28 protein-coding genes (1 of these 28 cut by a window edge) are annotated in these 44130 nt (G+C 40.3%); 2 read left to right on the plus strand and 26 right to left on the minus strand.

Annotated features, from left to right (window positions below; all coding sequences use genetic code 11):
* From LMF89_RS14660 to LMF89_RS14675, 4 genes are all read right to left on the minus strand, one after another.
* Nucleotides 1-814 carry the 5' end (the start) of a sensor domain-containing protein gene (locus LMF89_RS14660; RefSeq protein WP_229535740.1) on the minus strand. It extends 1562 nt beyond the left edge of the window, so only the first 814 of its 2376 coding nucleotides appear in the window; it begins with the start codon at nucleotides 812-814; its stop codon lies off the left edge, out of view.
* A gap of 290 nt (nucleotides 815-1104) precedes the next feature.
* Nucleotides 1105-1416 (minus strand): hypothetical protein, encoded by a 312-nt coding sequence (locus LMF89_RS14665; protein WP_229535741.1) that lies wholly within the window; start codon nucleotides 1414-1416, stop codon nucleotides 1105-1107.
* 514 nt (nucleotides 1417-1930) lie between these two features.
* Nucleotides 1931-3205 (minus strand): serine--tRNA ligase, encoded by a 1275-nt coding sequence (gene serS / locus LMF89_RS14670; RefSeq protein ID WP_229535742.1) that lies wholly within the window; start codon nucleotides 3203-3205, stop codon nucleotides 1931-1933.
* A gap of 205 nt (nucleotides 3206-3410) precedes the next feature.
* Entirely contained in the window at nucleotides 3411-4409 is a 999-nt protein-coding gene (locus LMF89_RS14675; protein ID WP_229535743.1) for an HD domain-containing phosphohydrolase, read from the minus strand.
* A gap of 159 nt (nucleotides 4410-4568) precedes the next feature.
* Between LMF89_RS14675 and LMF89_RS14680 the strand changes: the two genes are divergently transcribed.
* Entirely contained in the window at nucleotides 4569-5621 is a 1053-nt protein-coding gene (locus LMF89_RS14680; RefSeq protein ID WP_229535744.1) for a YkvI family membrane protein, read from the plus strand.
* Here the strand turns inward: LMF89_RS14680 and LMF89_RS14685 are convergent.
* The gene (locus LMF89_RS14685) at nucleotides 5597-6463 is read right to left on the minus strand and encodes an NAD(P)/FAD-dependent oxidoreductase (RefSeq protein WP_229535745.1); all 867 of its coding nucleotides are present in this window, start codon (nucleotides 6461-6463) and stop codon (nucleotides 5597-5599) included. The two genes, LMF89_RS14680 and LMF89_RS14685, sit on opposite strands and share 25 nt — an antisense overlap.
* Before the next feature lie 184 nt (nucleotides 6464-6647).
* Here LMF89_RS14685 and LMF89_RS14690 point away from each other — a divergent pair, with 184 nt between their 5' ends.
* Nucleotides 6648-6953 carry a hypothetical protein gene (locus LMF89_RS14690; RefSeq protein WP_007958655.1) on the plus strand — a complete coding sequence of 102 codons (306 nt, stop codon included), beginning with the start codon at nucleotides 6648-6650 and terminating at the stop codon, nucleotides 6951-6953.
* A 224-nt stretch (nucleotides 6954-7177) separates the two neighbouring features.
* On the opposite strand, the gene serC is transcribed toward LMF89_RS14690, so the two are convergent.
* From serC to LMF89_RS14795, 21 genes are all read right to left on the minus strand, one after another.
* On the minus strand, nucleotides 7178-8266 hold the full coding sequence (serC, locus tag LMF89_RS14695) for a 3-phosphoserine/phosphohydroxythreonine transaminase (protein ID WP_229535746.1): 1089 nt from the start codon (nucleotides 8264-8266) through the stop codon (nucleotides 7178-7180).
* Between the two features lie 3 nt (nucleotides 8267-8269).
* Nucleotides 8270-9523: a DUF1015 domain-containing protein gene (locus tag LMF89_RS14700; protein WP_229535747.1), complete on the minus strand. Its 1254-nt coding sequence runs from the start codon at nucleotides 9521-9523 to the stop codon at nucleotides 8270-8272.
* Between the two features lie 11 nt (nucleotides 9524-9534).
* On the minus strand, nucleotides 9535-11121 hold the full coding sequence (gene serA / locus LMF89_RS14705; protein WP_229535748.1) for a phosphoglycerate dehydrogenase: 1587 nt from the start codon (nucleotides 11119-11121) through the stop codon (nucleotides 9535-9537).
* Between the two features lie 468 nt (nucleotides 11122-11589).
* Complete coding sequence (locus LMF89_RS14710; RefSeq protein ID WP_007958647.1) at nucleotides 11590-12276, minus strand: DUF2225 domain-containing protein; 687 nt, start codon at nucleotides 12274-12276, stop codon at nucleotides 11590-11592.
* A gap of 125 nt (nucleotides 12277-12401) precedes the next feature.
* The gene (cydC, locus tag LMF89_RS14715) at nucleotides 12402-14129 is read right to left on the minus strand and encodes a thiol reductant ABC exporter subunit CydC (protein ID WP_229535749.1); all 1728 of its coding nucleotides are present in this window, start codon (nucleotides 14127-14129) and stop codon (nucleotides 12402-12404) included.
* Nucleotides 14126-15853 carry a thiol reductant ABC exporter subunit CydD gene (gene cydD, locus LMF89_RS14720; RefSeq protein ID WP_229535750.1) on the minus strand — a complete coding sequence of 576 codons (1728 nt, stop codon included), beginning with the start codon at nucleotides 15851-15853 and terminating at the stop codon, nucleotides 14126-14128. The genes cydC and cydD overlap by 4 nt, the downstream gene beginning before the upstream one ends.
* Nucleotides 15854-16228: 375 nt before the next feature.
* Nucleotides 16229-17410: a L,D-transpeptidase gene (locus tag LMF89_RS14725; RefSeq protein ID WP_229535767.1), complete on the minus strand. Its 1182-nt coding sequence runs from the start codon at nucleotides 17408-17410 to the stop codon at nucleotides 16229-16231.
* A 360-nt stretch (nucleotides 17411-17770) separates the two neighbouring features.
* Nucleotides 17771-20635 (minus strand): FAD-binding and (Fe-S)-binding domain-containing protein, encoded by a 2865-nt coding sequence (locus LMF89_RS14730; RefSeq protein ID WP_229535751.1) that lies wholly within the window; start codon nucleotides 20633-20635, stop codon nucleotides 17771-17773.
* Between the two features lie 144 nt (nucleotides 20636-20779).
* Nucleotides 20780-21784: a cytochrome d ubiquinol oxidase subunit II gene (gene cydB, locus LMF89_RS14735; RefSeq protein ID WP_229535752.1), complete on the minus strand. Its 1005-nt coding sequence runs from the start codon at nucleotides 21782-21784 to the stop codon at nucleotides 20780-20782.
* The gene (locus LMF89_RS14740; RefSeq protein ID WP_229535753.1) at nucleotides 21775-23163 is read right to left on the minus strand and encodes a cytochrome ubiquinol oxidase subunit I; all 1389 of its coding nucleotides are present in this window, start codon (nucleotides 23161-23163) and stop codon (nucleotides 21775-21777) included. Before LMF89_RS14740 ends, cydB begins: the two co-directional genes overlap by 10 nt.
* A 9-nt stretch (nucleotides 23164-23172) precedes the next feature.
* Nucleotides 23173-23595, minus strand: a complete 423-nt coding sequence (locus LMF89_RS14745; RefSeq protein WP_229535754.1) for an RrF2 family transcriptional regulator — start codon at nucleotides 23593-23595, stop codon at nucleotides 23173-23175.
* 127 nt (nucleotides 23596-23722) lie between these two features.
* Nucleotides 23723-27184: a bifunctional glycogen debranching protein GlgX/4-alpha-glucanotransferase gene (locus LMF89_RS14750; RefSeq protein ID WP_229535755.1), complete on the minus strand. Its 3462-nt coding sequence runs from the start codon at nucleotides 27182-27184 to the stop codon at nucleotides 23723-23725.
* Between the two features lie 90 nt (nucleotides 27185-27274).
* Nucleotides 27275-28741: a glycogen synthase GlgA gene (gene glgA, locus LMF89_RS14755; protein ID WP_229535756.1), complete on the minus strand. Its 1467-nt coding sequence runs from the start codon at nucleotides 28739-28741 to the stop codon at nucleotides 27275-27277.
* 2 nt (nucleotides 28742-28743) lie between these two features.
* Nucleotides 28744-29862, minus strand: a complete 1119-nt coding sequence (gene glgD, locus LMF89_RS14760) for a glucose-1-phosphate adenylyltransferase subunit GlgD (protein WP_229535757.1) — start codon at nucleotides 29860-29862, stop codon at nucleotides 28744-28746.
* 3 nt (nucleotides 29863-29865) lie between these two features.
* The gene (locus tag LMF89_RS14765; protein WP_255711387.1) at nucleotides 29866-31077 is read right to left on the minus strand and encodes a glucose-1-phosphate adenylyltransferase; all 1212 of its coding nucleotides are present in this window, start codon (nucleotides 31075-31077) and stop codon (nucleotides 29866-29868) included.
* Nucleotides 31078-31159: 82 nt separating this feature from the next.
* Entirely contained in the window at nucleotides 31160-33058 is a 1899-nt protein-coding gene (gene glgB / locus LMF89_RS14770; RefSeq protein ID WP_229535758.1) for a 1,4-alpha-glucan branching protein GlgB, read from the minus strand.
* Nucleotides 33059-33087: 29 nt separating this feature from the next.
* Entirely contained in the window at nucleotides 33088-35523 is a 2436-nt protein-coding gene (locus LMF89_RS14775; RefSeq protein WP_229535759.1) for a glycogen/starch/alpha-glucan phosphorylase, read from the minus strand.
* 250 nt (nucleotides 35524-35773) lie between these two features.
* The gene (locus LMF89_RS14780; protein ID WP_229535769.1) at nucleotides 35774-38203 is read right to left on the minus strand and encodes a glycogen/starch/alpha-glucan phosphorylase; all 2430 of its coding nucleotides are present in this window, start codon (nucleotides 38201-38203) and stop codon (nucleotides 35774-35776) included.
* Between the two features lie 65 nt (nucleotides 38204-38268).
* Nucleotides 38269-39390: a glucose-1-phosphate adenylyltransferase subunit GlgD gene (gene glgD / locus LMF89_RS14785; protein WP_229535760.1), complete on the minus strand. Its 1122-nt coding sequence runs from the start codon at nucleotides 39388-39390 to the stop codon at nucleotides 38269-38271.
* Nucleotide 39391: 1 nt separating this feature from the next.
* The gene (locus LMF89_RS14790) at nucleotides 39392-40579 is read right to left on the minus strand and encodes a glucose-1-phosphate adenylyltransferase (protein ID WP_229535761.1); all 1188 of its coding nucleotides are present in this window, start codon (nucleotides 40577-40579) and stop codon (nucleotides 39392-39394) included.
* Between the two features lie 515 nt (nucleotides 40580-41094).
* On the minus strand, nucleotides 41095-43716 hold the full coding sequence (locus LMF89_RS14795; protein WP_229535762.1) for a diguanylate cyclase domain-containing protein: 2622 nt from the start codon (nucleotides 43714-43716) through the stop codon (nucleotides 41095-41097).
* Between the last annotated feature and the right edge of the window lie 414 nt (nucleotides 43717-44130).

Genomic DNA, 44130 nt, shown 5'->3' on the forward strand with positions numbered 1-44130 from the left:
AAGAAAAAGCGCGGTTTACGGCAACAAAACGATTCTCTTTATCGGTGACTGAAATTGCTTCGCCACTGCTTTCAAATATCTTAGCCCAAATCGGCATTTGCTTTTCCATTTTCTTACTTTCCGTAATATCAACTACCAAAGCAACAAGTCCTGTTACAATCCCATCACAATTCCTGGTTGGGATCTTGCTTGTATAGATCCAGCGGTTCTCACCATTAGCATGATTGATTTGTTCCAAAATACCTAGCTTAGGCTCAGCCGAGCGTAAAACTGCCAAATCATCCTCATAATATTTTTTCGAATAGACAGGAAAAAATTCCTGTACCGATTTTCCTACAAAATCCTGAATGGGAATACCAATATCTTTTTCCACCTGTTTATTTACACGAATAATTTTATTATTTGTATCTTTATACCAAATCTGTACAGGGATCAAATTAAATAGCGTTTCATATTCTCCCATTTGATGGCTTAATTTTTGATAAGCCTTATTTTTCCGCCATAAAAGAACAGCCAATTCAGTTGCCAGCGCAATCAATACTTTTGCAGTATCAGTAGTACTGCCAATCGCAATTTTACCGTTTCTGTTATTCTCCAGAAAAATAAATTCCTCTATATAATCACAAGATGTGTTCATCTGTAAACTTCTAATATGCTTTTTACCAGAAAGCTTGCACTTTTCTCCAAATTCCAAAGCACCAGACTCAGCAAGAAGCCCCCCCGTATGATCCCAAATCATAACAGGGTACCTACTTATATTATAAATTAAAGCAACAATCTCTTGAGCAATAGACATGCCCGACTCTAATTTCAAAACACTTTACCTCCGCTCTTTAACTCTCTGTATTTCTATATAGGACCACCTGTAGCTCTATTTTAAGAATAAGTCTTATACTTCGACAAGATACCACATAATTCCTATAAGGAAACCCATTACTGCGGGGCTAAAAAATAAACCCTAATCGGCAATGCACTTTAATGATATACAAGCTTCGGTGATATTTGGTACAATAGAGTAAGATATGAATGACAAAGGAGCTTCTTTGATATGCAAACTCCAACCCCGCCAACGAGACCAACTCCTCCTACGCCTCCCACTGTGAATCATAAATCTTCTGAGAATAGTGCAGATCTGCCTGCATCGCCACCCGCAACCAATTCTATTAACGCCGATAAATCGGCAACTGTAAAGACACCAACGGAAGGTAAAACGACTATTCCGCCTCCTGCAACTACAAAGAAGGCAGCCTCTCCCTCCTCTACCGATAACACTCCTGTTCCTGCACAACCATCTTTAGGAAAGTATCGGGAAACTTCATCCCAAACCACCTCCGCCCCCACAGTATCCACCTCTAAGAATAAACCTTCTCCTTTTGGTTTCGGATTCTTCTTTTCTCTCGTATTGCTTATTGCCATTTCTCTTGCCTGCTTCCGCCTATGGAAGAACAATCACAAAAAACAGCGAACCATTCTTAATTATTCCGCCGACAGTCCACAGGATCTTCTGAATTTAATGAATTCCTCAGCAACCGCCTCTCCTTCTTCTTCTCCTCAGAAAATTGTACAGAGAAAGAACAAATCATCATCTAAAATAAAAGGCAACTTCGAAGTACGAATTTAAATTTTTTCAAAAAAAATTTATAATAAAACATTTTGAACCGCGAAGATGCGAAGGCTATGAAGAAGGAATAAGGCTATACACATTTCACATACCAATAAAACATAGCCGTTTTAAAACACAAAGACACAAAAGTCACAAAGAACACAAAGGGGTGGAATAAACATGTCTCTGTGTTCTTTGTGCATCTTTGTGACTTTTGTGTTTCGATATTCCCCTTAAAACTTATACATTCTGATGCTACAAAGAAAAGACTTGACCTATGCCAAGTCTTTTCTACAGGCAAAGAAGCTTTATTCTACCTAGTATGATTTACTTAGTAGCAATAACATCAACGCCCATATATTTCCTTAATACTTCTGGTACAATAACAGAGCCATCAGCCTGCTGATAGTTCTCTAAAATGGCAGCTACGGTACGACCGATTGCCAAGCCCGATCCATTGAGAGTATGTACAAACTCTGGTTTAGTCTTTGCTTCCCGACGGAATTTAATATCCGCACGACGACCTTGAAAATCCTCAAAATTGGAACAAGATGAAATCTCCCGATACGCATTGAAACTAGGCAGCCATACTTCAATATCATAGGTCTTAGCAGAAGAGAATCCCATATCACCACTGCATAAAGCTACCGTGCGATAGGGCAGACCTAATAGTTCTAAAATACGTTCTGCATTATGTGTTAATTTCTCCAACTCTTCATAGGAATTTTCAGGTAAAGAGAACTTCACCATCTCCACCTTATTAAACTGATGAAGACGAATTAATCCACGAGTATCGCGGCCGGCAGCTCCTGCCTCCGCGCGGAAACAAGCACTATAAGCAGTATAGTATAAAGGTAAATCTTTAGCATCCAAAATTTCACCACGATGGTAATTGGTAATTGGAACTTCAGCGGTAGGGATCAAATAATAATCCAGCCCCTCTAACTTAAACATATCCTCGCCAAATTTAGGAAGCTGCCCCGTACCTGTCATACTCTCTTTATTCGCAATAAAAGGAGGGAAAAATTCAGTGTAACCATGTTCGCTCGTATGTACATCCAGCATAAAACTAATGAGTGATCGTTCTAGCCTGGCACCTAGACCTCGATAAAAAGTAAAACGTGCGCCTGTCACCTTGCCGCCTCGTTCAAAATCAAGAATATTAAGCTTCTCGCCAATTTCCCAGTGAGGGAGTGGTGGCTGCACAAATGTAGGCAAAGTTCCCCAATTGCGTACCTCTACATTATCCTTTTCATCACGTCCGACAGGGACTGATTGATGAGGTATGTTTGGGATATCCATAATAATGGCCTGCAATTTTCCCTCTACTTCTTTTACCTTACCATCCAATTCAGTAATTTGGTCACCGACCAGACGCATCTGGGATACTAAATTATCCGCATTTTCTTTTGCTTTTTTCAAGCGACTGATTTCAAGAGAAACAGTATTACGCGTATTTTTAAGCGTTTCTACCTGCCCTAATAGCTCCCGGCGTTCTTTTTCCAAGGTTAAAAATTCATCTAAACTAAGATTCATTCCACGCTTTACCAAGGCTTGCTGAACTTCTTCTGTATGGTCCCTAACAAATTTAACATCAAGCATGCTAAACCCTCCTCCTATTCCTAGTAAAAATAGTAACGCATTCTCTAAAAACTAGAGAACACGGAGATAATAATAAAAAACTCCCGCCTGCTATCCAGAAACGAGAGTATTTTTCCGCATCAACACTGCTATGCGATACATAACGGAATAAATCTGTTCTTATACATAAATAGCGTATACCATTATATTCTACAATATTCACTATTTATTGTAAAGCAGGTCTCATACCATCCCCAGAATTACACTCTCGAATAAAATCAATAAAAATGCTGCTGAGTTTCGGATCAAACTGTTCACCAGCACATTTTTTTATTTCAACTAAGGCTTCCTCAACACTATGAGGACTACAGTAACACCGTACACTCGTCATAGCATCATAAGCATCACAGATTGTCAGCATACGACTAATCTGAGGAATCTCTTCCTCCTGTAATCCATTAGGGTAACCTTTTCCATCATATCGCTCATGATGATGACGAACAATGTGAGCCAAAGTAGCGAATTCATCTACCTCTTGCAAGATATCCGCCCCTTTGGAAGGATGGCGTTTAACAATTTCATACTCTGTCTCTGTCAAACGACCTGGTTTATTTAAAATCTCTTCCGAAATACCAATTTTACCTACATCATGCACAATCCCTGCTAAATAAGCCATCGTTACCTCACTATCAGATAACCTCATGTATTCAGTTAAGCCGACAAGTAGTGCAGCAACATTTTCACTATGCTGCATCGTATAGATATCTCTCACTCCAATTGCTTTGCAAAAGGCTTTAATAATATTCATATTCACAGCATTCAGCTTATTTTCAAACACTTTGAACTTATCAATTACAATATAATTTCCTAGAGCATATTCTGGCTGCCCACTTTCATCTCGCAAGATAAAAGTATTGACCAAAAACCATTTACCTTCCTTATTCCCAGGCATATTAAAATATACTTCACAGCCACTTATTTCCCGCCCAGTAACCATCGTTTCAATTAAAGGACCTTGATAAGCACCGCCGAATTTCTTCACATTGCCATTACAGAAAAGGTCCAGCACAGAATGATGTAAGACGTCCTGCTGCTGCACTTTCCACATATCGCATAATGCCTGATTGAGAAAAACTGACCTAAACTCACTATCAATCACAAGTACGCCATGAAATAGGCCCGCATGAATAGCTTGGGCGATTCGATACGCTATATCTTTTCTCATCTGGCAGCAAACTCCTCTTAGTGCATTTTATCCTTCCTAATTAATAACCCATATATTCTCTATTGAAAAATTCAATTTTTTTTTAATATATCCTGCATAATATCCCAAGTTTTTACATAGAAAAAATAAGAGAACTGCCAAGTTCTAAGGAGTGATGCAATGTCCTATCATGTACTTAAGATAGCCAAAATTGCCGCTATCTATGCAGGAACTATTATGGGAGCAGGATTTGCTTCCGGACAAGAACTTACCCAGTTTTTCGTCGTCTACGGCAGTATGGGATTGGTTGGTCTATTGTTCACAATCATTTTATTTGCCTGGCTCGGTATTACGATTCTAAAGATCAGTTATACCATTAAAGCTACCAGTTATCATCAATTATTATACTATGCATGCGGGAAAAAAATTGGTACTGTATTAGATTGTATCATTACCTTGTCCCTCTTTGGGGTTCTAACGGTTATGCTAGCAGGAAACGGCACTTTATTTCGGGATACCCTGCACCTGCCTTACGGTTTGGGTATCGGCATTATGGCCTTGATCCTATTACTCACAACACTCTGGGGTATTAACGGTATCGCCACAGCAAATCTCATTATTACGCCGCTGCTGGCAGCTATTACAAGCTTTGTCGCTATGTACTCGCTGTCTTATCATGACTGGAATTTTACAATGCTGCATATTTCATCAGCAACCATCAACATATCAACTTCTCATTGGCTGCTCTCTAGCTTACTCTATCTTTCTTACAACTTAGTTATGAGTGCTACCATATTAGTTCCTCTAGGCGCCCGCACTCCCGAGCCTTCTATCCGCATAATTGGAAGCATAATCGGCAGCTTGCTGCTATTATTATTAGCAGGTTTAATCATCCTGGTGGTTATGATTCACTATCCGTTATCTCCAGAATATGAAATTCCCATGCTGCATATTGCAGGATCACAGCATATTGTTCATCATGCAGCTTATATCTTTACCTTTGCCGCTGCCATGTATACCACTGGCTTAGCATGCCTATATGGATGCACTACAAAATTAACGGCAGTCACAGGTTTATCCAAGACTGCCGCGTTACTCATCGTCATAACATTCAGTGTACTTTTTAGTTATATTGGTTTTACTTCTCTGGTTTCCATTGTCTTCACCTTATTTGGTTATGTCACCCTATGGTTTACCTTAAGACTGCTTTATTTATCTTTTTTCCCTAAATAAGTAATGGCACTTAATACCGCTACTAAGCCTTCACCTGTAGCTTTGGCTATCTGCCACGGTTTTCCTGTACAATCGCCTGCCGCAAACACCCCTGGAATGCTTGTAGACATATCCCGATTTACTTTGATAACCTCACCGTCAAGAGCAAGACCTGGAAGTATATTTTCCACTGGATCAGACATGCGAATTATAAATACTCCGTGAACGTTTAGCTCCTCTTTGCCCATCTGCAATTTTTCTACTACTACATCACCTAAAATCGTCTGGGGCTTCTCATGGATGACTTTGATACCAGAACGCAATGGAGCCATATCTTTATACTGAGGCAGATAATAGACCGTACGACATAGTTCACTTAAATACTCCGCTTCATGCTCACCTTCACTGGTGTAGGAAATAACAGCCACATCTTTGCCTTTATACATCATCCCATCGCAAGTAGCGCAGTAACTTACACCTTTACCTAAGAATTCCTTTTCACCATGAAACAAAGTAGTAGCTACCACACCCGTTGCAATAATCACCGTACGCACCTGATACGTTGCCCCAGGTGTCAGTAAGGTGAAAAAATCGTCCCCCGGAAAAATATTCACGACTTTTTCCTTTATAATGCTGGGATTGTGGGCAGTACAATGAGCTACAAATTGCTGCATCATCCCTTGCCCTGTAACCTGTGGTACTCCTAAATAATTATCCACTATGTGAGCTTTCTGCAATTTTAGGCTAAAATCCATATGCTCAAATAAAGCAACACTCTTATTGCGAATCCGCCCTGTTAAAGCAGCCGATAGACCCGCTGGTCCCCCACCAATAATCCCAATATCAAATATTTCATTAGACATTTTTCATTCCTCCTAGATTTTATAGGTATTCTCCAAAACAACTATATCCAGCCGTAAACAGGCAAAGTATGACATAACTATGAGCGTAGGTTAAGTAACAGGTTGAAGCTTTAATTATGATTATTCTTTGCCGCCCTACTTATATTTCATACTGAAAAACCCGGATCGAAAGGCAGTTGATCGTATGTTTAATTATAAACTGATTCGCCTTGGCTATAGACCTGTTTTTTATCTAATGTTTGCTGGTGGTATTTGTACGGGAAGTATTGTCGGTTTGCTCTTTTTCATTATGGATCGAAGTTCTCTCGGCTTCCTTGGAGGAGCTTTTATCACGCTTTTAGCAGGTTTGACCTCAGGCTTGTTCGGCTTAATCTACACCTTAGTTTTTAATACCCTAGCACCGACTGCAGGAGGTATCCCCCTCCAAATTATCTCTCTGCCTGATTCTCCTAAACAAGATCAATCCTCATTAGACTTGCCATCAAAGTAAGCTATAATAAATTTTTTCTATTATTTAATAATGTTTATCTTATTTTCATTACTTTTTCACGATCTCCTGGGAATAATCCTGCCACTCTCATTGAAATATTTCAATGAGATTCCACCTTCTCTGGTCGACATTGGAAATTGGCGAGCGTCAGAATAAAAAGAATAAGATGAAAAGCGGGATACAGTTAACCTGTACTCCCGCTTTCTAACTTTTCTTCCTGTAGTTTACCCGTTTTTCTGCTGAAAATGCAACATAAATTGTTGTAGTACCCGGCAGCCTTCTACCGTCATGGCATTATACGTGGAAGCCCGTAAGCCGCCTACAGAACGATGCCCCTTAAGACCGACAAGACCAGCCTTTTCAGCTTCACTGGCAAAGGTCTTCTCTAGCTCTTCACTCGGTAATCGGAAGGTAATGTTCATTAAAGAACGACTGTCCTTTTGTGCATGCCCTTTATAAAAACCATTGCTATTGTCAATCGTATGATAAATCAAAGCCGCTTTTTCTTCATTACGCTTTTGCATTCCCACTAATCCGCCCTGCTTCTTAATCCACTGCAGCACTAAGTTTAGTACATACACAGAAAAAGCCGGTGGCGTATTATAAAGGGAATCATTCTTAGCATGGGTTTCGTATCGCAGCATCGTAGGAATATCTTTAGGATTATTCTCTAATAACTCCCTACGGGCAATAACAACGGTAACACCGGAAGGACCTAAGTTCTTTTGTGCTCCTGCATAAATTAAAGAAAATTTTTCTGCATCAAAGGGCTTATACAAAATATCCGATGACATATCGGCAAACAATGGTACTTCACCGAAGGAAGGCAGGGTTTTCCATTGAGTACCAAAAATCGTATTATTCGAAGTAATATGTACATAGGCAGGATTGTCACTTAGCTGAATTTCATCCAGATTCGGAATGCGCTTATAGTTGCCCTCGGCAGTTGTTGCTGCTACATGAGTATTACCAAATAATTTGGCTTCTTTAAGGGCCTTCTCTGACCAGGCGCCTGTTAATATATAATCTGCGGTCCGCCCTGGGGGTAGGAAATTCATTGGTATCATCGCAAATTGAGTACTCGCCCCCCCTTGCAAGAATAAGACTCTATAATTATCTCCTAAGCCCAACAGTTCTTTCAGATTAGCTTCGGCTTGACGATTAATCGCTTCATATGCTTTTGAGCGATGGCTAATTTCCAAAATAGACATGCCCGTTTCCTGATAGTTGAGTAATTCACCTTGTACTTCTTCCAACACCTCTAAAGGCAGTACTGCTGGACCTGCATTAAAATTAAAAACACGCTGTGCCATCTTTTAGTTTCCTCCATTTATCAAATGTACTGCGATTGCATCCCTAAGTTTCGGCTCAAACCAGGTTGACTTAGGCGGCATAATTTGGTCAGCATCAGCAATTGCCATTAAATCCTTAGTCGACGTCGGGAACATAGAGAAAGCAACAACATATTCACCACTATCTACTAAACGCTCTAATTCTCCCATGCCACGAATGCCTCCGACGAAATCAATGCGTTTATCCGTACGAAGATTCCCAATACCCAAGATAGGCTCTAACAGATTGCTCTGCAGGATACTAACATCCAGCTTCCCTACGGGATCTGTTTCATCATAACTGCCCGGTTTCGCCACTAATTTATACCATGCTTTATTCAGATACATACCAAAATAATGAGGATATTCCGCTTTACATGAGATTCGAGTACACGGTTCAATACTAAATTTTTCTTGGATTTTTTTGAGAAAGGCCTCTTCTGTTAATCCATTTAAATCTTTTACAACTCGATTATAATCCATAATCTTCGTCATTGTATGAGGAATAATTACTGCTAGGAACCTAGTATATGCTTCTTCACCAGTATGCTCAGGATTATTTGCTTTATAGGTTTCATAAACCCTGGCAGCAGCAGCAGAACGATGATGTCCATCAGCAATATATAAGGACTCAATACGGGCAAAAGCCTGTTCAATTGCCTTTATTTTAACAGCGTCATCCACAACGTAGAGCGTGTGACGATTTCCATCTTCGGTAACAAAATCATATACTGGCTGTTTTGTCATTCCCTGGGCTATAACAGCATTCATATGATCATTTGCTTTATAGGTTATAAATACAGCTCCTGTCTGCGCCCCTGTAGCTGTAATATTATTGACTCGATCCTGTTCTTTATCCGGCCTGGTCAATTCATGCTTCTTAATAATATTATTGTTATATTCAACAACAGATACCGTTGCCACTAATCCTACCTGGGTATGGCTTCCCATCTGCTGCTTGTAAATATAAAAGCAAGGTTTCTCATCCTGGATTAAAATTCCTTTTTTTATAAAGTCTTGAAGATTTTCATTGGCTTTTTGATATACCTCTTCTGAGTATGGATTCACATCAAGGGCAAGGTCCACCTCCGATTTAGTAACTCGCAAAAAACTCAATTCATTTTTGGATGTAATGGCTCTTGCTTCAGCAGAGTCCATTACATCATAGGGCAGAGAAACAACTTTATCTGCCAATTCGGGTGCCGGTCTAAGACCGCGGAAAGGTTTTACACTAGCCATATTTTTCCCTCCTAAATTACACAAAAGTTAATCATTTTTGCTCCCAAGATTCCATCCACAGCTTTTATTTTAAGCATAGTAGCTGCTGGTACATCAGAATCTACACTCATCACCATAATATTGGTACCCGTAACCTCTGTACGGCCTACCTGCATACTATTAATATTAATCCCATCAGTACCTAAAATGGTACCAACATAACCGATCATTCCTGGACGATCCAAGTGAAGTCCCACAATCAGCCAGCCCTGAGGCTCAACATCCACTCGGTATCCATCAATCATTACAATACGGCCTTCTTCATGTCCAAACAAAGTTCCGGCTACAACATGGGTCTTCTTATCCGTATACACTCGTACGGTAATCAAATTAGCAAAATTAGCTGTTTCTTTACTTTTTACTTCGCGTATTTTAATGCCACGAGATTTTGCAACCCCTGGAGCATTCACATAATTAATATGTTCTGTCAAAATGGAATTTAGCAAGCCTTTAATCATGGCTGTGGTCAGCATTTTTGTATCGACTTCACTAATTTCCCCATTATATTCTACATCGACTGCTGTTATACGGCCTTCGGCCAAATTAATGGCCAAACAACCCATTTTTTCTGCCAAGTTAAAATACGGACGAATGACCTCTAGCACATGAGACTGAATCGGTGCCATATTTACTGCCGTAGCAATAGGTTCCCCCTTCAGCGCTGCAATAATACCTTTTGCCACATCCACCGCTACACCAACTTGTGCTTCTGCTGTAGAGGCGCCTAAATGAGGCGTCACGATTACCTGGTCCAGCTTTAATAACGGATTTTCCGGATTGACGGGTTCTTTTTCGAATACATCAATTGCTGCACCTGCTACAATACCTTGTTCAATAGCCTCTGCCAAATCCCCTTCATGAATGACGCCGCCTCGTGCACAGTTTATAATCCGTACACTGGGCTTCATTTTAGCAAAACGCTCTTTGTTTAACAGATATTTCGTTTCAGAGGTAAAAGGCAAATGCAGCGTGATGAAATCAGCCAACGGGAAAATTTCATCCAGTTCCAGTAGTTGAATACCTATAGCCGCCGCCTGCTCTGCGTTAATAAAAGGGTCATAAGCTACAACGTTCATTTCCATTGCTAAAGCTCGTTTTGCCACACCTGAACCAATACGCCCCAGCCCTAGAATTCCTAATGTTTTACCACGCATTTCCACACCCATCAGCTTGCTGCGCAGCCACTGTCCATTTTTCAAGCTGGCATGAGCTTGGGGAACATTACGCGCCAGCGCCAACATCATTGCCATCGTATGTTCTGTTGCTGCAATTGTATTTCCTTCTGGTGCATTAAGTACAATTATGCCTTTTTGGGTAGCTGCCTCTACATCAATATTATCAACGCCTACTCCAGCACGTCCAATTACTTTTAAATTAGCCGCTGCCTCAATAACCGCTTTAGTTACTTTTGTCTCACTGCGTACTACTAAAGCATCATACTGAGGAATAATTTTTATTAACTCCTCAATCGGTAGTTTTATTTTAACATCTACCTCATATTCTTTTTGTAATAGTTCTACCCCTTGCGCTGAAACCGGATCACTTACTAATATTCTCATTTACATTCCCTCCATATGATTATCATCCTAATGTTATACATTTTCAATATAAATAAACACGTTATCTTAAAAAAAGATATAAAAAAAACCCTCATCCCACCAGGGACGAGAGATATTCCCGCGTTGCCACCCAAATTGCTACATACATAGCCAACTCTTATCGCTATATCGGGCGACACCCGTCATAATTCATCATTAGCCACTCCAGGGCGGAACCAACTGTCAAAATGACCGACTTACACCACCCGTCGGCTCTCTGAACATTCTGCACACTTAATTTCCCTTTCCTCATGTTCATGTATCAATTTAAACATATTATATTTTATCACCTTATGAAAGTCAAGTGTATTTTTACAGAAAACATTTTCACAGTCCATCCTCGGTTTTTAACGTTTTACTCTCTGGAACTGTACACTAGCTGCATCCACTTCATTATTTTTCATTTTAGTGACAAAATTCTGCATCTGATTACACATTTTCCTCTTTCCCACGTCTTTGGGCACGCACTTCCTGCCAAGCATCCCGAGCTAAATCGGCAATCCTTTTTTCCTGCCTGGCTTTAGGACTACTAACGACTTTATTTAAATACAGCAAAGCCCTCTCGCTATGACCTGTCCGACGCAGCAAATCACCAATCAAATAGGTAATCGTCAATTCCGTCATTGGACCCACAGGCATATTTTCATTGTCCAAAGCGTGCTCATAATAATCAACCGCCTTAAGCAAAGTAGCTTGTTCCTGCTCAACCTCTTTAGCCTCTCGATATAGCCAGCCTAATCGCATATGCAGTCCAGCCAACCTGCTGGCAGGAACTGATGCCAATTCAGCACAAACAATCGCTAATTGATGGCTCACAATGCCCTGTTCTCTGCTGCGTGTCCCGCTTAAATCAATTCTTATATTCCGATCTGCAAAAAATCCTTGTATGCGCTCTGCCGCCGCAGGCAGAATTTCTTCAAAATAATTATCCTGTGCTGCATAGCCACAATGGGGACACATCCAGATTTTATAATAATAGGGATTGATATCTTTATAGTAAGAACAAAAATCCGAATCCTGCTTCATCATTACCAAGCGGGATCGCACCCGTGTTACCTGAAAAGTTTCTTGACAAATAGGGCAATTTTTTTCTACAGAAAATAAGGCCTCTAGCATATTTCTTACTCCATCTCCTATCATAAGCAATCTATATATACTAAAAATTAACATTGCATTTCTGACTGCATAACAATTAATATACAAGTATTTTAATGCATCATATATAACCTTTTCCTAGAATATTATACCACATCATGCTGTAAATGCCATAACTGATAAAATAAACCTGCATTTTCCAATAATTCTTCCTGCGTCCCCTGCTCAATAATCCTTCCAGCCTCAAGCACAAAAATAGTATCCATATGCTTAAGACCTGTCAAGCGATGGGTGATTAAAATTGTAGTACGCCCTGCCATTAACTTGGCAAGAGTTTCCATAACAGCCTCTTCTGTTAAAGAATCAAGCCCAACAGTTGGTTCATCTAAAATGAGAATGGGAGCATTTCGCAGTAAAGCCCGTGCAATAGCAATGCGCTGACGCTGCCCTCCGGATAAAGCATAACCATTCTGCCCCACCATCGTATCCGAACCTTGTGGCAAAGATTTTAGCAGCTCAGTCAGCTCTGAATTCTCTATTACTTGCTCAAACTCTGCTTCGCTGGCATCAGGTTTTGCCAGTAAAATATTATCCCGAATACTGGCATTAAACATATGGCTTTGCTGAGATACTACACTAAACATATTCCGTAGATTTTGGGACTGATACTTCTTTAACTCATGATTGCCAAGGAGAACGCTTCCTTCTTCATACTCCCAAAAACGCAACAAAACGTACAATAATGTACTTTTTCCCGCCCCGCTTGGACCAACAATCGCCACACTTTGCCCAGAAGCAACGGTAAAGGAAATGTTACGCAAGACTGCCGCCCCATTTGCACGATAACGAAAACTCAAGTCTTTTACTGTAAGCGTCGCATCCGTCCCGGTTAAAATACCTTCGCTCTGTTCAATAACCGTCGGCACCCGATCGACAATCCCAAACAGCCGCCTGGCGGCTGCCATGCTTTCAGCCAAATAGTGTACTGCCAATGGCAGCGGCAGCACAGCCTCAAAGCTGCTTTGCACCGTTAGGGCTACAACTGCTAAATAAATACCCTCCAACTGACCACCGTGTACTAAGGGTATCGCAAACCACAGGACTAGCCACACTGTAGCATTTACGATGAATAACCCCAGGGCATCGATCACCCCTGCCTGGTTCACCACTTTGCCTTGAATCCCTGCCAATTCTTCGTCAAGTTCAGAAATATACTGCGCTTGGCGGTGAGTCTGACCAAAAGCGGCAAGCTCCACAATGCCTGTAATGCTATCCACCAATTGGGCTTTCATCTGCATCCTCGCAGCCACTAACTCCTCTGCCAAGGATTTTTGTGCCCGAGAAACTGCCAGGGGCAAGAGTACCCCAAGGAATATCGCTCCGCCGGTTAGTACATACACAAAGACCAAATTAAATTGTGCCAGAAACAAACATGTGCCAACTACCACCAAAATTGCAATGAAAGGGGGAGCCAACACCCGAAGATAAAATTCCTTTAGCGTCTCCACATCACTAACGATAGCACTAAAAAGCTCACCGCTTCTCCATTCCAAAAGCCGAGCTGGTGCTAAGCCTTCTAACTTTGTATAAAACCATACCCGTACGGTACCTAACAAACGAAATGTGGCATCGTGAGAAACATAACGTTCTAAGTAACGAAAAACCGCCCGGGCGATTCCAAAAAAACGCACTCCCACAATGGCAATGGACAACTCTGTAATGGAAGGATGCAAAGCAGCACCAGAAATCAAATATGCAGATGCTGCCATCAATCCAATATTACTCCCAACGGTTAAAAAACCGAAGAGACCCGCCATCACCATTGTCTGCCAAGAAGAACCCATAATCTGCAATAAACGTAGGAATATACTCATTTTCCACCTCTAAAGGCCAACACCAGCTGAGAATATAAACCCTGATTCTTCATTAATTCCTCATGGGGTCCAGCTTCAGCCTGTTTTCCGTCATGAAGCACCACGATACAATGAGCTTTGTACACAGTACTCAGTCGATGAGCAATAATTAATACGGTACGCTTTTGCATCAGTCTGCTTAACGCTTCATCAATTACAGCTTCACTTTGCGGATCTAGGCCTGCAGTCGCTTCATCTAACAGTAAAAAAGGAGCATCCTGCAAAAATGCCCTGGCAATAGCTAAGCGCTTACACTCTCCGCCGCTTAATCCATGTCCGCCTTCTCCCACCAGAGTATCATAGCCTTCTGGCAACCCCATAATAAACTCATGAGCACCAGCATTTTTTGCCGCTTGCATGATCGTCTCCAAGCTGGCATCTTCTCGCCCTAATCGAATGTTATCCGCCACTGATTTATAAAATAAATGGGGGGACTGAGGCACAAAAGCAACCTGGGATAACCAGTCTTCTAGTTTTATATCGGTCAAATTCATACCATTGACTGTGATATGCCCTTCATCAGGGTGCATAAATGCTAATAATAAACTGGCAATCGTACTTTTTCCAGAACCGCTGGCTCCGACTAAAGCCACGGTCTCTCCTGGCTCTATTGCAAAAGATACGCCATTTAATGCTGGGCGCTCCCTATTGTCATAAGCATAATGTACATTTTCAAAGGCAATACTCACTTGCTGCTGCCGTGGCAGAGAGATCGTCCTCCCCTTCTCTCGGCTTTTAGGCAAGGATAAAATTCCAAAGATACGTTCTGCTGCTGCACTTCCAGCCATTCCTGCATGAAAATGAGTACCTAATTGACGCAAAGGCAAGTAAAACTCAGGAGCCAAGAGCAATAAGAAAAAAGCTTGGTTGAACTCCATCTTAAAATACAACAGCTTCAGTCCTATAGTTACAGCCACTAAGGCCGTACTAATCGTTGCGACTAACTCTAACACCAAAGCCGATAAGAACGCAATTTTTAACACGCCAAGAGTCTTATCTCGAAACTCTGAACTCATACGATGAATGACCTGTATCTGCTCAATACTGCGTCCAAAAATTTTTAACACAGTCAAGCCCTGCAGCACATCCAGGAAATGAGCACTCAGACGAGATAAGGTCTCCCACTGACGCTTATTAACCTGCTCTGCTGTGCGTCCTATAAATATCATAAAGACAGGAATCAGCGGCGCAGTCAGCAATAAAATAATAGCCGTAGTCATATCAAGAGGAAATACTACTGACAACACAACAAGAGGAACGATAACGGCCGTAAATAATTGGGGCAGAAACTTCGCAAAATAAGGCTCCAGATTTTCTACGCCCTCCACCAGCACATTAATTAATTCTCCTGTTTGCTGCCTTCGGATATACATGGGTCCTAAAGCAAAAAGCGAAGTCAAGATCCTTTGCCGCATAGACTTTTTTATATAAGCAGCCAAAGAATGGGCCGTCACTTCAATTAACCAAACAAATATGCTGCGCAAAGTCATTACAACAAATAAAGCAGCCATCCACTGGCTGACTCCTGCCCAATCCAATTGGGCTAAAAAAACACCATTTATAATTTTAGCCATAAAATCAGCCTGCAATACAGCGAGCACCCCACCACCCAGCCCTAGGCCAACCAATACAGAAAACTGCCGTCGATGCTGTTTCAGCTGATTCATAAGTCGTTTATCAACCATATGTATACTCCTGTCCTTCTATATCTGCTAAAAAAATTCGGTTCACCATAAGCTTGTCTCTTATAAGAAAACGCTAATATATCCTTTAAAACATATAAAACGAATCGAACCACAAAGACGCAAAGGACACAAAGGACTTTTTTATATTTTTGTGTCCCCTTTGTGTGCCGCAGCAGCGGCATTGTGCCTTTGTGGTTCATAAAATTTCATTTTTTCCCACCGATAAAACTAATACTTTTACTTTATTTACTTACTGGAAAAAGGCAGCATGTCATCATGCTGCCGTAGTAGTTTCTTTTCACAGGCCAAAGGATTTGTCAGCGCAATAACTATCTTATTCTATAATAACGAGCTTTTTCCTAACATGCAATATTTTTATTTCTGCTGCCCTGCCGAGCTGCCCTTTCCAATTGCAAAAGCCGATAACTCCCAGCAATTATCAATCTCTTTCCAAAGCCACATACCACCAAACAAAGACTGTACATCTTGTTGGGTTACATAGAGAATCTGTCCTTTTACAAAACCAGGCACAACCTGCTGATGACTGTATACCAACTGCTGCTGTTCATCCCATACTACATCCGTGTGAAAAAAATTCGCTACTGCCCAAATTGGAACAAAGTTTTGTCCCTGACTGGCAATAATCGGATCTGGCAGAAGTACTCCATTCACTTTGAAATTATGTACTTGAAACAAAGGATTTTGCTGACCCTTACGCTGAACAATTATACCTTGCAGGATACTGGCGTCCACGAAGTTAGGCATACCAGCCTCAAGCAGCTTATGTTCGATCTCAAGAACTGTGACGGGCTGTCTTTTTAAACCGTATATATCAGGATAGATCCCTATGGAAACTTCCCCCATGGGATTTTTTTCTATTCTCACCAAATCATACTGTATGTATACGCCGGTCCCTTTGGGAACAGCTTCAAATAATTCTTCCACATCAGGTTCAGCCATGCGGACACAACCGTTTGAAACCCAGCCTCCAATTGCCCACGGTTCATTCGTGCCGTGAATACCGTATAAAGGGGCAAACTCCATCCAACGATATCCCAAAGGATTATCGGGACCAGAAGGTACAACCTTCTTACTTCTAGGAGGATACCACCAAGGGTTTATCTCTTTATATCGAATCGTAAAACTGCCAATGGGTGTCGGTGTAGCAGGTTTACCAATCGCTACAGGATAGGTTTTTACTAACTGATTTTCATTATAAAAATCAAGAGTGCGACTAGGTAAATTAATGACAATTCGGCAAGCTGGCAAAGCTCCTTTTAAGGTTGCTGAAGCTCCTGCCACCCCATCGACCATCGGGAATGCCTGTAAATAACTAGACCCTGCCACAGGCTGCTGAGAAGTAATTACTTGATGCCCAGATGATTTTGCAACTGTCACACGAGTGCCTTCATACTGCCACCCTAACCACACTAGGCATAATAGGATGGACAAACTAATCACTGTGGCTATAATATATTGCACGAAAGCAATTTGCTTGGATAATTGAATCGCTTTTTTCTGCTTTTTCTTTAGTAACCGAGAATACCCCTGTTCCATGTCATCCAATTACATCAGACTCCAATATCTTCTACATTTCTCATATATTCATCAATATATTCACGATTCTCCCTAATCGTTCCTCTCTCTGCAAAAAAAATTACTCTACTCCTATTTGACTTTTAAAACATTTTAACCGCTCCTTGGCGCAAAACATTTAAAATGAATTGAACCACAAAGGCACAAAGTACACAAAGGGGTTATTTAAAACTTATTTTTGTGTTCTCCTTTGTGTGCCGCATCAGCGGCATTGTGCCTTTGTGGTTCATAGAGTTTTAATAGTAACAAAAGTTATGCTTCCTACTGTTTAATAGGAAGCATAACTTTTTGAAACTCCATATTATTGTAATGACGTACTTGTTATTTTGCTACTGTACAACGATCAACCAAAAATACCATGGATTGATAGCTAAGACCGCTGCGATGGGCTAGGCCCATTTCACAAGTACGGCTATTTGAATAGCCAGAAGTACAATCCACAGGTAAGCTGTCTTTGAGTTCAGCTAGAGCAGATTCATTTAATTCTGGTACTTCAAAGCCCTTATCACCAGCAAATCCACAACATCTAACCCTCTCTGGCATGACCACCTTCGTCGCACAAGCTTCTGCTAATTTCTTAAACTTCTCTTTCAGCCCTAATTTAGTTGAACTACAAGTTACGTGTACAGCAATGGTTTCCGGCTGTTGTTTGAATTCCAGCAAGTCAAACAGGTAATCGTGGATAAATTCTACGGGTTCATACATTTTCAGCTTCTTGTCCATTACTTTTCGCATACGATAAATACAAGGACTTGTATCACAAACAATAGGATACTCCCCATTGTTGCTCACAACTAATAATTCTTTTTCCAATTCACTGCTCATCTTATCAGCCGACTCAAATAGCCCTTTACTTTCAAAAGGCATACCGCAGCACAGCTTATCCATCTCGCGAGGGAAAATGACTTCATAACCGGCTTTTTCCATCAATTGAATCATTACTTGACTAAGCTGACGTTTATCCCGATCCCCAGGAGCAGCGCCCCCCATAGTACGACTCACACAACTTGGAAAATACACCACTTTACGCCCAGCCACACCTTTTTTGGAACGGGAAGGATCAGGAGTCTGACCAGGTCCTGCCATCCAAGGATTCCATAAAGGCACTTTATGACCACTGATGGAATGAAGTCCACCAGCAATACCGCCCATTAAAGAAGTACCGAGTACGGAGTGTGCTATTTTAGCACTAGATAGTCCCAAACGTGCCATAGTTGTTACACCGGCAAAATTCTTCGTAATGAAACGTCCAATGGATTTTCCATTATCTCCCATTAATTGGGCCCGATAATGCTTCGTGTGCTCTCCTGTATTAATGCCCACAGGACAGGTGGTAGAGCACAATCCGTCTGTAGCACAGGTTTCATCACCAAAATAGGCATAATCTTCTTCTAAACGACGAAGACGTTCTGGGTCTTCACCAGTTTGGCGCAATCTGGCAATTTCACGCTGCACCACAATACGCTGTCTAGGTGTAGCTGTAAGGTTCTTAGAAGGACAATTAATTTCACAAAAACCGCATTCAATACATTTATCAATGATCTCATGAGCCTGAGCCATGGGCTTAAGATTCTGAATATAAAGCAATTGGTTGTCCGTGATAATAACATCTGGATTTAAGGTATGTTCCGCATCAAATACCTTTTTCAATTTGCGCATATAACTATAAGCAGTTTTACCCCATTCCATTTCCACAAATGGTGCCATGTTACGGCCTGTACCATGCTCTGCCTTTAGCGATCCGCCATACTCATTGACTACCATGTCGCAAACATCCTTGATTAAGGACTGATATCGTTCGATTTCTTCTTGATTCTTAAAGGTTTGTGTTACAACAAAATGCACATTGCCATCTAAAGCATGTCCATAAATGATGCCGTCATCATAGTTATATTTATTCATAATGTTACGCAGTTCTAACACGGCCTCAGCCATTCTTTCTTTCGGGAAAGCCACATCCTCAATAATAACAGAGGTGCCCGGTCTCCTCATGCCGCCAACGGCAGGGAAAATCCCTTTACGAATATGCCATAAAACTTCATACTCTGCTTTAACATCCGTAAAAGTAATTGGCAATACAGTAGGAAGATGTGCTAAGCGTGCTTTTACATCTTCAATTAACTGATTTAAGGCAGCCTTATCTCCTGCCCGTACTTCCACCAATAAAGAAGCTGCATCCGGTGATAATGTTTTTAAATACTCTGGCATTCCTGGTTCATCCTCTACAGAACGAAGGGATGCACGATCCATCAGTTCAGCAGCAGCGACCAGCTCACGGTCAAGTTCCATTACTGCCAGACAGGTGGTATTCATATCAGGGAAAATCATTAATGCAGAAGCTTTATGCTCATGTTCAATGACCGTTTTATAGGTTATTTCAGTAATAAAACCTAGTGTCCCTTCTGAGCCGATCATTAAATGATTAATAATGTCAAAAGGGTCTGAATAGTCGACAAAAGAGTTCAGGCCATATCCAGTGGTATTTTTAATTTTATATTTACGCTTAATAAGCTGTGTTAGCTCTGCGTCTGCATTAATTTCATCACAGATTTTTTCAAGTTCCTCTATAATGGAAGGATTATTTTTTTTAAATTCTTCTCGTGAAGCTGCGCTTCCTGTATCCAGCACTGAACCATCTGCAAAAATAAGTTTCATGCTCTCAACTGTCTTATAGCTATTATCAGCCGTACCACAGCACATACCACTGGCATTATTGGCTGCAATGCCACCGATCATAGCATTGTTAATCGTTGCGGGATCCGGTCCGATTTTTCGCGAATAGGATTTTAAATATGCATTGGCTTCAGAACCAATAATCCCTGGCTCTAGGGCAATGGATTCACCACCAGGACTAATGGAGTAATTATGCCAACCTTCTGTAGCAACTAAAAGCACAGAATCTGTAATGGACTGTCCAGACAAACTTGTACCTGCTGCACGAAAAGTCACAGGAATTTTCACCTTATTGGCCTTTCTTAAAATATTGGACATTTCTTCTGCATTTTTTATTTTAATTACGATTTTTGGAAGCATGCTGTAAAAACTAGCGTCAGCACCATATGCTAATGTGCGAATCGGGTCAACAAAAACTCGTTCCCTAGGGATAAATTTTATAACTTCATGATAAAAATTTCTATAATTATCGGGAAGTTTCGCAATATCACTCTCTAGAATTTTCATAACCATACCCATCGCCCCCTTTTTAAAATGAAACAAAGACTCCTATCATCACTATACCATAAGTCTACAAAATATACACAATATTTTAATAAAGAAGACTTGCTTTAAATTTATGAATAAGGGCAGCTAAAAAGCTGCCCTTATTCACTATTAATATTCTAATTCTTTAGCCGTAACCCTTTTACGAAATACCCAATAGGTCCACCCTTGATAGGCCAATACAATCGGTACTAAGGCCAGGGCTGCAAAGGACATAATCTTTAAAGTATACGCACTAGAAGCGGCATTATAAATGGTTAAACTCCAAGTTGGATTTAAACTGGACACCATAATACGGGGAAATAAACCGCTGAAGAAGGCTATAGTAGTAAAAGCAATCGCCAATCCACTCATGGCAAAAGCCCAACCAAATCTTTTTAACCAAAGCAGAACGTAACCGGCGACAAAGACTACTACTGCCCCCCATAAGGCGCTGCTGGCTAATCCACTTTTAAATAAATCCGTATTTGTGTAAGTTAAACCTACAAGCCCCAAAAAAACCAAAGCTGCAAGCAAGCCAATTTTCACCGCTGCTTTACGGGATCGTTCAATGAGTTCTCCCTCCACCCGAAGAGTCAGAAACAATGCTCCATGGAATAAAAATACTAATAAAAAGGCAATCCCGCCTACTAAGGTATAAGGACTCAATAAATCAAAGAAAGTTCCAGCATACTGCATCTTCCCATTAATGGGTATGCCCTGAATCAAATTCGTAACGGCTACACCCCAAAGCAGTGCTGGTAGAGTACTCCCAATAAAGATCATCCAATCCCATGTACTGCGCCACTCAGAGCTTTCATCCTTACTGCGAAACTCAATGGCTACACCCCGCAGAATCAATGCTACCAACATCAAAAACAACGCCATGTAAAATCCGCTAAACATAGTAGCATAGACATGAGGAAAGGCTGCAAATAAGGCTCCGCCTGCAGTAATCATCCATACTTCATTGCCATCCCAAAATGGACCTATGGTATTAATTACAATTCGTCGTTCTACATCATTTTTCCCAATGAAGGGCAAGAGCATACCCACACCATAATCAAAACCTTCCAGGAAAAAAAAGCCGGTAAATAGGACTCCTACTAAGATAAACCACAAGACATTTAGTTCCATAATGTCGCCTCCTTCGTCTTCGTCAGCACACTTAGAACGGGTTTTTCATCCAAGGGTCCGATTATAATAAACTTACGTACTAAGTAAACAGCTGCTGCCGCTAATGCTCCATACAGTACCGTAAAACCAATCATCGAAATCCAGATTTCTGTACTGGTTACATTAGTGGACACACCCTCACTTACTTTTTGCAAACCTACCACAATCCAAGGCTGCCTTCCACCTTCTGTTAGAATCCAGCCTGTAGAATTCGCAATATAAGGAAAAGGCAAGCTCCACAATAGCAACTTGAGAATAAAAGGATTCTCTTCTAACCGTTTCTTATAGAAGAAGAACGCACCTAATGCTGCCACGAGCATCATCCACAATCCAGATAGTACCATGATGCGAAATGTCCAGAAGGATTGTGCAATATTAGGCGTGTAGTTACCCGGTCCATATTTTTTCTCCGCCGCTGCCTGCAATTCGTTAATCCCTTTGATTTCTCCTGAAAACTTATCATAAGCTAGAAAAGATAATGCACCTGGGATACCGATCTCAAAAGAATTCTTTTTGTTTTTCTCATCCACCACTACTGCAATTGCAAAAGGTGCCGGATCAGCAGATTCCCACAATGCCTCCATGGCTGCCATCTTCATAGGCTGTTTTGTAGCGAGAAATTGAGCTTGTAAATGTCCTGTACCCATTACTAACAATGTGCTTACCAGCATGCATGCCAAACCAATTTTAATGGAAGGTTTAAACACAGGCAAATGACGTTTTTCTAATAAATAGTAAGCACTAATAGCTGTTACAAATACACCAGCAGTTACTAAACCTCCTAAAACCGTGTGTGGGAATTGTCCCCATACATATGGATTGGTAATTACCTGTATAAAATCAGTCATTTCTGCCCGTCCATTGCGAAGTGCGTACCCCACTGGAGACTGCATAAAGGAATTGGCTACCAAAATCCAAAAAGCCGATAAATTACTGCCAAAGGCAACTAGCCACATACAAGTTACATGTAATTTTTTAGATAATCGATCCCAGCCAAAGATCCATAACCCTAAAAAAGTCGATTCCAGGAAAAACGCTGATAAGGCTTCTAAAGCTAAAGGCGCACCAAAAATATCCCCCATAAAACGAGAATACTCAGCCCAATTCATACCAAAATGAAATTCCTGAACAATTCCAGTTACCACACCCATAATAAAATTAACTAAAAACAATTTACCCCAAAATTTAGTCATTGTTTTATAGGTTTCATTACCTGTTCTGACATACATGGTTTCCATCACGGCCACTAATACGGACAATCCTAATGTCAACGGTACAAATAAAAAGTGGTACACTGTCGTAATAGCAAATTGCCATCGTGCCAAAAGCAGTTCTTCCATATTCTTCCCCTACCTCTCCTCTTTATATTTTCCCACCAAACCAGCAAAATTGACTTCACTTAAAGCCTTTGTAAAATTTGCTTGAATCACAGCTAGTGAAGTATGTACGGGGCATTTTGCATTGCACCCCTTCGTGCAGGCAGACTCTTCTTTTAAGCATCGTTGCAAATCCAAAGGTCCCTCCATTACTTCAATTACATCTAAAAGGCTGATCTTTTCAGCCGACGTTGCCAAAACAAAGCCTCCGTCCACTCCTCGATAGGATTTTACCAATTCTCCTTTTACTAAAGAACGGATAATCTTTTGCAAAAATCCGATTGGTATATTTTGCTCTTCAGCGATTGCCTGGCTATTGGCTAATTCTCCTTCAGGCAGTTCTGCTAAATGTATAATAACGCGAAAAGCATAGTCCGTGGCTTGGTTAAACTGCACGTACATACCTCCTTTCATAATTAATACTATACCGGTTCGGTATTAATTTAATTCTACTATTGATACCTCCTTCTCGTCAATAGTTTTTACATTTTTTCCCCTCTATATAACCTTATTTTTTCAATGATTATCTTGCATATTTTTCTGTAAGTGCAGCCAGATCTCTGCTGATATCATTGGTCAGCAGCTTCTTATCCAGCCGCCATGCCCAATTTGTACCACCTACCGTACCAGGAAGATTCATTCTGGCTATACCGGATAACCCTAAAATATCCTGTAAGGGAACAATGGCAGTATCCGCATTAGTGCTATATAAAAAATCTATGAATTTCCAATAAGGCGCAATCCTCTCTTCCTCAGACAGACCAATTTCCTGCTGTATGCATGTTGCTAATGCCAGGTCTTCTGTCAGAAGTTTTTCAAACCAGCTGCTGGTTGTGTCATTGTCATGGGTCCCTGTATATACAACTGTATTTTTTTCACAAGTAAAAGGTATGCATTTCCCCTGTTCATCATAACAAAAAGAAAACTGCAGCACCTTAATTCCTGGAAAAGAAAGTTCATATTTTAAATCTTCCACTTCGTGTGTAATAATCCCCAAATCTTCTACAATAATAGGCAATGGACCTAAGTGCTTTTGCAAAATACGAAAGAATCTCTCCCCCGGTCCTTTTACCCATTGGCCCTGCTCTGCAGTTTCTGCTATGGCAGAAACTTCCCAAAAGGATTCAAAACCGCGAAAATGGTCTACACGGACGATGTCAACTAAGGAAAATAAGACTTGCAGCCGTTCTCTCCACCAGCGGTAGTCATCTTTGGCCATTTCTTCCCAGCGATAATGAGGATTACCCCATAATTGACCCGTCTTACTAAAATAATCGGGCGGAACCCCGGCCACTGTTTGTGCCTTGCCATTTTTATCTAAATCAAACAGCTGCTGATTTGCCCAGACATCACAACTATCGTGAGCTACAAAAATAGGTATATCACCAATAATATTGACCTGCTGCTGATTCGCATACTTCTTTACTTCCTCCCATTGGTTAAAGAAGATAAATTGCAAAAACGTGTGATAGTCAATATCATCCGCCAGTAATTCTTTATACTGCTTCAGCGCTGCCGGTTCCCGCAAAGCAACTTTTCTAGACCACAGGTGCCATGGCTGCCCCTTAAAATAGGTTTTTAGCGCCATAAACAAAGTATATTCCGAAAGCCAGCCATGATTCGCTATACGAAAACGCTCATAATCCTGAGATATACTTTGCTGCCTAAATGTCGTAAAAGCTTTGTACAATAAGGATTCCTTATATTCTTTTACTTTAGTAAATACAACTTGCTCATCCTGAAAGTCGGGAACCTGTCCTAGATCTTGTGCATTCAAAAGCCCTAAGCTCACTAATTTGTCTAAGGATATCAACAGAGGATTGCCCGCAAAGGCAGAAGGGCACTGATAGGGGGAATGACTATCCCCAACTGGATTTAACGGAAGTACTTGCCACAATTTCTGTTTGCTCTTATGTAAAAAATCAATAAATTTATACGCTTCTTTTCCCAAGTCCCCAATGCCATATTTAGAAGGCAATGATGTCGGATGCAAGAGTATTCCTGCTTGGCGCGGGAAAAAACTTTTTTCCACTTGTAAGAGAACCTTACCTTCCAAAGGCTGTAAACATACCGTCAACATTCCTTTTACAATCCGTATTTCCTGGTTATTATTTAGTATATCTACCATGACACCATGGCACCACTTGCGAATAGGAAGTTCCACGGTTATGGATTGATCTACACTCGAATTTAATAAAATCACTGCCGTATTATCCTGAGCTGATTGACTAAAAACATTCTTGCCGTTACTAATTTTGCGAATATACCCATATACCTGCTCATGGGCAGGCAGGGAAATCCATTCTCCTGTTTTGAAAATATCGTAACGATTGTGCACTGCAATCACTTGTTTATACCAAGCTAGCATTTCCTGATCTTCTTGGCCCCATGGATACGTCCTGCGATTGAAAGGGTCCTTGTAACCTTCTACACCAGCCTCATCCCCATAATAAATACAGGGAACACCGGGAAAGGTCATTTGCCATAAAACCAATATCTTCAATCTAGCAATTCCTAATTGACGTTTGTCAGCAGGCAGACGATATACGGCCTGCTGAGCAACAGTTAGACTGTCTGGAGAGGGGGCCTCTCCCAATAAGGTTAGTACTCTCGCTACATCATGACTGCCAATTAAATTCATCATCGCATAAAAGTTTTGACGAGGATAATTTTCTGCAAGACTCATAAATCTTCGATGAACAGCAGGAGTACCAATCGCGCCAAGAATAAAATCCAGTACAATTCCGCGGAAAGGATAATTCATGACCGAATCCAATTCATCGCCCTGCAGATACTTTCTAAGTTTTCCATAGCTCTCTTTATTAGAAGCATCTTCCCAGACCTCACCAATGAGTACGCTGTCTGGGTCCGCATTTTTCATGGTTTTATAGATCTTTTTTATAAATTCATCCGGCAGCTCATCCGCCACATCAAGACGCCATCCTTTAGCTCCCAGCTGCAGCCATTGCTTAACTACACTATTCTTTCCTTCAATTATATAATCAATATAAGAAGGTTCATTCTCTTCTACATTGGGCATTGTGTCAATCCCCCACCAAGCCTCATAAGAGTGGGGATACTCTTTAAAACGATACCAATTATAATAAGGAGATTCCTTGGATTGATATGCACCCACCTCAGGATAATTTCCTTCCCGATTGAAATAAATGCTGTCACTGCCCGTATGACTAAAAACACCATCTAAAATTACAGCAATACCATATTCTTTTGCTTTATCGCACAATGCCGTGAAGGTTTGGTTGTCACCAAGCATGGCATCTATGGTTTTATAGTCCCCGGTATCGTAGCGATGATTGCTAGGGGATGCAAAGATAGGGTTAAAGTAAATGACACTAATACCTAGTTCCTTCAAATAGGGCAGCTTTGCAATAATCCCCTGCAAATTTCCCCCAAAAAAGTCATAGGACACAATCCGTCCCGTATCTGCATCACGAATATAATAAGGATGATTATCCCAATGGGCGTGAATGACGCTTCCTTTGGGGGCCGCTAAGACCTGTCCTTCTGCTGTTTCCTTATAAAAGCGATCCGGAAAAATTTGATACATTACAGATCCTTTAAACCAGTCAGGGGTAACGGCTCCCTTCTTATATACAGTAATTTGATAACCGGGAGGTTCTGTCTCATATAATTGGCCGATTCCCCCTAGACGATCAGGCTGATTTCCATAATAATATACCGTATCCTCCAGCTGAATAATAAAATAATACCACATAATGCAAGGAGCTAAGGGAGCATTCAGCTGTACTTGATAGAGTATCGCCTGTCCTGAATCCTCTAACCTCTTCATCGAGATTTTTTCTTCACCCCGATCCTCTCGCCATAAACGAAGTACAACACTTACAGGAGTAACAGAACTCTGTATTTTCAAATTAAGAAGAAGAGGTTGATTACAACAAACAGCCCCAAAGGGGCTGCGAAAAAACTCCAATTGTGAATCATGAAGAATTAATTCTTGCTTCATATTATATCCCTCACTCGTTAGAAAATACGTACTGATAAGATCATCAGAACTGTTCTCTGCCTTCTCTCTCGTAAAGCTATATCTCTACCATCACGCCTGTTTTATTAATTTTTGATACATTTCCTTGTATTCTTTAGCTGATTTTTGCCAACTATAATCGCTTTGCATTGCATTTTTCACTATTTTATTCCAGCATTCCTTATCTTGGAATGTTCTTAGTGCCCAATTGATTGTATCTGCCATTTCATGAGCATTATAGTTTACAAAAGTAAAACCATTTCCTTCGCAGATCTCTTGATTATAAGACCGTACCGTATCTTGCAGACCACCAATTTCCCTCACAATTGGCAAGCAGCCATAACGCATTGCGATCAGTTGACCAATACCGCAAGGTTCGTATAAGGAAGGCATCAGGAACATATCAGCGCCAGCATAAATTTGATGAGCTAAATCTTCATCAAACATGATATTGGCAGATACTTTACCAGGATACTGCCAGGCCATGTACTTAAAGAAATTCTCATACCTCGCTTCGCCAGTCCCTAAAACCACTAATTGAATATCATAGGTATCCTTTCCAGCAATTGCGGCCTGTTTCACCAGATCCTGAAACATTCTTTCGACTAAATCCAATCCCTTGGCACTCACTAAGCGAGAAACGATAGCAATGACCGGTACATCTTCCCTGACAGGTAAGCCCAAGCGAGCTTGTAGTTCAATCTTATTTTGCTTTTTCTTCTCTAAGGTATTCACATCATAAGTACTGGAAATCAGCTTATCCGTCGCTGGATTATATACAGCATAATCAATGCCATTTACAATGCCCACTAAACGATTTTGACGCTTCCGTAAGAATCCATCTAGTTCTTCACCAAAATAAGGATCTTGGATTTCCTTGGCATATGTTCTGCTGACAGTAGAAATCATATCTGCATATGCCAAACCGCCCTTCATGAAGTTAACAGCTTTGTGGAATTCCACACCTTCAGGAGTGAAATATTTCCAGTCTAGACTCAATATATCATGTAATATGTCTTGGGAAAATACACCCTGATATTTTAAATTGTGAATGGTAAATAAGGTTTTGATTTTTTTATACTTCGGTTTCTCCCGATAATGAGCATCTAACAACACGCTAATCATTCCAGTATGCCAATCGTGGCAATGAATGATGTCTGGCATAAAATCGATTTTGTCCAAAGCCTCTAATACCGCACGACAAAAGAAACCAAAGCGTTCCGCATCATCCCCATAACCATAAAAGCCATGTCGTTTAAAATAATACTCATTATCCGCGAAATAGAAGGTTACACCTTCATAAACGAATTCTAAAATCCCGCAATATTGCTGCCGCCAGCCAACCTGCACAAAAAAGTGATTTTTAAACACCATTTGTGACTTAAAGCCCTCGGGTATATCTTGATAATTAGGCATAATGACCCTGGCATCCACACCTTGCTTAATCAGTTCTTTTGGCAATGAGCCAATAACGTCTCCTAATCCACCTGTTTTTGCAAAAGGTACCGCTTCAGCGGCTGCGATTAATACTTTTGTCATAGTTAAATCACCCGTCCTTTCTTTATTACAAGGGGATAACTGTACTCACCCTTTAACTGCTTATTAGCGGTAATATGAACATCCTTATCACAAATAACATTTTCGAGGATCACTCCTGGACCGATATTCCCCTTCTGCATAATAACACTATTTTTAATATATGCTCCCTTATGTACTTTTACGCCCCGAAATAAAATACTATTTTCGACTTTTCCTTCCACATAGCATCCACTGGCAATTAAAGAATTCGTCACCTCTGTTTCATGTATATATTTTGCAGGTGCTTCATCCTTGACCTTTGTATAAATTAATCCCGATTTAAAGAATAGCTCCTTCCAAATGTGAGGATTGAGTAATTCCATGCTGTGTTGAAAGTAGCTTTGAAGAGAACTAATCCGCGCTACATAACCTGGATGATGATATCCATATACTTTTAACCTCTTAACATTCTTAATGATACAATGCTTTACAAAATCATAATCGCCACGGGCAATACACTGATTCACTAATTCAATCAACAGGTCTTTTTTCATAATAAACATGTCTATGGACATATTTTGATAACCGCCTGTATCTTTAAACTGACTGATAGTAAGAACCCGCCCCTCTGGGCCAAGTCCTAAAATATTAGATCTTACACAATCATGAGTTCCACAATTTGCCTTTGTATATAAAACGGTAATATCGGCCTGGGTATTTTTATGATATTCTAAGATCCCTCGATAATCCATATTGCTTACAATGTTGGCGCCAGCAATGATAACATACTTCTGACGGCTTTGATAAATATAATCTAAATTGCTGTATAAGTTTTCTACATCGCCCCGATGAACCTGCATCGGAGTTCTGGTATAAGCCGGCGGCAAAACAAAGAGTCCGTCCCGTTTACGTGCTAAATCCCAATCCTTGCCGGAACGTAAATGATCTACCAAAGAACGATACTTATGTTGAATAAAGATTCCCACATTAGAAATTTCTGAATTCACCATATTGGACAGAACAAAATCAATTAACCGGTAGCGTCCAGCAAAGGGAATTGAGGCCAATGAACGAGAACGGCTTAATTCTCCTAAATGTTCTTCTGCTTCATTGAGGTTGATAATCCCCATCAAATCGATCATATCTTATTCCTCCCTTTTGCAAAGCGCATCTTCTGGTGGACTGCATGAAAGACTTGCCTCAATCGTAGTATGGGGTGGAATAATCATATCAATATCCAATACTACAATCTTCTGCTGCCCATCCAGCTTCTTAGCAGCTATTACTGTTCCTTGTTTCAGTACTGTTTTACGTCCAATAATCGCCTTGTCCGTCACAACATGATCTTCAATATGTGCACCAGACATAATAATGGAATTTTTCACCTTAGCACCTGGTCCGACATAAACATCTGGAAAAAGGATGGAATTTTCTACTTCACCTAAAATCAAACATCCCTCTGCAATAATCGAATTCGTGATTTTAGCCGTAGTAGAAGTATAATGAGGCGGCCGCGGAGGGTTCGAAGAATAAATACGCCACTTTGAATCATATAAATTCAGCTCGGGTCTCTCTCCCAACAAATCCATATTCGCCTGCCAATAACTTTCTACGGTTCCTACATCCTTCCAGTATCCTCTGAAAGAATAGGCCCTAAGGTTGCGTTTATCTGCCAGCATTTTAGGAATAATATCATGACCAAAGTCATGAGTTGAACTCTGATTAAGCTCGTCTTCGAACAAATATTTTTTTAAAACCGGCCAACTAAATATATAAATTCCCATAGATGCCAAATTACTTTTTGGTTCTGCAGGTTTTTCCTCAAAATCAATAATACGCTGTTCTTTGTCTGTATTCATAATTCCAAACCTGCTGGCTTCATCAAAAGGAACTTCTATAACTGCAATGGTAGCATCGGCCTGCTGCTTTTGATGAAATTCCAGCATCAATGAGTAGTCCATTTTATAAATATGATCTCCTGATAATATGAGTACGGTTTCCGGATTAAACCGATCAATAAAATTGCTGTTCTGACAAATCGCATCTGCCGTACCTTTATACCATTCTCCCCCCTGCTCTTTTACATAAGGAGAAAGTACAAACACACCGCCGTTCATTCGATCCAAATCCCAGGCACTGCCAATACCTATATAACTATTTAAGGCCAAGGGCTTGTACTGGGTAAGCACACCAACCGTGTCAATTCCTGAGTTATTACAATTGCTTAAGGGAAAATCGATAATACGGTACTTACCGCCAAAGGGAACTGCCGGTTTGGCTAACTTCTGTGTCAAAATACCAAGACGACTTCCTTGTCCACCTGCCAATAACATAGCTACACACGCTTTTTTGTGCATAATAACGCCCCCTACTATTAAAAGTCTTTCATAACTTCTATTCCAACACTTTTATGTTTATTTCTAGGACGCTACCTTCCGCTCATTTCTTAGTCTTTTTTAGATAGATAGTAGCCAAGGGCGGAAGGGTGATCGCCAAGGAGTGAGAATGATTATGCCAAACCGTCTCTTCTGCTGCTAATACTCCTGTATTCTTTTGTCCCGATCCGCCGAACTCCTCCCAATCACTATTAAAGATTTCTAGGTAAGATCCTTCGGCAGGTACGCCGATTCGGTAAGCCTGATGCACGTTAGGTGTAAAATTACACACCACAATTAACGTTTCCTCTGGACTAGCAGTCTTACGCATAAAACAAATCACGCTTTGAGTATAGTCGCTGCAGTCGATCCATTCAAATCCTTGCCAATTGCCATCTACTACCCACAAAGATCGTTCCTTTTTATAAAAATGATTTAACCTGCGGCAATACTCCTGCAGTTTTTCATGCATAGGGGATTCCACTAAGTGCCAATCCAGACTCTCATGATCCTGCCACTCAATGAATTGACCAAACTCACTGCCCATAAATAACAATTTCTTTCCCGGGTGAGCCATCCAATAGCCATAAAAAGCGCGCAGATTGGCAAATTTCTGCCAATAGTCACCAGGCATTTTATTGAGCATTGATTTCTTTCCATGAACCACTTCATCGTGAGATAAAGGCAGGATGAAATTTTCTGAAAAAGCATACATAAACGAAAAGGTTAACAAATGATGATTCCATTTTCGATGAACTGGGTCGATTTCCATATATCGCAGCATATCATTCATCCAGCCCATATTCCATTTGAAGTTAAAACCCAAGCCGCCGCTATAGGTCGGCCAAGATACCATGGGCCAAGAAGTTGACTCTTCTGCCATCATAAGCACATTAGGCCGCTGGGCAAACACGACTTCATTTAGCTTGCGCAAAAAAGCTGCCCCTTCTAGATTGCCATCACCCCCATATTGATTAGGCGTCCAATCCCCAGCTTCTCTGCCATAATTTAAATACAAAATATTAGAAACCGCATCAACCCGAATACCGTCAATATGATAGACATCCAGCCAGAATATAGCATTGGAGATAAGAAAACTCAGGACTTCCGTACGTCCTAAATCGAAATTGGCAGTACCCCAGCCTTTATTCTCTGCCCGCTGGGCATCAGCATACTCGTATAATGCAGTACCATCAAACTGCCTAAGTCCATGATCATCTTTGCAAAAATGCCCTGGTACCCAGTCTACGATCACACCAATTTCATATTCATGACATACATCAACCAAGTACATAAAATCTTCTGGCGTACCGTAGCGACTGGTGATGGCATAATATCCCGTCGCTTGATAGCCCCAAGACCCATCAAAAGGGTGTTCGGCAACAGGCATGATCTCAATGTGCGTATAGCCCATAGCAGATGCATATTGTGGAAGAAGCTCTGCCAGCTCACGATATGTCAGCACAGTGTTGTTTGCACCTCGCCGCCAAGATCCTAAATGCACCTCATAAATCAATAGAGGCTGCTGATTCACTGGTTTCGTGTTCCTTGACTGCCATTTTGTATCTTTCCATTGATAGCCGTTTAAATTGTAGACCACAGAAGCGGTTTCCGGTCGAAGCTGGGCATAGAAAGCATAAGGATCCGCCTTCATAAGCGTCTGTCCGCCAGCAGTCTGTATTTCATATTTATAGATATCTCCTGCTAAAAGCCCCGGAATAAACAGCATCCATACACCTGATTCCCCTACGCGATTCATCTTATGACCCTCGCCCTGCCAGGCATTAAAATCTCCGACAACTCGCACTCCTTGTGCATTTGGTGCCCATACCGTAAAGCGCACGCCTTGTTTGCCATTCTCGGTGAGAACATGAGCTCCCAGTAACTGATAGCTTCGAAAGTTACTGCCTTCATGAAACAGATATAAATCCTCTTGGCTGATTGGTGAAATAGGAACTGCCATATAATACCTCCCCTATCACTATTCACAGACTATGGTTTGGTAATGACTACTGGTTTCGTGTGCCAAATATCACGAGCATATTCACAAATGGTGCGATCACTGGAGAAAATACCTGCTTGCGCAATGTTATGAATGCTCATTTCGATCCATTTATTTTTTTGTTTATAGCGTTTGTCTAATTCGACCTGCGCCTTTGCATAGGCATCAAAATCTCGTAAGACAAAAAATTCATCATTATCTGCAAGTAAGGAATTATACAAGGGTCTAAATTCTTCTCTCTGATAAGGTAAAAAGCCGTTAACCAATTGTTCTAAAACTGTCTTAATCCGTATATCGCTGTTGTACACCTGCCAAGCATCGTATCCGCCGTGAATATAGTAATCAAACACCTGTTGACTGGTCAGCCCGAAAATAAAGATATTATCATCGCCCACCGCGTCATGGATTTCCACATTTGCTCCATCCAGCGTACCAATGGTTACCGCTCCGTTCAGCATAAATTTCATATTACCGGTCCCTGAAGCTTCTTTACTAGCTGTTGATATTTGCTCACTTACATCGGCTGCTGGAAACAGCAGCTCTCCTAAGGAGACACTATAATTTTCTAAAAAGATGACTTTCAACTTACCTTTAATATCCTTATCCTTATTAATTAACGAAGCCAGAACACTAATCAATTTAATCGTCTGTTTTGCGATATAGTAACCTGGTGCTGCTTTACCAGCGAAAATAAAGGTCCGAGGCGTAATAGGCAAGGAGGGGTTTTCCTTTAATCGATTATATAAATCCATAATATGAAAGACATTAAGTATTTGGCGTTTGTAAGAATGAATGCGTTTAATATGAACATCAAAGATCGAACGAGCATCTACGGTAACACCTGTTTTTTCCTTAATATACTTCGCTAATATTTTTTTATTATTGTGTTTCACTTTCCGAACTTTTTCTTGTATGATCTTATCCGTGGCAAATCGCCCAAATTCTTCTAAATTCTGAGGGTCAGTAATCCAGCTTGGTCCAATACAATCGGTTATAATCCCGGCAAGCTCAGGATTGGCTTTTAACAGCCACCGCCGATGGGTAATGCCGTTTGTTTTATTATTAAACTTTTTGGGATAAAATTTATGGAAGTTTGACATAATATGTTCTTTTAATATGTCCGTATGTATTTGGGCAACACCATTTACACTATGACTGCCGACTACAGCAAGCCTGGCCATATGCACCATATTATCAGCAATCACTGCCATGCTTCGGATTCGCTCCCAGTCTCCGGGATAGGCATCCCATAAACTGCGGCACACACGTTCATTAATTTCATGTACAATCATATACATCCTTGGAAGCAGCGATTTAAACATCTCCACTGGCCATGTTTCTAAGGCTTCTGGCATAATGGTATGATTGGTATACGAAATGGTTTCCGTAGTAATTTTCCAAGCATCATCCCAAGATAATTCTTCCTGATCCATCAATAAACGCATCAGCTCAGGTACAGCGATGGCTGGATGGGTATCATTAATATGAACAGCTACTCTTTTCTGCAATTGCTTCATGGAGGCATACCTCTTCTTGTAGCGCCGAATGATACTCTGCAGTCCAGCAGAAACAAAGAAGTACTGCTGCTTTAAGCGCAAGAGACGTCCTTCATAAAAATTATCCTGTGGATATAATATTTTCGATATTAAACCAACGGAGGACCGATATTCCATTGCTTCTAAATATTTACCCCGATTAAAGGAAGCAAAATCAAAACCGTCATTTAACGATTCTGCATTCCACAACCGCAGCGTATTCACTGTATTATTATGATAGCCAGCAAGGGGGACATCATAAGGAACTGCTAATACAGCCTCATAATTTTCATGAGTAAAAACCCATCGCCCTCCTTGCTGGCTACTTTTAATGGTACCGCCAAATTTGACTTCTACCGCTTTATCCGCTTTACGAAATTCCCAGGGATAACCATCCTGCAGCCAATTGTCGGGCAATTCCACTTGATTATGATCTACAATCTTTTGCTCAAATAAACCATAAGTATAGCGGATGCCGCAGCCATGTCCCGGTATTCCAACAGCTGCCATGGACTCCATAAAGCAGGCTGCTAAACGACCTAATCCACCATTCCCCAGCCCCGGATCTGCTTCTTGCTTTTCCAGTTCGTTTAAGTCAATCCCTAGTTCTTCCAGGGCCTCTCGATAGATTTCCTTGACTCCTCCATTGACTAAGTGCATATCCAGTGCTTTTCCCAGTAAAAACTCCATGGAAAAGTAGTAAACCTGCTTTACACCCGTCTCACTATACTCTTTATTCGTCTCCACCCAATTCTTACTAATGCAATCACGAATAACTCGGCTTAGGGCCATATATTTATTATTAATAGACGCTTCCTCAATCCCTTTACCAAACATCGTTTGCAGATTGTTTACAAAAATGGCTTTGAATTCATCTTTATCCATTAACATGCAGCCTGTCCCCCTTATTCAAAATTACAATATTTATATGTAACGGTATTGGATAATTTTGTTGTTTTGTAAAAAAATTATATGATTTCTCTTATCGTATACTTGTCCATTCGTCCAGAAAATCCCTTCTTTTTTCAAACGAAAATTTTTGCATTTTTTTGTAAATTCATGCCGCATCGTTACATTTTTTTTGTGAACTCATTATAAAGCGAGAGCATACTTTACGCACAAGTATACTCTCACTGCTATTTTATCCTCCTATAGTTGACTTCCCCAGATGCCAAGTTTCCGCAGCATATTCCCGTATTGTTTTATCACTGGAAAACAAACCAGAATGGGCGATATTTTCCAGACACATAGACTGCCAATGCTGTCTCTGGCGAAACTTATCGTTTAACCGTTGATGAGCATCAGCATAAGCTGCAAAATCCTTTAAAACAAAGAATTCATCATTATTACGCAGCAAGTAATCATACAGGGGTCTAAATTCTTCTTTTTCATCAGGCAAATACCCATTTACCAGCTGCTCAATTACCTTTTTGACCCGCATATCTTCATTATAGACATCCCAGGCATTGTAGCCTCCATGCTTATAGTAATCAAGAGCCTGCCGGGCTGTGAGACCAAAAATAATAATATTTTCCGGGCCAACTGCTTCTTTGATCTCAATGTTAGCACCATCTAATGTTCCAATTGTAATAGCCCCATTCATCATAAACTTCATATTTCCGGTTCCAGAAGCTTCCTTGCTGGCAGTAGAAATTTGCTCACTCACATCGGCTGCAGGAAACAGCATTTCGCCTAAGGAGACACTATAATTCTCCATGAAAACTACTTTTAGTTTATCTTGTATTGTTTTGTCATGATTAATGACAGAACCTAAGATATTAATTAATTTGATCGTTTGTTTGGCTATATAATAGCCTGGTGCCGCCTTTCCAGCGAAAATAAAAGTGCGTGGTACCATGTCTAATTGAGGGTTTATTTTTAATTCATTATATAGATGCATAATATGCAATACATTTAATATTTGGCGTTTATAAGCATGAATCCGTTTAATTTGTATATCAAAAATAGAATGAAGATTCACAGATACCCCATAATGACTATAAATATGATCAACCAGCTTTATTTTATTCTTAAGCTTTATGGTCGCTAATTGTTCTTTAAAAACAGTATCTTGGGAGTATTTACGCAGCAGCAGCAGTTCTTTTGGATCAGCAATCCAGTGGGTTCCAATTGCATTATTAATTAAATCCGTAAGCAGCGGATTCGCTTTTAATAACCAACGACGGTGAGTAATGCCGTTGGTTTTATTATGAAATTTAGTAGGATCATATTGATAAAAATTATGCATCAGATATTGTTGCAAAATATCTGAATGCAGCTTCGCTACCCCATTAACACTATGGCTGCCTACTACCGCCAGACGTGCCATGTGTATTACACCATCGGCAATCACTGCCATATCTCTAATACGTCCCCACTGTCCAGGATATCTTTCCCAAAGTTCCTTACAGAATCGCTGGTTAATTTCTTCGATCATCATATAAATCCGAGGCAGTAAGTTCTGAAACATCTCCACGGGCCAGGTTTCAAGAGCCTCAGGCAGCACAGTATGATTGGTATAGGATATGGTCATAGTTGTAATCTGCCAAGCCTCATCCCAACCAAGATTCTCCTCATCAATTAAGATTCGCATCAATTCCGGAACAGCTAAGGCTGGATGCGTATCATTAATGTGTACACCAATTTTATCAGGAAATAGTTTAATCCTATTATTAGCGGACTTAAATCTTTTTAGAATACTTTGTAATCCGGCTGAAACAAAAAAATATTCCTGTTTTAATCGCAGCAGACGCCCTTCGGGATGTGTGTCATCGGGATATAAATACTTAGAAATTCGCTCGACTGAGTTCTTATATTCTATCGCTTTTAAGAAGTCATTCCGATTACGGAATGCAAAAGAGCAGTCGTTATGTGCTAATTCCGCACTCCATAACCTAAGAGTATTGACCGTATTATTTTGGTATCCGATCATAGGAATATCATAAGGAACCGCTAATATCACTTCCGCATTTTCATGAAGATAATAGGTTCTGCCATCTGCTTTTACTACGCTTCTTACATGACCGCCAAAAGCAACTTCTACTGCTTTATCCGTTTTACGATATTCCCATATATAACCATCTTTTAACCAGTTATCCGGTAATTCCACTTGATAATTCTTTACTATTTTCTGCTCAAACAATCCATAGGTATATCGAATACCGCAGCCATGCCCCGGAAGTGATAAGGCTGCCATGGAATCCAGAAAACAAGCAGCAAGTCTCCCAAGCCCCCCATTGCCAAGTCCTGCATCCGGCTCTTCCTGCAATAATACAGATAAATCAATCCCCAGTTCTGCAAGTCCAGTCTGGCAAACCTCTTTCATTCCTAAATTGAGCAGGTTCATATCCAGCAATTTACCTAATAAAAATTCAATTGAAAAATAATAGATTTGTTTATCGCCGTTGGCCTTATACTGCTGATTGGTCTTTATCCAATTTGGACTGATATAATCCCGCAGCAGGCTCCCCAACGCTATAAATTGATCGTGAATACTGGATTCTTCAAGACTTTTACCATGCAGGGCTTGTAACTTTTTGCTATAAGCTTCTTTAAATCCTTCTTTATCCATCAACAAAAAAAACCTCCTGAAAATGACTAATTCTGAAGGATAATCTTTTGCTCACTCCGCTGTACTTATACTATAGTTCCCTTTGCCACTACCAAAGGATAGCTCTTCTCTCCTTTTAACCATTTCCCTCGAGTAATACAAACATTTTTATCACAGATTACATTTTCAATAATCACATTTTCAGCTATTTCACATTTTTGCATAATAATGCTATCCTTAATATATGCACCTTTATGTACCTTAACACCACGAAATAATATACTATTTTCCACTCGTCCCTCAATGATGCAACCATTGGCAATCATGGTATTAAAGACTCTGGCATTTTCCTTATACTTGACCGGGGCTTCATCTTTTACTTTGGTATACACAAGTCCTGATTTGAAAAATAATTCTTCCCACTTTTCCGGCCTTAGCAAATCCATATTATGACGATAATAATTTTTTATTGAATCAATCCTGGCCGCATACCCCTTATAAGAATAACCAAACATCTTTAGTTTATCTACATTTTTAATTAAAACATCCTTTACAAAATCCCAGCCGCCTCGTGCCTGGCAGTCTTTAATCAACTCTACCAATAATCTTTTTTCAATCAGATACATTTCCATGGAAACTTTACGGGATGCAGTTCTAGATGATTGGCTGCCCATGTCGCTAATTCGGCCGTCAGGCTGACAATCCAGGATGGTATATTGGGAAAGTTCAAGTTCATCCTCTGCATCATATTCCTTATATAAGATTGTAATGTCTGCATTCATATCTTTATGAAACTTAAAAGCCTTACGATAATTTAAATTGCAGACAATATGACTGCCAGTAATCAGCATATATTCTTGCCTGCTGCTTTCAATGTAGTCTAAATTATTATAAAAATTTTCCACACTTCCCCGGGATCCCCCTGATGAACAAGGATTAGGGCTAGGAGGTAAAATAAATAACCCATCTCTTTTTCGGGCTAGATCCCACTCCTTCCCCGAACGCAAATGATCCATTAATGCCCGGTATTTATCTTGCACCAAAATCCCTACATTCTGCATTCCTGAATTCACCATATTGGATAAAATAAAATCAATCAACCGATACCTGCCGCCAAAAGGAAGAGCCGCTAATGGCCTTCCCATAGTTAGCTCTTTTAAAACATCCTGACCAAGATTCAAATTAATAATTCCCATAACGTTTTGCATCTTATCCCACCTGTTTTTGTTTACTTATCATATGATTCTCTAGAATTTCAGCATCACTAGGTATGACGATGTTTTCCTCAATGACACATATACCTTCGTGATTGATTGAACCAATCAAAGCACCTTCTTCGATTAAGCTTTTTCGTCCGATAATCCCTCGGTAAATCTGCGCGCCTCTGCCAATGGTAACATAGGGCATAACAATAGAATCCTTAATTATGGCCCCTTCCTCAATATGTACACCGGGAAAAATTACAGAATGCTCCACCTCACCTAAAATTGAGCAGCCTTCACTCACCAAAGAACGAGTGACCTTTGCCGTAGCGCCAATATAATGAGGCGGCCTGGTAGGATTTACAGAATAAACCCGCCAATTAGGATTATATAAATCCAGCTCTGGCTCATCCGCCAATAAATCCATATTCGCTTCCCAAAAGCTTTCTACTGTGCCTACATCCTTCCAATACCCTTTAAAATAATATGAATATAAACGATGACCATCCATCAATAACTTAGGGATTATATCTTTGCCGAAATCATGGCTGGAAAGGGCATTCTTACGGTCGTCTTCCAAACTCTTTCTCAATAAACGCCAGTTAAAAATGTAAATTCCCATAGAAGCCAAATTACTCTTCGCTTCTTTAGGTTTTTCAACAAATTCTGTAATTCTGCCCTGTTCATCCGTATTCATAATGCCAAAGCGTGAGGTCTCATGCCAAGGTACTTCAATCACCGAAATAGTAGCTTCTGCTTTTTGTTTCTTATGATGATCCAGCATCAGTGAATAATCCATGTTGTAAATATGATCACCTGATAAGACCAATACATAATTGGGGTTGATCATATCAATAAAATTTAAATTTTGATAAATTGCATCCGCTGTTCCTTTATACCATTCTGCACCACCTTCCTGGGCATAAGGAGGCAAAACATACACCCCGCCATCTCTGCGATCCAAGTCCCATGGACTACCGATTCCGATATAGCTATGCAAAGCCAGAGGACGATACTGGGTCAAAACTCCCACCGTATCAATTCCAGAGTTGTGGCAATTGCTTAAAGGAAAATCAATAATACGATACTTACCGCCAAAGGGCACCGCAGGCTTTGCAATCTTACGTGTCAGGTTTCCCAGCCGGCTTCCCTGCCCACCTGCTAAAATCATAGCAATACATTCCTTTTTACGCATAACATAAATCCCCCATTCGTTTTCTACCCATGCCACAAAAAACTCATGCAGCCCATTTCCTATACTATGCACGACCACTTCCCAGCATGACTTTTTTTTATGAGGAGGTTTATTTAATTGTAAAAATTTTCCTTTTTTCTATATTGGACATACTCATATCATATTCCTGTCTTAATTTATTTTATTTTTTATAAATGCTGCGTACTCTTTAAAACATAAAAACAATTGAACCACAAAGACGCAAAGGACACAAAGGGCTTTATATTTTTTTGTGTTCCCTTTGTGTACCGCGCCAGCGGTTTTGTGCCTTTGTGGTTCATAAAATCGTATGTTTTTCACATACGATACTTATACTCCCTCTACTTATAAAACATACCGATGTAATTGTCTCACTACATCGGTAAAAATAATCTTTATATTTTTTATAAATAGAGAAAAAGCAACGAAACGCGAAGATCCGAAGGAATACGAAGAACGCGAAGGACTTCGCATCTTCGCGTTTCAAAATATCTTTTTCAATCTAGCAATTGTATAAATAACTCCACTAAATGAGGATCAAATTGGCTGCCTGCGCATTTGCGCAGTTCGGCGATTGCAGCTTCATGACTCATTGCTTTGCGTTGAGGACGATCATTGGTCATAGCATCATAAGAATCTACAATGGATAAAATACGGCATTCCACAGGAATTTCATCACCTTCAATACCTAAAGGGTATCCTGTTCCATCCCACCTTTCATGATGCTTTAGTATCCACTCCGAAATCGGCTCTAAATCAGGAGTGGCTTGAGCGATACGATAACCAATTTCTGAATGTTGTTTCATAATTGTAAATTCTTCTGTCGTCAAAGGACACGGCTTAAATAAAATCTCATCAGAGATTCCAACCTTCCCCAAGTCATGATATTGAGCAAAAAGGCGAAGATCTTCACGTCTTTGCTTAGGTAAACCCGCGGCATTTGCCAAAGACACTATTAATTCCTTCATGCGCTCGCCATGCCCACCTGCAATAAAGTCTCGAACTTCTAAGGCACTCATTAATGCTTGAACAATTGTATGTTTGTTACTTTGATGACGCTGCAGTTTTTCTCTGTACATATAATTATCTGCTTCTTTATACAAAGCATTCATATCCGTAGGAGTTTCTTTGGTTACAGCAAATCCGATAGATAAGCTAAGAGGTACAATGGGTCTATTGCCATTGTACTCTTCGATTAACTTATGAATACGAGAACAAGCAATTTTAAAAGCAGATCGTGAATTAGAAGGAAGCAGTATGGCAAATTCGTCCCCACCAATTCGCGCAATTAAGTCCTTTGGACGAAATGCCTTTTTAAGAACATCAGCGACAGCTTTTAAAACTTCATCTCCCATACTATGACCTAACGTATCATTCACAAGTTTTAAGCCGTCTAAATCACAAATGATAATCCCTGCAGCCACATTGCGTATAGCACCCATTCTTCGCATTTCTTCTTCGAAATAGGCCCGGTTGTATAAACCAGTCATTGCATCATGATGGCTCAAATAAGCTAGTTTTTCCTCGATTTGCCTTCGATCCGTTACATCACGAACAATCGCCAGAACTTCTTCATCACCACTTGGTACAATCCGTGCTTCAAAATAATATTGGTTTTGCTCCTTTGTCATTTGGAATTCATAGATTTGCAACTTGCCACGCGTAATCGCTTCCACGATTGCGTTCATCGTCTGTTCGGCAAGGTTTGGCTGAAAGACTTGAAAAACACTTTCCCCAATAATTTCATCAGAGCATAAATAGTACAAATGCGGACAATTTATTTTGCAATCCATTATGATGCCGTCACACCGTATAAGAAACATATTATCCGGAATGGCATTAATCAATGCCTGATTGTTACTCTGAATTTTATGAAGCTCGATTTCTCTTCGCTTTCGTCTCCGAATATCACGGATTACAGATAATATACACTGTCTTCCAGCGATTTCGGCATTTTTTAAATTAATTTCCACCCAGATGCTTTCTCCGTTCTTCCTTTGAATCATCCATTCAAATAGCTGTGATTTCCCTACAGCAGCTCGGCGAGTCCATTCTAAAGCATCATCTCCACTATAAGGTAATTGCTGATTACCCAGTCTATCTAAGCCTCGTGAAATCATTTCCTCACGAGAACAACCATACAATTCTTCAACTTTTTGATTACTATCGATAATTTCCCCTGTAGCAGCATCATGAACAATAATTCCATCGCTGGCTGCATCAAATATCGCCCGATAATTGGCTTGAGAAATCTGCAAGGCTTTTTGGGTCTGTCTGCGCTCTATGAGCTCATTCTTATAAGTAGTAAATAAATTGGCATTATCAAGAGCGATAGAAGCTAATTCAGCAAAACGTGTTAATAAATCAAGTTCACTTACCGTAAACTTTCTTTCTGGCTCAGCAAAGGACAGACCTAATGTACCAAATACTTTTCCTTCTGACTTAAAAGGCACCTGTACCGTACAATGCATATTGTCAAAATAGGGGTCTGTAAAACGTTTCTCCCATGTACTATAATCATCAACCATTTTAATTTCCCCAATCCTGTACACTTCCCCAACCAGCCCATCCGTCAGCTTATCCAGCCGACCAGTTTCCCCCTCATAGGCACCTGTACCGATTAGCCTTCTGCAAACTCCCTGTTCTTCATCGATTAAACATACATATCCATGAGGCGTATTAATAAGTTTCGCTGCACTTACAACAATATCTCGTAATAACTCATTTGAATTTAGACGGTTCATAAGCCCCAAAGCAGTTTCATTTAACGAAACCAGCACTAAGTTTTGTCTGCGAATTTCCTCTTCACGACTGAGTAGTTCGTCTAACTGCTGCCGCAATTCTTCTTCTGACGCTAAACGCTCTTCACCTAAAACCTCAAGAGCAATATTTTGTGTCATCAATGTTTTCTGAGACTGCTTAATAAGACGATAGAGTAACCACCCCGTACATAAAATAAAAAACCAGCCCTTTGCTATGGATAAAGCAGTGATGATCTTTATATCCTTAAATATCTGCTCAATCATGCTATCCGAAAACAAAACCCATACACTGCCTAATAAAATATAAATAATTGCAATACCCAATGGACTTTTTGGTATATATTCTCTATTCATCATAATCACTCCTGATTCAGCATCTTCATCTATTGATATAAAACATCAAGAACTGGAAATTTAGGGAATTTTTGAAATAAAAGAATTATTATTACATAATCTTCGACATTTTTTTTGGTTTTCCTATTCTTATTTGTTAAATTTTTCTAATCATTCATTCGAACCTATTATAGTGATTACGAAATAGAAAAAGATTGATATACTTTAAACAAAAAAAATCGAACCACAAAGACGCGAAGGACGCAAAGGGGGTATTTATAACTTAATCTTGGCTCTCCTTTGTGTGCCGCATCAGCGGCATTGTGCGTTTATGGTTCACAAATTTTATATTTTTTTCATCCTCTAAACTTATAAATTCTGATAATCGAGTAGGAGCTGAATAATTATTTTATCCAGCGACCTCTCACACCACCGTAC

The sequence above is a fragment of the Pelosinus baikalensis genome, assembly GCF_020819555.1.
Classification (GTDB): Bacteria; Bacillota; Negativicutes; order DSM-13327; family DSM-13327; genus Pelosinus; species Pelosinus baikalensis.

Coding starts and splice junctions, on each gene's coding strand:
- cydB (WP_229535752.1), bottom strand. CDS start 21,784: ATGGAACTAAATGTCTTGTGGTTTATCTTAGTAGGAGTCCTATTTACC.
- LMF89_RS14765 (WP_255711387.1), bottom strand. CDS start 31,077: ATGCACAAAAAAGCGTGTGTAGCTATGTTATTGGCAGGTGGACAAGGA.
- serC (WP_229535746.1), bottom strand. CDS start 8,266: ATGGCACAGCGTGTTTTTAATTTTAATGCAGGTCCAGCAGTACTGCCT.
- LMF89_RS14665 (WP_229535741.1), bottom strand. CDS start 1,416: ATGGCAATAAGCAATACGAGAGAAAAGAAGAATCCGAAACCAAAAGGA.
- serA (WP_229535748.1), bottom strand. CDS start 11,121: ATGAGAATATTAGTAAGTGATCCGGTTTCAGCGCAAGGGGTAGAACTA.
- LMF89_RS14675 (WP_229535743.1), bottom strand. CDS start 4,409: ATGAGAAAAGATATAGCGTATCGAATCGCCCAAGCTATTCATGCGGGC.
- LMF89_RS14775 (WP_229535759.1), bottom strand. CDS start 35,523: ATGTTAATGGATAAAGATGAATTCAAAGCCATTTTTGTAAACAATCTG.
- serS (WP_229535742.1), bottom strand. CDS start 3,205: ATGCTTGATGTTAAATTTGTTAGGGACCATACAGAAGAAGTTCAGCAA.
- LMF89_RS14750 (WP_229535755.1), bottom strand. CDS start 27,184: ATGAAGCAAGAATTAATTCTTCATGATTCACAATTGGAGTTTTTTCGC.
- LMF89_RS14790 (WP_229535761.1), bottom strand. CDS start 40,579: ATGCGTAAAAAGGAATGTATTGCTATGATTTTAGCAGGTGGGCAGGGA.
- LMF89_RS14740 (WP_229535753.1), bottom strand. CDS start 23,163: ATGGAAGAACTGCTTTTGGCACGATGGCAATTTGCTATTACGACAGTG.
- glgD (WP_229535760.1), bottom strand. CDS start 39,390: ATGCAAAACGTTATGGGAATTATTAATTTGAATCTTGGTCAGGATGTT.
- LMF89_RS14710 (WP_007958647.1), bottom strand. CDS start 12,276: ATGCTAGAGGCCTTATTTTCTGTAGAAAAAAATTGCCCTATTTGTCAA.
- LMF89_RS14780 (WP_229535769.1), bottom strand. CDS start 38,203: ATGGATAAAGAAGGATTTAAAGAAGCTTATAGCAAAAAGTTACAAGCC.
- LMF89_RS14700 (WP_229535747.1), bottom strand. CDS start 9,523: ATGGCTAGTGTAAAACCTTTCCGCGGTCTTAGACCGGCACCCGAATTG.
- cydD (WP_229535750.1), bottom strand. CDS start 15,853: ATGGTTGATAAACGACTTATGAATCAGCTGAAACAGCATCGACGGCAG.
- LMF89_RS14690 (WP_007958655.1), top strand. CDS start 6,648: ATGTTTAATTATAAACTGATTCGCCTTGGCTATAGACCTGTTTTTTAT.
- LMF89_RS14795 (WP_229535762.1), bottom strand. CDS start 43,716: ATGATGAATAGAGAATATATACCAAAAAGTCCATTGGGTATTGCAATT.
- LMF89_RS14680 (WP_229535744.1), top strand. CDS start 4,569: ATGTCCTATCATGTACTTAAGATAGCCAAAATTGCCGCTATCTATGCA.
- cydC (WP_229535749.1), bottom strand. CDS start 14,129: ATGAGTATATTCCTACGTTTATTGCAGATTATGGGTTCTTCTTGGCAG.
- LMF89_RS14725 (WP_229535767.1), bottom strand. CDS start 17,410: ATGGAACAGGGGTATTCTCGGTTACTAAAGAAAAAGCAGAAAAAAGCG.
- LMF89_RS14685 (WP_229535745.1), bottom strand. CDS start 6,463: ATGTCTAATGAAATATTTGATATTGGGATTATTGGTGGGGGACCAGCG.
- glgD (WP_229535757.1), bottom strand. CDS start 29,862: ATGATCGATTTGATGGGGATTATCAACCTCAATGAAGCAGAAGAACAT.
- LMF89_RS14730 (WP_229535751.1), bottom strand. CDS start 20,635: ATGGTTATGAAAATTCTAGAGAGTGATATTGCGAAACTTCCCGATAAT.
- glgB (WP_229535758.1), bottom strand. CDS start 33,058: ATGGCAGTTCCTATTTCACCAATCAGCCAAGAGGATTTATATCTGTTT.
- glgA (WP_229535756.1), bottom strand. CDS start 28,741: ATGACAAAAGTATTAATCGCAGCCGCTGAAGCGGTACCTTTTGCAAAA.